Annotated in this window: 56 protein-coding genes and 4 tRNA genes (2 of these 60 only partly in view); 6 read left to right on the top strand and 54 right to left on the bottom strand. The window is 70.0% G+C overall.

The window, feature by feature from the left end:
- The 31 genes from secY to rplJ all read right to left on the bottom strand — a co-directional run.
- Positions 1 to 789 carry the 5' portion of a preprotein translocase subunit SecY gene (gene secY, locus HGB44_RS11665; protein ID WP_061079601.1) on the bottom strand. Its footprint begins 525 nt before the window's first position, so only the first 789 of its 1314 coding nucleotides appear in the window; it begins with the start codon at positions 787 to 789; the stop codon falls past the left edge of the window.
- A 278-nt stretch (positions 790 to 1067) separates the two neighbouring features.
- Complete coding sequence (rplO, locus tag HGB44_RS11660; RefSeq protein ID WP_047869966.1) at positions 1068 to 1532, bottom strand: 50S ribosomal protein L15; 465 nt, start codon at positions 1530 to 1532, stop codon at positions 1068 to 1070.
- Positions 1529 to 1714: a 50S ribosomal protein L30 gene (rpmD, locus tag HGB44_RS11655; RefSeq protein WP_013156129.1), complete on the bottom strand. Its 186-nt coding sequence runs from the start codon at positions 1712 to 1714 to the stop codon at positions 1529 to 1531. Before rpmD ends, rplO begins: the two co-directional genes overlap by 4 nt.
- 2 nt (positions 1715 to 1716) lie before the next feature.
- Positions 1717 to 2319 (bottom strand): 30S ribosomal protein S5, encoded by a 603-nt coding sequence (rpsE, locus tag HGB44_RS11650; RefSeq protein ID WP_013156128.1) that lies wholly within the window; start codon positions 2317 to 2319, stop codon positions 1717 to 1719.
- 49 nt (positions 2320 to 2368) lie between these two features.
- Positions 2369 to 2749 carry a 50S ribosomal protein L18 gene (gene rplR, locus HGB44_RS11645; protein ID WP_013156127.1) on the bottom strand — a complete coding sequence of 127 codons (381 nt, stop codon included), beginning with the start codon at positions 2747 to 2749 and terminating at the stop codon, positions 2369 to 2371.
- Positions 2750 to 2751: 2 nt separating this feature from the next.
- Positions 2752 to 3288, bottom strand: coding sequence for a 50S ribosomal protein L6 (gene rplF, locus HGB44_RS11640; RefSeq protein ID WP_061079600.1), 537 nt, complete (start codon positions 3286 to 3288; stop codon positions 2752 to 2754).
- 17 nt (positions 3289 to 3305) lie between these two features.
- Positions 3306 to 3704 (bottom strand): 30S ribosomal protein S8, encoded by a 399-nt coding sequence (gene rpsH / locus HGB44_RS11635; protein ID WP_026115214.1) that lies wholly within the window; start codon positions 3702 to 3704, stop codon positions 3306 to 3308.
- Positions 3705 to 3974: 270 nt separating this feature from the next.
- On the bottom strand, positions 3975 to 4160 hold the full coding sequence (locus HGB44_RS11630) for a type Z 30S ribosomal protein S14 (protein WP_017567307.1): 186 nt from the start codon (positions 4158 to 4160) through the stop codon (positions 3975 to 3977).
- 13 nt (positions 4161 to 4173) lie between these two features.
- A complete protein-coding gene (rplE, locus tag HGB44_RS11625; protein WP_017567306.1) occupies positions 4174 to 4749 on the bottom strand; it encodes a 50S ribosomal protein L5 in 576 nt (191 codons plus the stop codon).
- On the bottom strand, positions 4749 to 5054 hold the full coding sequence (rplX, locus tag HGB44_RS11620; protein ID WP_013156122.1) for a 50S ribosomal protein L24: 306 nt from the start codon (positions 5052 to 5054) through the stop codon (positions 4749 to 4751). The genes rplE and rplX overlap by 1 nt, the downstream gene beginning before the upstream one ends.
- A 3-nt stretch (positions 5055 to 5057) precedes the next feature.
- Positions 5058 to 5426, bottom strand: a complete 369-nt coding sequence (gene rplN, locus HGB44_RS11615; RefSeq protein WP_013156121.1) for a 50S ribosomal protein L14 — start codon at positions 5424 to 5426, stop codon at positions 5058 to 5060.
- Positions 5427 to 5529: 103 nt separating this feature from the next.
- Positions 5530 to 5802, bottom strand: coding sequence for a 30S ribosomal protein S17 (gene rpsQ, locus HGB44_RS11610; protein WP_013156120.1), 273 nt, complete (start codon positions 5800 to 5802; stop codon positions 5530 to 5532).
- A complete protein-coding gene (gene rpmC / locus HGB44_RS11605) occupies positions 5799 to 6050 on the bottom strand; it encodes a 50S ribosomal protein L29 (RefSeq protein ID WP_013156119.1) in 252 nt (83 codons plus the stop codon). Before rpmC ends, rpsQ begins: the two co-directional genes overlap by 4 nt.
- Complete coding sequence (gene rplP, locus HGB44_RS11600; protein WP_017567304.1) at positions 6050 to 6463, bottom strand: 50S ribosomal protein L16; 414 nt, start codon at positions 6461 to 6463, stop codon at positions 6050 to 6052. The genes rpmC and rplP overlap by 1 nt, the downstream gene beginning before the upstream one ends.
- Positions 6464 to 6466: 3 nt before the next feature.
- Positions 6467 to 7273 carry a 30S ribosomal protein S3 gene (rpsC, locus tag HGB44_RS11595; RefSeq protein WP_061079599.1) on the bottom strand — a complete coding sequence of 269 codons (807 nt, stop codon included), beginning with the start codon at positions 7271 to 7273 and terminating at the stop codon, positions 6467 to 6469.
- On the bottom strand, positions 7273 to 7641 hold the full coding sequence (gene rplV / locus HGB44_RS11590) for a 50S ribosomal protein L22 (protein WP_017567302.1): 369 nt from the start codon (positions 7639 to 7641) through the stop codon (positions 7273 to 7275). Before rplV ends, rpsC begins: the two co-directional genes overlap by 1 nt.
- Positions 7642 to 7713: 72 nt before the next feature.
- On the bottom strand, positions 7714 to 7992 hold the full coding sequence (gene rpsS, locus HGB44_RS11585) for a 30S ribosomal protein S19 (protein WP_013156115.1): 279 nt from the start codon (positions 7990 to 7992) through the stop codon (positions 7714 to 7716).
- A 12-nt stretch (positions 7993 to 8004) separates the two neighbouring features.
- Positions 8005 to 8844, bottom strand: a complete 840-nt coding sequence (gene rplB / locus HGB44_RS11580) for a 50S ribosomal protein L2 (protein ID WP_013156114.1) — start codon at positions 8842 to 8844, stop codon at positions 8005 to 8007.
- Between the two features lie 58 nt (positions 8845 to 8902).
- Positions 8903 to 9193 (bottom strand): 50S ribosomal protein L23, encoded by a 291-nt coding sequence (gene rplW, locus HGB44_RS11575; RefSeq protein WP_013156113.1) that lies wholly within the window; start codon positions 9191 to 9193, stop codon positions 8903 to 8905.
- Complete coding sequence (gene rplD, locus HGB44_RS11570) at positions 9190 to 9861, bottom strand: 50S ribosomal protein L4 (RefSeq protein WP_061079598.1); 672 nt, start codon at positions 9859 to 9861, stop codon at positions 9190 to 9192. Before rplD ends, rplW begins: the two co-directional genes overlap by 4 nt.
- Before the next feature lie 3 nt (positions 9862 to 9864).
- On the bottom strand, positions 9865 to 10515 hold the full coding sequence (gene rplC, locus HGB44_RS11565) for a 50S ribosomal protein L3 (protein WP_017567299.1): 651 nt from the start codon (positions 10513 to 10515) through the stop codon (positions 9865 to 9867).
- Positions 10516 to 10527: 12 nt separating this feature from the next.
- A complete protein-coding gene (gene rpsJ, locus HGB44_RS11560) occupies positions 10528 to 10836 on the bottom strand; it encodes a 30S ribosomal protein S10 (RefSeq protein WP_013156110.1) in 309 nt (102 codons plus the stop codon).
- A gap of 252 nt (positions 10837 to 11088) precedes the next feature.
- Positions 11089 to 12282, bottom strand: a complete 1194-nt coding sequence (gene tuf / locus HGB44_RS11555) for an elongation factor Tu (protein WP_047869958.1) — start codon at positions 12280 to 12282, stop codon at positions 11089 to 11091.
- An 80-nt stretch (positions 12283 to 12362) separates the two neighbouring features.
- A complete protein-coding gene (fusA, locus tag HGB44_RS11550) occupies positions 12363 to 14477 on the bottom strand; it encodes an elongation factor G (protein ID WP_061079597.1) in 2115 nt (704 codons plus the stop codon).
- A 40-nt stretch (positions 14478 to 14517) separates the two neighbouring features.
- Positions 14518 to 14988 carry a 30S ribosomal protein S7 gene (rpsG, locus tag HGB44_RS11545; protein ID WP_013156107.1) on the bottom strand — a complete coding sequence of 157 codons (471 nt, stop codon included), beginning with the start codon at positions 14986 to 14988 and terminating at the stop codon, positions 14518 to 14520.
- Positions 14989 to 14990: 2 nt separating this feature from the next.
- Complete coding sequence (rpsL, locus tag HGB44_RS11540) at positions 14991 to 15362, bottom strand: 30S ribosomal protein S12 (protein WP_013156106.1); 372 nt, start codon at positions 15360 to 15362, stop codon at positions 14991 to 14993.
- A gap of 458 nt (positions 15363 to 15820) precedes the next feature.
- Positions 15821 to 18928 (bottom strand): hypothetical protein, encoded by a 3108-nt coding sequence (locus HGB44_RS11535; RefSeq protein ID WP_061079596.1) that lies wholly within the window; start codon positions 18926 to 18928, stop codon positions 15821 to 15823.
- Between the two features lie 129 nt (positions 18929 to 19057).
- Positions 19058 to 22936 carry a DNA-directed RNA polymerase subunit beta' gene (locus HGB44_RS11530; protein WP_061079595.1) on the bottom strand — a complete coding sequence of 1293 codons (3879 nt, stop codon included), beginning with the start codon at positions 22934 to 22936 and terminating at the stop codon, positions 19058 to 19060.
- Positions 22937 to 22970: 34 nt separating this feature from the next.
- Positions 22971 to 26438, bottom strand: a complete 3468-nt coding sequence (rpoB, locus tag HGB44_RS11525) for a DNA-directed RNA polymerase subunit beta (RefSeq protein WP_061079594.1) — start codon at positions 26436 to 26438, stop codon at positions 22971 to 22973.
- 835 nt (positions 26439 to 27273) lie between these two features.
- Positions 27274 to 27660 carry a 50S ribosomal protein L7/L12 gene (gene rplL / locus HGB44_RS11520; protein WP_061079593.1) on the bottom strand — a complete coding sequence of 129 codons (387 nt, stop codon included), beginning with the start codon at positions 27658 to 27660 and terminating at the stop codon, positions 27274 to 27276.
- Between the two features lie 97 nt (positions 27661 to 27757).
- Positions 27758 to 28285 (bottom strand): 50S ribosomal protein L10, encoded by a 528-nt coding sequence (rplJ, locus tag HGB44_RS11515; RefSeq protein ID WP_061079592.1) that lies wholly within the window; start codon positions 28283 to 28285, stop codon positions 27758 to 27760.
- Positions 28286 to 28748: 463 nt separating this feature from the next.
- Between rplJ and HGB44_RS11510 the strand changes: the two genes are divergently transcribed.
- A complete protein-coding gene (locus HGB44_RS11510; protein WP_231972355.1) occupies positions 28749 to 29600 on the top strand; it encodes a LolA-like protein in 852 nt (283 codons plus the stop codon).
- Between the two features lie 139 nt (positions 29601 to 29739).
- On the opposite strand, the gene rplA is transcribed toward HGB44_RS11510, so the two are convergent.
- The 5 genes from rplA to HGB44_RS11485 all read right to left on the bottom strand — a co-directional run bounded on the left by rplA (position 29740) and on the right by HGB44_RS11485 (position 32766).
- Positions 29740 to 30417 (bottom strand): 50S ribosomal protein L1, encoded by a 678-nt coding sequence (gene rplA / locus HGB44_RS11505; protein ID WP_061079590.1) that lies wholly within the window; start codon positions 30415 to 30417, stop codon positions 29740 to 29742.
- Between the two features lie 121 nt (positions 30418 to 30538).
- Positions 30539 to 30967: a 50S ribosomal protein L11 gene (gene rplK, locus HGB44_RS11500; protein WP_061079589.1), complete on the bottom strand. Its 429-nt coding sequence runs from the start codon at positions 30965 to 30967 to the stop codon at positions 30539 to 30541.
- Between the two features lie 359 nt (positions 30968 to 31326).
- The gene (nusG, locus tag HGB44_RS11495) at positions 31327 to 32169 is read right to left on the bottom strand and encodes a transcription termination/antitermination protein NusG (RefSeq protein ID WP_061079588.1); all 843 of its coding nucleotides are present in this window, start codon (positions 32167 to 32169) and stop codon (positions 31327 to 31329) included.
- 170 nt (positions 32170 to 32339) lie between these two features.
- The gene (gene secE, locus HGB44_RS11490; protein WP_013156096.1) at positions 32340 to 32594 is read right to left on the bottom strand and encodes a preprotein translocase subunit SecE; all 255 of its coding nucleotides are present in this window, start codon (positions 32592 to 32594) and stop codon (positions 32340 to 32342) included.
- A gap of 99 nt (positions 32595 to 32693) precedes the next feature.
- Positions 32694 to 32766, bottom strand: a tRNA-Trp gene (locus HGB44_RS11485).
- A gap of 222 nt (positions 32767 to 32988) precedes the next feature.
- Here HGB44_RS11485 and HGB44_RS11480 point away from each other — a divergent pair.
- Positions 32989 to 34197 (top strand): pyridoxal phosphate-dependent aminotransferase, encoded by a 1209-nt coding sequence (locus tag HGB44_RS11480; protein ID WP_210751496.1) that lies wholly within the window; start codon positions 32989 to 32991, stop codon positions 34195 to 34197.
- Between the two features lie 226 nt (positions 34198 to 34423).
- Positions 34424 to 35473 carry an adenosine deaminase gene (locus tag HGB44_RS11475; RefSeq protein ID WP_061079586.1) on the top strand — a complete coding sequence of 350 codons (1050 nt, stop codon included), beginning with the start codon at positions 34424 to 34426 and terminating at the stop codon, positions 35471 to 35473.
- 116 nt (positions 35474 to 35589) lie between these two features.
- Here HGB44_RS11475 and HGB44_RS11470 read toward each other — a convergent pair whose 3' ends face one another.
- The 17 genes from HGB44_RS11470 to HGB44_RS11390 form a co-directional block, all read right to left on the bottom strand.
- Complete coding sequence (locus HGB44_RS11470) at positions 35590 to 36183, bottom strand: TMEM165/GDT1 family protein (RefSeq protein ID WP_061079585.1); 594 nt, start codon at positions 36181 to 36183, stop codon at positions 35590 to 35592.
- A gap of 328 nt (positions 36184 to 36511) precedes the next feature.
- Positions 36512 to 37576, bottom strand: a complete 1065-nt coding sequence (locus tag HGB44_RS11465; protein WP_061079584.1) for a UDP-N-acetylmuramate dehydrogenase — start codon at positions 37574 to 37576, stop codon at positions 36512 to 36514.
- A 2-nt stretch (positions 37577 to 37578) separates the two neighbouring features.
- Positions 37579 to 38007, bottom strand: coding sequence for a MaoC family dehydratase (locus HGB44_RS11460; RefSeq protein WP_061079583.1), 429 nt, complete (start codon positions 38005 to 38007; stop codon positions 37579 to 37581).
- On the bottom strand, positions 38004 to 38453 hold the full coding sequence (locus HGB44_RS11455) for a MaoC family dehydratase N-terminal domain-containing protein (RefSeq protein WP_061079582.1): 450 nt from the start codon (positions 38451 to 38453) through the stop codon (positions 38004 to 38006). Before HGB44_RS11455 ends, HGB44_RS11460 begins: the two co-directional genes overlap by 4 nt.
- 140 nt (positions 38454 to 38593) lie before the next feature.
- Positions 38594 to 38758, bottom strand: a complete 165-nt coding sequence (gene rpmG / locus HGB44_RS11450) for a 50S ribosomal protein L33 (RefSeq protein ID WP_013156089.1) — start codon at positions 38756 to 38758, stop codon at positions 38594 to 38596.
- Positions 38759 to 38837: 79 nt separating this feature from the next.
- Positions 38838 to 38913, bottom strand: a tRNA-Met gene (locus tag HGB44_RS11445).
- A gap of 100 nt (positions 38914 to 39013) precedes the next feature.
- Positions 39014 to 39089: transfer RNA gene (locus HGB44_RS11440), tRNA-Thr, on the bottom strand.
- A 162-nt stretch (positions 39090 to 39251) separates the two neighbouring features.
- Positions 39252 to 41282, bottom strand: coding sequence for an AAA family ATPase (locus HGB44_RS11435; protein WP_061079581.1), 2031 nt, complete (start codon positions 41280 to 41282; stop codon positions 39252 to 39254).
- A 127-nt stretch (positions 41283 to 41409) separates the two neighbouring features.
- Positions 41410 to 46167: a TIGR02680 family protein gene (locus tag HGB44_RS11430; RefSeq protein ID WP_061079580.1), complete on the bottom strand. Its 4758-nt coding sequence runs from the start codon at positions 46165 to 46167 to the stop codon at positions 41410 to 41412.
- A complete protein-coding gene (locus HGB44_RS11425) occupies positions 46109 to 47503 on the bottom strand; it encodes a TIGR02678 family protein (protein ID WP_061079579.1) in 1395 nt (464 codons plus the stop codon). Before HGB44_RS11425 ends, HGB44_RS11430 begins: the two co-directional genes overlap by 59 nt.
- Complete coding sequence (locus HGB44_RS11420) at positions 47503 to 49116, bottom strand: DUF2397 family protein (RefSeq protein ID WP_061079578.1); 1614 nt, start codon at positions 49114 to 49116, stop codon at positions 47503 to 47505. The genes HGB44_RS11425 and HGB44_RS11420 overlap by 1 nt, the downstream gene beginning before the upstream one ends.
- 191 nt (positions 49117 to 49307) lie before the next feature.
- Positions 49308 to 49862 carry a hypothetical protein gene (locus tag HGB44_RS11415; RefSeq protein WP_061079577.1) on the bottom strand — a complete coding sequence of 185 codons (555 nt, stop codon included), beginning with the start codon at positions 49860 to 49862 and terminating at the stop codon, positions 49308 to 49310.
- 135 nt (positions 49863 to 49997) lie between these two features.
- Complete coding sequence (locus HGB44_RS11410; RefSeq protein WP_061079576.1) at positions 49998 to 50324, bottom strand: hypothetical protein; 327 nt, start codon at positions 50322 to 50324, stop codon at positions 49998 to 50000.
- Positions 50325 to 50334: 10 nt separating this feature from the next.
- Entirely contained in the window at positions 50335 to 50589 is a 255-nt protein-coding gene (locus HGB44_RS11405; protein WP_061079575.1) for a hypothetical protein, read from the bottom strand.
- 12 nt (positions 50590 to 50601) lie between these two features.
- Entirely contained in the window at positions 50602 to 50853 is a 252-nt protein-coding gene (locus HGB44_RS11400; protein ID WP_061079574.1) for a hypothetical protein, read from the bottom strand.
- Between the two features lie 56 nt (positions 50854 to 50909).
- A complete protein-coding gene (locus tag HGB44_RS11395; RefSeq protein ID WP_061079573.1) occupies positions 50910 to 51161 on the bottom strand; it encodes a hypothetical protein in 252 nt (83 codons plus the stop codon).
- A 1208-nt stretch (positions 51162 to 52369) separates the two neighbouring features.
- Positions 52370 to 52451, bottom strand: a tRNA-Tyr gene (locus HGB44_RS11390).
- A gap of 232 nt (positions 52452 to 52683) precedes the next feature.
- Between HGB44_RS11390 and HGB44_RS11385 the strand changes: the two genes are divergently transcribed.
- The gene (locus tag HGB44_RS11385) at positions 52684 to 53181 is read left to right on the top strand and encodes a YajQ family cyclic di-GMP-binding protein (protein WP_061079572.1); all 498 of its coding nucleotides are present in this window, start codon (positions 52684 to 52686) and stop codon (positions 53179 to 53181) included.
- A gap of 184 nt (positions 53182 to 53365) precedes the next feature.
- On the opposite strand, the gene HGB44_RS11380 is transcribed toward HGB44_RS11385, so the two are convergent.
- The gene (locus HGB44_RS11380) at positions 53366 to 54229 is read right to left on the bottom strand and encodes a M48 family metalloprotease (protein WP_061083385.1); all 864 of its coding nucleotides are present in this window, start codon (positions 54227 to 54229) and stop codon (positions 53366 to 53368) included.
- Between the two features lie 525 nt (positions 54230 to 54754).
- Here HGB44_RS11380 and HGB44_RS11375 point away from each other — a divergent pair.
- A complete protein-coding gene (locus HGB44_RS11375) occupies positions 54755 to 56605 on the top strand; it encodes a 2-oxoacid:acceptor oxidoreductase subunit alpha (protein WP_061083386.1) in 1851 nt (616 codons plus the stop codon).
- A gap of 7 nt (positions 56606 to 56612) precedes the next feature.
- Positions 56613 to 56674, top strand: partial view of a 2-oxoacid:ferredoxin oxidoreductase subunit beta gene (locus HGB44_RS11370; RefSeq protein WP_082768634.1) — the 5' end (the start) only. It continues 1015 nt past the right edge of the window; only the first 62 of its 1077 coding nucleotides appear in the window; its start codon is at positions 56613 to 56615; the stop codon falls past the right edge of the window.

The raw sequence follows: 56674 nt of genomic DNA, 5'->3' as shown, positions 1-56674 counted from the left end.
GGTCGAGCTGCCGCCGTACATGCGGCGGCCGACCATGCGCTTGGCGTACTGCACCGGGATGCGGCGCTGGGCCTGCTCCATGAAGACCACCGCGGTGATGAGCACCAGGCCGGCGATGCAGATGAGGGCGAAGACCCAGATCGAGCGCTCCTGGAACAGCGCGATCATGGAGGAGGGGAACATCGCGATGACCTGGGTGAAGATCAGCAGCGACATGCCGTTGCCCACGCCGCGCTCGGTGATGAGCTCGCCGAACCACATGATGATGGCGGTACCGGCGGTCATCGTGAACACGATGGTCACCAGGGTCAGGATGTCCTGGTTGGGCATGTAGGAGCTGACCGGGATGGCCCCCTGGAACAGGGCGCCGGTCCGGGCCATGGCGACGATGCTGGTGGCCTGGAGGACACCGAGCATGAGCGTCAGGTAGCGGGTGTACTGGGTGATCTTGCTCTGCCCGGACTGGCCCTCCTTCTTGAGGGCCTCCAGACGGGGGATCACCACCGTGAGCAGGTTGATGATGATGCTCGCGGTGATGTACGGCATGACCCCGAGCGCGAACACCGCCAGTTGCAGCAGGGCACCGCCGCTGAACAGGTTGACGAGTGCGTACACACCGGACTGGTCCGAGGAGGTGATCGCCTCCATCTGGTCCCTGATCGCCGCGGAGTTGATACCCGGCGCCGGGATCACAGAGCCCAGACGGAAGATCGTCAGGATGAACAGTGTGAACAGCAGCTTGTTGCGCAGGTCGGGCGTGCGGAATGCACGAACGAACGCACCTAGCACGTCTCCTCCTGCGCAGCTTCGGCGGCGGAACGGGTTCCAGACATCGCGGCCGATCCTGAATCGTCGTAGAACGTCAGCTCCGGGCGGTCGCCCGTTGCTCGGAAGTATTCACAGTACGTCAAGCGGTGAACTCAAACAGATGGCACTGTAACAGTGATCACTCGGAAGTTGAGTTCGTGAGACATAACGATCACCGCTCACAACGCGTGGGGGCGTCCGCCAGCCGGTCCTTGACCTGCCGGGCGAACGCCCCCAGTCGCTCATCGCGGGGAAGCCCCCTACAGCTCGGTGGTCGAGCCACCGGCGGCGGAGATCTTCTCCTTCGCCGAGGAGGAGAACGCGTGCGCGCTCACCTGCACGGCGACGGAGATCTCACCCGTACCCAGCACCTTGACGAGCTGGTTCTTGCGAACCGCGCCCTTGGCGACCAGGCTCTCGACGGTGACCTCGCCACCCTCGGGGTAGAGCTCGCTCAGCCGGTCCAGGTTGACGACCTGGTAGGTCGTCTTGAACCGGGCGTTGCTGAAGCCCTTGAGCTTGGGCACCCGGCGGATGAGGGGCATCTGCCCGCCCTCGAAGCCGGGGCGGACGGTGTTACGAGCCTTCGTGCCCTTGGTGCCACGACCGGCGGTCTTGCCCTTGGACGCCTCGCCACGACCCTTGCGGATCTTGGCCTTGTTGGAGCCCGGGGCGGGACGCAGGTGGTGCAGCTTGAGCAGCTCGTCGGGGTTGTAGTCGCTCATTCGGCAACCTCCTCGACAGAGACGAGGTGCGCGACGATCGTGATCTGCCCGCGAACCTCAGGGCGGTCCTCACGGACGGTGGACTTGCCGATCCGGCCCAGACCCAGCGACTGGAGAGCAGCGTGCTGCTTCACCTTGCCGCCGATCTTGGAGCGGGTCTGCGTGATCTTGAGCTTGGCCATGGTCAGGCTCCTGCCTTCGCCTCAGCGCGAGCACGCAGCATGGCAGCCGGGGCGACGTCCTCGATCGGCAGGCCACGGCGGGCGGCGATCTCCTCGGGCTGGTTGATGCCCTTCAGAGCCGCCACGGTGGCGTGCACGATGTTCAGCGGGTTGGACGAGCCGAGCGACTTGCTCAGCACGTCGTGGATGCCGGCGCACTCCAGCACGGCGCGCACGGGGCCACCGGCGATGACGCCGGTACCCGGAGCGGCCGGACGGAGCAGGACGACGCCGGCCGCGTCCTCGCCCTGGACCCGGTGCACGATCGTGCCCTGGATGCGGGGAACGCGGAAGAAGTTCTTCTTCGCCTCCTCGACACCCTTGGCGATCGCGGCCGGGACCTCCTTGGCCTTGCCGTAACCGACACCGACCATGCCGTTGCCGTCGCCGACGACGACCAGGGCGGTGAAGGAGAAGCGACGGCCGCCCTTGACGACCTTCGCGACCCGGTTGATGGTCACGACCTTCTCGATGTAGGAGACACCCTTGTCTGCGGCGCCGCCGCGGCGATCGTCACGGCGATCACGCCGCTCGCCACCGGCGCCGCGCCGCGGTGCTGCAGCCATCAGTGGTTCCTCTTCTCGTGGTTGATCTTGGCCGTTGCAGAGGTCATCGCTAGAACTCCAGCCCGCCCTCGCGCGCCGCGTCGGCGAGCTTGGCGATACGACCGGCGTACTGGTTGCCGCCGCGGTCGAAGACGACCGCGGAGACACCGGCGGCCTTGGCGCGCTCGGCGATGAGCTGACCGACCTTGACGGACTTGTCGGACTTGGTGCCCTCGTCGGCGCGCAGATCGGCCTCGACACTGGAGGCGGCGGCCAGGGTGTGACCCCTGGTGTCGTCGATGACCTGCGCGACGATGTGCTTGGAGGAGCGGAACACGGCCAGGCGCGGACGCTCGGCGGTACCCACGACCTTCTTGCGGACGCGGAACTGGCGGCGCGCACGGGAGGTGGCGCGCTTGGTGGTCCGCTTGCGGCTCACGGTGCTACCCATGCCTACTTACCAGCCTTTCCGGCCTTGCGGCGGATGTGCTCACCCTGGTACCGCACGCCCTTGGCCTTGTACGGGTCAGGCTTGCGCAGACCGCGGATGTTCGCGGCGACCTGGCCCACCAACTGCTTGTCGATGCCCTCGACGTGGAGGATGGTCGGCTTCTCCACGCGGAAGGTGATGCCCGCGGGGGGCTCGACCACGACGGGGTGGCTGTAGCCCAGCGAGAACTCCAGGTTGGAGCCGCGGGCCTGGACGCGGTAACCCACACCGTGGATCTCCAGCGTCTTGGTGTAACCCTTGGCCACGCCCTCGACGAGGTTGGCGATGAGCGCACGGGTAAGACCGTGCAGCGAGCGGTTCTCCGGCTTGTCGTCCGGACGCGCCACCGTGATAACCCCGTCTTCGAGGGCCACGGTGATCGGCTCGGCGACGGTGTGCTTCAGCTCGCCCTTCGGACCCTTGACGGTGACGTCCTGCCCGTTAATCGTGACTTCGACGCCCTTGGGGACCGAGAGCGGCAGTCGACCGATTCGCGACATGCTTCAATCTCTCCCTGTTACCAGACGTAGGCGAGGACTTCGCCGCCCACGCCACGCTTCTTGGCCTGCTTTTCGGTCATCAGGCCACCGGACGTCGAAATGATCGCCACGCCGAGGCCACCCAGCACCCGCGGCAGGTTCTCCTTCTTGGCGTACACCCGCAGACCGGGCTTGGAGACCCGGCGGATGCCCGCGATGGAACGCTCCCGGGTGGGGCCGTACTTCAGGTCCAGGACGAGGTTCTGGCCCACGGGGGCCTCCTCGGTCCGCCAGCCCTGAATGAAGCCCTCCTGCTGGAGGATCTCGGCGATGTGCGCCTTGATCTTGGAATACGGCATTCCCACGGTGTCGTGGTAAGCCGAATTCGCGTTGCGCAGACGCGTGAGCATGTCTGCGATCGGGTCGGTCATCGTCATGGCCGACTGGCCCTTCCTCACCGCGGTTTCCGAGTGCGGGCTTTCCCAGAGCCTGCCCTTGCGCGGGTACTCCCGCGAAGATGCACAAACGGACCTACGGCGTGGTCGTGGGCACCGCGGTCCCCTTCGGGACTGCCGTGCCCTGGTGGTTGGATGTTGCCGGACCGTGCCGCATCGTGCGGTCACGGACGCTGTGCGCGCCGAGGATGGCGCTTCGGGGGGCCGACTCCGTGCGCTCAGGGGAGAGCGACCGGTCGGCCCCGCCGGAAACTACCAGCTCGACTTGGTGATACCGGGCAGCTCGCCCCGGTGGGCCATCTCACGGAAGCAGATACGGCACAGGCCGAACTTCCGGAAGACGGCGCGCGGGCGGCCGCACCGCGAGCATCGAGTATACGCGCGAACGGCGAACTTCGGCTTCCGCTGCGACTTCGCGATCAGCGACTTCTTGGCCATGTGTGCTTACCCCTCAGGCTTCCTTGAACGGGAAACCGAGCCGCTTGAGCAGGCTGCGGCCCTGTTCGTCGCTCGTGGCGGTGGTGACGACCGTGATGTCCATCCCACGCTGCCGGTCGACCTTGTCCGGGTCCACCTCGTGGAACATGACCTGCTCGGTCAGCCCGAAGGTGTAGTTGCCGTTCCCGTCGAACTGCTTCGGGGAAAGGCCACGGAAGTCCCGGATACGGGGCAGGGCCAGCGAGAGCAGCCGGTCGAGGAACTCCCACATCCGGTCGCCGCGCAGCGTGACGCTGGCGCCGATCGGCTGACCCTCGCGCAGCTTGAACTGCGCGATGGAGTTCTTGGCCCGGTTGATCCGCGGCTTCTGGCCGGTGATCGCCGACAGGTCGGCGACCGCGCCCTGGATCAGCTTCGCGTCACGAGCCGCCTCGCCCACACCCATGTTGACCACGATCTTCGTCAGACCGGGGACCTGCATGATGTTGGCGATGTCGTGCTCCTCCTTGAGGGCAGCGACGATCTCGTTCCGGTACTTCTCCTTGAGCCGCGGCATCGGAGGGGCGGTGATGTCGTTGGTAACCGTCATCAGATGTCCTTACCGGTGCGGCGGGAGACGCGAACCTTGGTTCCGTCTTCCTCGAAGCGGTAGCCGACCCGGGTGGCCTTGCCATCCTCCACGAGCGCGACGTTGCTCACGTGGATGGGGGCCTCCTTGGTGACGACCTCGCCCTGCTGGCCGCCCGCCGGGTTGGCCTTCCTGTGCTTCTTGACCAGGTTGACGCCCTCGACAACGACACGGTCTTCCTTCGGCAGGGCCTTGACGACCTTGCCGGTGGCACCCCGGTTCTTGCCGGCGAGAACGATGACCTCGTCGCCAGATTTGATCTTCATCGCTTAGAGCACCTCCGGCGCCAGCGAAATGATGCGCATGTACTTCTTGTCACGCAGCTCGCGGCCGACCGGGCCGAAGATGCGGGTGCCTCGCGGGTCCCCACCGTCCTTGATGAGCACGGCAGCGTTCTCATCGAAGCGGATGTAGGAGCCGTCGGGCCGGCGGCGCTCCTTGACGGTGCGCACGACAACGGCCTTGACGACGTCGCCCTTCTTGACTCCAGCGCCAGGCAGGGCGTCCTTCACCGTGGCGACGATGGTGTCGCCGATCCCGGCGTAGCGCCGACCCGAGCCACCGAGAACACGGATGGTGAGGATCTCCTTGGCACCCGTGTTGTCGGCGACCTTGAGTCGCGACTCCTGCTGAATCACGTCTGCTCCTGATGTGATGCGTGCGGTCCACTGCCGCACGGCTAGGTGGTCTCACCCCTGGGATCGGCGGCCGACACGGGTGTCGGCCGCCGACAGGCTGGGGTTACTTAGCCTTCTCCAGGATCTCCACGACGCGCCAACGCTTCGTCGCGGAGAGCGGCCTGGTCTCCATCAGTCGGACCAGGTCGCCCACACCACAGGAGTTCGCCTCGTCGTGCGCCTTGTACTTGGACGTGCGACGGATGACCTTGCCGTACCTGGCGTGCGTGATGCGGTCCTCGACCTCGACGACGACGGTCTTGTCCATCTTGTCGCTGACGACGTAGCCCTCGCGCACCTTGCGGTAGTTGCGGGTCGCGGTCTGGTTCTCACTCATTCGGCTGCTTCCTTCTCCTGCGCCGACTCACCAGACAGCGGGGCGATACCCAGCTCGTGCTCACGCAGGATCGTGTAGATCCGGGCGATCTCGCGCTTGACGGTACGCAGTCGGCTGTGGTTGTCGAGCTGGCCGGTGGCGGCCTGGAAGCGGAGGTTGAACAGCTCTTCCTTGGCTTCCTTGAGCTTGGCGACCAGGTCCTCGACGGACTGGTCACGGAGCTCATGGGCAGTCACGGACTTGGCCATCACTCCCCCTCCCGCGTAACGAACTTGCACTTCATCGGGAGCTTGTGCATCGCACGACGCATCGCCTCCTTGGCGATGGCCTCGGGCACGCCCGACAGCTCGAACATCACGCGACCGGGCTTGACCGGCGCGACCCACCACTCCGGGGAGCCCTTACCGGAACCCATGCGGACCTCGGCGGGCTTCTTGGTCAGCGGGCGGTCCGGGAAGATGTTGATCCACACCTTGCCGCCACGCTTGATGTGACGCGTCATGGCGATACGAGCGGACTCGATCTGACGGTTCGTCACGTAGGCCGACTCCAGGGCCTGGATGCCGAACTCGCCGAAACTGACCGTCGTGCCGCCCTTGGCCTTGCCGCGCAGATCCGGGTGGTGCTGCTTGCGGTACTTGACCTTACGAGGAATAAGCACTGGTCAGCTCCCCTCGGACTTCGCGGACTCGGCCGGGGCCTTGGCCTCGGCGTTCTGCGGCTGACCGCCACCGGCGCCACCGCGACGACGACGCTGGGGGCGCTCGCGGCGCTGACCGCCGCCACCGCCGCCACCGCCGCCGGCGGAGCGCTGCGCGGCCTGGGCCGCCTCGCGCTCGGCGCGGGTGGCGGGCGCGTCACCCTTGTAGATCCAGACCTTCACACCGATGCGGCCGAAGGTCGTACGGGCCTCGAAGAAGCCGTAGTCGATGTCGGCGCGCAGCGTGTGCAGCGGCACACGACCCTCGCGGTAGAACTCCGACCGCGACATCTCGGCCCCGCCCAGACGGCCACCGCACTGGATGCGGATGCCCTTGGCACCGCTCTTCATCGCGGTCTGCATGGCCTTGCGCATCGCGCGGCGGAAGGCCACGCGGCTGCTCAGCTGCTCGGCGACGCCCTGGGCGACGAGCTGCGCGTCGATCTCGGGGTTCTTGACCTCGAAGACGTTCAGCTGGACCTGCTTGCCGGTCAGCTTCTCCAGGTCCGTCCGGATGCGGTCGGCCTCGACGCCGCGGCGGCCGATGACGATGCCCGGCCGGGCGGTGTAGACGTCAACACGGACGCGGTCACGGGTGCGCTCGATCTCCACCTTGGAGATGCCCGCGCGCTCCATGCCACGGGTCAGCATCCGACGGATCGCGACGTCTTCCTTGACGTAGTCCTTGTAGGACTTGTCGGCGTACCAACGGCTCTTGAAGTCGGTGGTGATGCCGAGGCGGAACCCGTGCGGGTTTACCTTCTGCCCCACTATCGGGTCCTTTCCTTCGTCTTGGACGAGGCGCCCGAGCGCTCAGCGACGACCACGGTGATGTGGCTCGTGCGCTTGGTCACCCGGAAGGCGCGGCCGAAGCCTCGCGGGCGAATGCGCTTCAGGGTCGGACCCTCGTCCACCCACGCGCCTTCGACCACCAGCGTCCCGCGGTCCAGCTTGTCGTTGTGCTCGGCGTTGGCGATGGCACTAGCCAGCACCTTGCCAACGGGCTCGCTCGCCGACTGGGGCGCGAACCGGAGCACCGCCTGTGCCTCGTCAGCGGGCAACCCGCGAATAAGGTCCACCACCCGGCGGGCCTTTCGGGGCGTAACACGGACGAACCGTGCCTGTGCCCTCGTTCCCATCGCTTTTCCCTCGCTCACGGAAATTCATCTCCACTCACCGTGGAGAAATGGTTCTTTCTCCTGCTGCAACCGCTAACGGCGGCTACGGCGGTCTTCCTTGACGTGGCTGCGGAAAGTACGCGTGGGAGCGAACTCACCGAGCTTGTGGCCGACCATCGACTCGGACACGAACACGGGGACGTGCTTGCGGCCGTCGTGGACGGCGATCGTGTGACCGATCATCTCCGGAACGATCATGGACCGCCGGGACCACGTCTTGATGACGTTCTTGGTCCCCTTCTCGTTCTGCGACTCCACCTTCTTGATGAGGTGGTCGTCGACGAAGGGACCCTTCTTAAGGCTACGTGGCATCAGACGTGCTCCTTACCGCTTCTTCTTACCGCTACGCCGACGCCGCACGATGAGCTTGTCGCTGGCCTTGTTCTTGGCCCGGGTCCGGCCTTCCTTCTTACCCCAGGGGCTGACCGGGTGACGGCCGCCGGAGGTCTTGCCCTCGCCACCACCGTGGGGGTGGTCGACCGGGTTCATCACGACACCACGGACGGTCGGGCGCTTGCCCTTCCAGCGGGAGCGGCCGGCCTTGCCCCAGTTGATGTTGGACTGCTCGGCGTTGCCCACCTGGCCGACGGTCGCGCGGCAGGTGATCTCCACCATGCGCATCTCGCCGGAGGGCATACGCAGCGTGGCGTACTTGCCCTCCTTGGCCAGGAGCTGGATCTGCGAGCCCGCGGAGCGGCCCAGCTTGGCGCCGCCACCCGGCTTCAGCTCGACCGCGTGCACGAACGTACCCGTGGGGATGTTGCGCAGCGGGAGGCAGTTGCCGGGCTTGATGTCGGACTGCGGACCGTTCTCGACCCGGTCGCCCTGCTTGAGGCCGGCCGGAGCCAGGATGTAGCGCTTCTCGCCGTCCACGTAGTGGAGCAGCGCGATGCGCGCGGTGCGGTTCGGGTCGTACTCGATGTGCGCGACCTTGGCCGGCACGCCGTCCTTGTCGTGACGACGGAAGTCGATCACGCGGTAGGCGCGCTTGTGGCCACCACCCTGGTGACGGGCGGTGATCCGGCCGTGGCCGTTGCGGCCGCCCTTGGAGTGGAGCGGACGCACCAGGGACTTCTCGGGCTCCGAGCGCGTGATCTCGACGAAGTCGCTCACGCTGGAGCCGCGACGACCCGGCGTCGTCGGCTTGTACTTACGAATGCCCATCTTCTTCGCGCATTCCTTTACGTGTTGCTTGGTGTGTAGCGGTCAGACCCGGGAGAGGTCAGACACCGAAGATGTCGATCCGGTCGCCCTCGGCGACGCTGACGATCGCACGCTTGGTGTCGGGACGCTTCCCGTAACCGAAGCGGGTGCGCTTGCGCTTGCCCTTGCGGTTGATCGTGTTCACGCTCGTGACCTTCACCTCGAAGATCTTCTCGATCGCGATCTTGATCTGGGTCTTGTTGGCGTCCGGGCGGACGATGAACGTGTACTTGTTCTCGTCCATGAGCCCGTAGCTCTTCTCGGAGATCACCGGCTCGACGATGATGTCCCGGTGGTCGGCGATCCTCACTGGTCGTCCTCCTCGGACTGCGCGGCCTTCGAGGCACCGGCCGCGTGGGCCAGGAACTCGGCGTAGCCCGCCTCGGTGAAGACCACGTCGTCCGAGTAGAGGACGTCGTAGGTGTTCACCTGGTCCGCGTCGAGGATGTGCACCTCTTCGACGTTGCGCAGGGCGCGCCGGTTGTGCTCGTCCTCGCGGGCCAGCACCACCAGGACCTTGTCGGACTCGGTGACCTGGCGCAGCGTCTTCAGAGCGGTCTGCGTGAACTTGCTCTCCAGGTCCTCGGCCACGAACTGGCTGACGACGTGGATGCGGCCGTGGCGCGCCCGGTCGGAGAGGGCTGCGCGCAGGGCGGCGGCCTTCATCTTCTTGGGGGTGCGCTGGCTGTAGTCGCGAGGCTGGGGTCCGTGGACCGTGCCGCCGCCGGTGTACTGCGGGGCGCGGATGGAACCCTGGCGGGCCCGGCCGGTGCCCTTCTGGCGGTAGGGCTTCTTGCCACCGCCGCGGACCTCGCCGCGGGTCTTGGTGGCGTGGGTGCCCTGACGGCCAGCGGCGAGCTGGGCGTTCACGACCTGGTGGATCAGCGGGATGCTGACCTTCTGGGCGAAGACGCTGTCCGGCAGCTCGACGCTGCCCTTGGCGCCGCCCTCGGGGTTCTTGACCTCGATCTGGGCCATGGCTTACTTGTCCCCCTTCACAGCGGTGCGGACGAGCACCAGACCGCCGTTGGGACCGGGGACGGCACCCTTGACCAGGATGAGCCCCTTCTCCGCGTCCACGGAGTGGACGGTCAGGTTCTGGACGGTCTTGCGCACGTTGCCCATGCGACCGGCCATGCGCATGCCCTTGAACACGCGTCCGGGCGTGGCGCAGCCGCCGATGGAACCGGGCGAGCGGTGCTTGCGCTGGGTGCCGTGCGAGGCGGAGAGGCCGCGGAAACCGTGGCGCTTCATCACACCGGCGAAGCCCTTGCCCTTGCTCTTACCCGTGACGTCGACCTTCTGGCCGATCTCGAAGCTGTCCGCGGTGACCTCCTGGCCGAGCGTGTACTCGGTGGCGTCGACCGTGCGGACCTCGACGTAGTGGCGGCGCGGGGTCAGGTCGTGGCTGCGCAGGTAGTCGCCGAGGGGCTTGTTGACCTTGCGCGGGTTGATCTGCCCGTAGCCGAGCTGGATGGCGGAGTAGCCATCGGTGTCCGGAGTCCGGATGCGGCTCACGACGCACGGACCGGCCTTCAGAACCGTCACGGGCACCATCTTGCCCGTGTCGTCGAAGACCTGGGTCATGCCGAGCTTTTCGCCCAGAACTCCCTTGATCTGCTTGGTGGCCATGTCTGTGCGTCCTTAAAGCTTGATCTCGATGTCAACGCCCGCCGGGAGGTCGAGTCGCATGAGCGAGTCCACCGTCTTCGGCGTGGGGTCGATGATGTCGATCAGCCGCTTGTGCGTGCGCATCTCGAAGTGCTCGCGCGAGTCCTTGTACTTGTGCGGCGATCGGATGACGCAGTAAACGTTCTTCTCCGTCGGCAGCGGCACCGGGCCCGCGACCTGTGCGCCAGTTCGCGTCACGGTCTCGACGATCTTGCGAGCCGAGCTGTCGATGACCTCGTGGTCATAGGCCTTTAGCCGAATGCGGATCTTCTGTCCCGCCATGTGGCCTGTTCGTCCTTCGCTTCAGTGTCCGTAACGGTGAGCTGTCCCGGTCACAGACGCCCAGGCCCGGCGGATCCGCCGTTGCAGCCGTGAGCCCCTATTCCCTTGAGAAACCGCAACAGGGCTTGCCCCTGCGGTGCGTCACCGTCACAGAGCCCGATGACGTCTTGTGTGCTGGCGGGCGGGCCGTGGACCCACGGCCCACCCACCATGGCGGGGACGGCTCCGGAAGGGGCCGCCCCCGCACGGGTACTACTTGAGGATCTTCGTGACGCGACCCGCGCCCACGGTCCGGCCACCCTCGCGGATGGCGAACTTCAGACCGTCCTCCATGGCGACCGGCTGGATGAGCTGGACGGTCATCTCGGTGTTGTCACCGGGCATGACCATCTCGGTGCCCTCCGGCAGCGTCACGACGCCGGTGACGTCGGTCGTGCGGAAGTAGAACTGCGGGCGGTAGTTGTTGAAGAACGGCGTGTGGCGGCCACCCTCGTCCTTGGACAGGATGACGACCTGGGCCTCGAACTCGGTGTGCGGGGTGGTCGTACCGGGCTTGATGACGACCTGGCCGCGCTCGACGTCCTCGCGCTTGATGCCGCGCAGGAGCAGACCGACGTTGTCGCCGGCCTGGCCCTGGTCGAGCAGCTTGCGGAACATCTCGACACCGGTGACCGTGGTGGTCTGCTTCTCGTCCTTGATGCCGACGATGTCCACGGTCTCGTTGACGTTGACGATGCCGCGCTCGATGCGACCGGTGACGACGGTGCCGCGACCGGTGATCGAGAAGACGTCCTCGATCGGCATGAGGAAGGGCTTGTCGGTGTCACGCTCGGGCTCGGGGATGAACTGGTCCACGGTGCCCATGAGCTCCAGGACGGCCTTGCCCCACTCCTCGTCGCCCTCCAGCGCCTTGAGCGCGGAGACCTTGGTGACGGGAACGTCGTCGCCGGGGAACTCGTACTCGCTGAGGAGCTCACGGACCTCGAGCTCGACGAGCTCGAAGATCTCCTCGTCGTCCACCATGTCGGCCTTGTTCAGGGCCACCACGATGTAGGGCACGCCGACCTGGCGGGCCAGGAGCACGTGCTCCTTGGTCTGCGGCATCGGGCCGTCGGTGGCGGCCACGACCAGGATGGCGCCGTCCATCTGCGCCGCACCCGTGATCATGTTCTTCACGTAGTCGGCGTGACCGGGGCAGTCCACGTGGGCGTAGTGACGCGCCTCGGTCTGGTACTCGACGTGGGCGACGGAGATGGTGATACCGCGCTCGCGCTCCTCAGGAGCGTTGTCGATGTCCTCGAACGGCGTGAACGGGTTCAGCTCCGGGTACGCGTCGTGCAGCACCTTGGTGATGGCCGCGGTCAGCGTGGTCTTGCCGTGGTCGATGTGACCGATGGTGCCGATGTTGACGTGCGGCTTAGTCCGCTCGAACTTTGCTTTCGCCACTGGATGTCTCCTAGACGTACAGAGCTGTCTGGTGCTCGCTCCCCGCGTGGACGGGGAGCGGGCTGGTTACGTGTTCGCGACTATTCGCCGCGGACCTTCGCCACAATTTCTTGGGCGACAGCGGACGGAACCTCCGCGTAGGAGTCGAACACCATCGAGTAGTTGGCTCGACCCTGCGTGCGGCTGCGCAGGTCACCCACGTAGCCGAACATTTCGGAGAGGGGCACGAGGGCCTTGACGAGACGGACGCCGGAACGCTCGTCCATGGACTGGATCTGTCCACGACGGGAGTTCAGGTCGCCGATCACGTCACCCATGTACTCCTCGGGAGTGGTGACCTCGACAGCCATGACCGGCTCCAGGAGAGTCGGCTTGGCCAGCTTGACGATCTCCTTGAAGGCGATCGAACCGGCGGTCTTGAAGGCCATCTCGGAGGAGTCGACCTCGTGGTACTGACCGTCCTGGAGCGTCACCTTGACGCCGACGAGCGGGTAGTGCGCGAGCACGCCCAGCTCGGCGGCCTCCTGGCAGCCGGCGTCGACCGAGGGGATGTACTCCCTCGGGATACGGCCACCGGTGACGGCGTTGACGAACTCGTAGCCCGAGGCGTCGCCGCTCTCGGTCTCCAGGGGCTCGATGTCGATCTTGACCTTGGCGAACTGGCCCGACCCACCGGTCTGCTTCTTGTGGGTGTAGGTGTGCCCCTCGACCTTCTTGCGAATGGTCTCGCGGTAGGCCACCTGGGGCTTGCCGATGTTCGCCTCGACCTTGAACTCGTCGCGCATGCGGTTGACGAGCACCTCGAGGTGCAGCTCGCCCATGCCCGAGATCACGGTCTGACCGGTCTGGTCGTCCGTGGCGACCTGGAACGAGGGGTCCTCGTCCGCGAGGCGCTGGATCGCGATGCCCAGCTTCTCCTGGTCGCTCTTGGTCTTGGGCTCGATGGCCACCTCGATGACCGGAGCCGGGAAGGTCATGGACTCCAGGACGATCGGGTTCGCCTGGTCGCACAGGGTCTCACCGGTCGTGGTGTCCTTGAGGCCCATGACGGCGACGATGTCGCCGGCGCCGACCTCGGCGATCTCCTCGCGCTTGTTGGAGTGCATGCGGTAGATCTTGCCGATGCGCTCCTTGCGGCCCTTGAGGCTGTTGAGCACCTGGGTGCCCGTCTGGAGGACACCGGAGTAGATGCGCACGTAGGAGAGCTTGCCCAGGTGCGGGTCGCTCGCGATCTTGAAGACCAGGGCCGACAGCGGCTCGTCGTTGCTCGGCTTGCGGACGAGCTTGGTCTCCTCGGTCTCGTCCTTGGGGTCGTGGCCCTCGATGGCCTCGACGTCCAGGGGCGAGGGGAGGTAGGCGGTGACCGTGTCGAGCAGGGGCTGAACGCCCTTGTTCTTGAACGCGGTGCCGCACACGACCGGGACGGCCGTACCGGCGATGGTCGCACGACGGATCGCGGGGACGAGCTGCTCCACGGTGGGCTCCTGGCCCTCCAGGTACATCTCCATGATCTCGTCGTCGGCCTCGGCCAGCGTCTCGATGAACTGGTCGCGGGCCTCACGGGCGGCGTCGGCGTGGCTCTCGGGGATCTCGGTCGTGTCGTACATCTCGCCGAGGGCGGCCTCGTCGTTCCAGACGTAGGCCTTCATCAGCACGAGGTCGATGACACCCTTGAAGTCGCTCTCAGCGCCGATGGGCAGCTGGATCGGCATGGCGTTGGCACCCAGGCGCTCGCGGAACATGTCCACGCAGCGCTGGAACTCGGCGCCGATCTTGTCCATCTTGTTGACGAAGCAGATACGCGGGACGCCGTAGCGGTCGGCCTGACGCCAGACCTGCTCCGACTGGGGCTCGACGCCCTCCTTGGCGTCGAACACCGCGACCGCACCGTCGAGCACACGCAGCGACCGCTCGACCTCGACCGTGAAGTCGACGTGGCCGGGCGTGTCGATGATGTTGATCGTGTTGTCGTTCCAATGGGTGGTGATGGCAGCCGAGGTAATGGTGATACCCCGCTCCTGCTCTTCCTTCATCCAGTCCATTGTCGAGGCGCCATCGTGCGTCTCGCCGAGCTTGTGCTTGACACCCGTGTAGAACAGGATGCGCTCGGTGGTGGTGGTCTTACCAGCGTCGATGTGAGCCATGATCCCGATGTTGCGGACCTTGGCCAGGTCAAGAACAGTTTTGGCAGCCATGAGGCTCGTCGTCCCTCGGTCTGTTTCGAACCCGCCGGAATTACCAGCGGTAGTGCGCGAAGGCCTTGTTCGACTCGGCCATCTTGTGCGTGTCCTCACGCTTCTTGACGGCCGCGCCGAGACCGTTGCTGGCGTCGACCAGCTCGTTCATCAGGCGCTCGGTCATGGTCTTCTCACGACGCTGGCGCGCGTAGGAGACCAGCCAGCGCAGGGCCAGCGTGGTGGACCGGGAGGCACGAACCTCGACCGGCACCTGGTAGGTCGCACCGCCGACGCGACGGCTGCGGACCTCCAGCGCGGGCTTGACGTTGTCCAGACCCCGCTTCAGGACGACGAGCGGGTCCTGGCCGGTCTTCTCGCGAGCGCCCTCCAGGGCGTCGTACACGACGCTCTGGGCGATGGAGCGCTTGCCGTCGAGCAGCACCTTGTTGATCAGTGCGGTGACGAGCGGCGAGCCGTAGACCGGGTCGGTGATGAGCTGGCGCTTCGGCGCCGGGCCCTTGCGCGGCATGCTTACTTCTCCTTCTTGGCGCCGTAACGGCTACGCGCCTGCTTGCGGTTACGGACACCCTGCGTGTCGAGCGAGCCGCGCACGATGCGGTAACGGACACCCGGCAGGTCCTTCACACGGCCACCGCGCACGAGCACGATGCTGTGCTCCTGGAGGTTGTGGCCGATGCCGGGGATGTAGGCCGTGACCTCGATCTGGCTGCTCAGCTTGACTCGGGCGACCTTGCGCAGAGCGGAGTTCGGCTTCTTGGGCGTGGTGGTGTAGACACGAGTGCACACACCACGACGCTGCGGACTCCCCTTCAGCGCCGGGGTCTTGTTCTTTGCGACCTTGTCCTGTCGGCCCTTGCGGACCAGCTGCTGGATGGTGGGCACCGCGTCTCCGTCTTCCTCGTGACCTACGCCGGTTCTCGTAGCCGATATCGCTATTGACCTGCTGGATTTCCCGAACCTCGCCGACCCCCGATGTCGGGCGTGTCGCGTTGGTTCCCGCGCATGGCGAAACCGAGTTCACACCCGACCGAGAGGTCGAATCATGGGAGGGGGTTCACATGCGCCGCGCACCGTAGGTCCTCGTCTGCGGAACCGGGCGCCGCACACACATGTGCGACCCGTCGACTCACGGGCACAATCACACAGGCTACCGCTTGCCGTCAGGACGGTCAAAACGATGTGCGACATGGCGGGAACCGTGGGAACGGATCCTCGCGTAGCCGTGGGTCACCACCAGTCTACGCGGTCCCGCGGCTGCTTCGCCCCACTTCGCCGAGAGCGCGGCCGACGACTGACGGCCGCCTCCCCGGAACGATTGTCCCCGAGAGGCGGCCGTCGCGCTACAGAAGCAGCCAGAGGGCGACGGAGATCACCGTCACCAGGATGCCGATGACGGCGAAGACCGTTCCGGTCGTGATCAGACCGAGGCCGTCCAGCTGCCCGCGTGACTCCCGGATCGCCCTCTTCGCCCGAGGCCCGGTGACCAGCAGGGCCAGGACGGCCGTGACCAGTCCCACGCCGGGCAGCAGTGAGGCGACGCCCAGCCACAGGGTGAGCATCGCCCCCCGCTCGGTGTCGGCGAGGAAGTCGATGCTGTCGTAGCCCGGGTAGGCGTCACCGGCCTCACCGCCCAGGGGGCGGTCGCCGAAGCCGGGGAAGTCCTCGGCGATCGGGTCCTTGCGACGCCTGCTGCGTCCCGCCGGGGCCGCGGCGGGCATGCCGTAGTCGGCCGGGGTGAACCCGTCCTCGTACTCCGAGTCGTCGCGGTCGTCGCGGTCGTCGCGGTCGTCGCGGTGTCCGCGCTCGTCCCTGCGGAACTCGGGCTCGGGATCGTCGTCGTGGCCGTACTCCGGCTCCGGCCGCTCCGCCTCCCCGTCATAGCCGTACTCCGGCCCCTCGGGATCGTCGTCGTAGGGGCCGTAGTCCGCCCGGTCGTCCCCGCGGCGGTCGTCGCGCCGGTACCCGTCGTCGTCCTTCCAGGCCCCCTCTGCCAGGGCCCGGGCGTCGAACATCTGGGTGGCCCCGTCGGGGTCCTCCGGCAGGTCCTGGTCCCTGGAGCGGGCGCGCGACTGCATGTCGGCGATCGCGCCCAGGGGGTCGTCCGCGTCGGGGACCGCAGCGGAGAGCCCACCGGTGTCGGGCCCTCCCCAGTCGACGGTCTCCGGCCCTCCTGAGGACTCCCTGCGGCGCTGCTCCGCCTCCCGGACCACGTCCGGCAGCCGGGGGTCGTTGCGGTCGAACGCCCAGGTGTTGCCGGTGCCCGCGCCCAGCCCGGGGGACGAGAGCTCGTCGCCGTACCCGTCGCCCCACGAACCGCCGGAGTCCGCTCCGGGCCGGTCGTCGGCCCGGCCGGAGGGCGACCAGGCGTCCGGGGCGCCGGCTCCCGCCGCAGGGGCCCTGTCGGCGCTCCGGAGGTCGCCGCCGAGTTCGTCGTCGTCCCAGGACCTGCCGCGTGCGCCTTCTCCCCCGAGGGGATCGTCGTCGCCGTAGGGACGGTCGGCCCAGGCGTCGGCACCCCGCTCGCCGCCCCCGTGCCGCGGGGCGTGGTCGTCCCAGGGCCGGTCCACCGGGGCGTCGTCCTCCCAGGAACTGCCGTCGGGCCCGGGGACATCGGTCCAGGAGGCGGGGCCGCGCTCGCGGTCCCGGTCGCGGGCGGGAGCGTCGTCGTCCCAGCCGGAGGTGCCGCGTGCGTCGCCCTCCCAGGGCTGGTCGCCCCGGTCGGTGTTCCAGGCACCGCGGTCGCCGGCGGGGTCGGAACCCCACGGCTGGTCGGTCGCGGGGGACCGCGTCTCCCACGACGCGGGGCCCAGACCGTCGTCGAGCGGATCGCGCGTACCGCCCACGGGTGCGTCGTCCCACGGCTGACCGGTCGCGGAGGAGGACGGGGCCTCCCACGAGGCCGGTCCCAGACCGTCGTCGAGCGGATCGCGCCGGTCCGCGGCGGGAGCCTCGGCGCTCCAGGCCCCGAGGTCCCGCTGGCCGCTGTCCCCGAACCCGCCGTCGGCCGTAGCGCCGGATCCCGGAGTGCCGTCCCAGGGTTGTCCGGCCGCACCGGAGGACGGGGCCTCCCACGAGGCCGGCCCCAGACCGTCGTCGAGCGGATCGCGCGTACCGCCCGCGGGTGCGTCGTCCCAGGGCCGGGCGCCCTCCACCGGACCACCGCTCCCGGAGGCCTCCGGCCGGGGAGCCAGGCCCCGGTCACCGCCGCCGCGGGTGGGAGCGTCCGCGTCCCAGGCGGAGGAGGCGCGTGTGTCGTCCTCCCACGACCGGGCACCGGAGGCCGGGGCCTCCCACGAGGCCGGGCCCAGGCCGTCGTCGAGCGGATCGCGCCGGTCCGCGGCGGGAGCCTCGTCCCACGGCTGACCACCGGACGTACCGGAAGCGGGAGCGCCGTCCCACGGCTGGCCGGACGCGGAGGAGGACGGAGCCTCCCACGACGCGGGCCCCAGGCCGTCGTCGGCCGCGTCACGGCTGCGGCCCGGGGTGTCGTCCCACGGCTGACCGGACGCGCCGGAGGCCGGGGCCTCCCACGAGGCCGGGCCCAGGCCGTCGTCGAGCGGATCGCGCCGGTCCGCGGCGGGAGCCTCGTCCCACGGCTGACCACCGGACGAACCGGAGGCGGAGGTGTCGTCCCACGGCTGACCGGACCCAACGGAAGCGGGAGCGTCGTCCCATGACCGCCCTCCGGACGCACCGGAGGCGGAGGTGTCGTCCCACGGCTGACCGGACCCAACGGAGGCCGGGGCGTCCCAGGGCTGGGACCCACCCGCGGAACCGTCCTCCACGGAACCGGCGGCCCCGGAGGAGTCAGCCCACGGGGCGGCGTCGCGGTCGCCCCCGCCTCGGGCGGGGGCGTCGGCGTCCCAGGCCGAGGAGGCGCGCGCGCCGTCGACGGTGTCGGACGGCGCCTCCCAGGAGGGCCTGCCCCGGTCGTCGTTCACCTGGGTGCCGGAACCCCACGGCTGCTCAGCGGGTGCGGGGGAGGGCGCGTCCCAGGGCTGTCCGGCGTCCGGGGCGTCCCGGTCGCCCAGCACGGGGATCTCCTGGGTTCGGGGACCCTCGGACCAGGACTCGGGCCGGTCGGTCCCCTGCTCCGAGGGGAGCGGCACCTGGGCGCTGGCCGCGACGCTCGGCAGGGAGGACTCCTCGCTCTCCCCCGGGACCCTGGTCAGCGGCTGGTAGGCCGACGATCCGGCGCCCGGGTAGGAGATGCCGTGGGAGACGGGCGGCGGCGGTCCGCCCAGCGCCTCCGGATAGGGCTCGACCATGGCCGGACGGGACGAACTCAGCCCCGCGTACCCCCCGCTGTCCGGGAAGACCGTGTCACCGGTCCCCTCCGGTTCGAGCGGGTCCTGGTAGTCCGACTGTGTGCGATAGCGGTTCTCGCTCGGCTTGAACCACGAGTCCTCCGCGTCGGAGTCCCGCCGTTCGCCCCCGTTGTCAGTCACCTGTGCCTCTCCCGCCAGCGCAGTAGCGCCGTCTTCCGTCCGTGTCAGCGGACCCTGTGCGCGGAACGGCGGCGGTACCACCCCCCGCGAGGGGTGGCATACCGCCGCCGTCAGTCCAGCAAACCGCTTCTACCGGTTGTACGGCCCGAAGTCGTACTCCTCCAGCGGAACGGCCTCGCCCGAACCCTGTCCGAAGGTGTACTCGCTCGGCTCCTCGTACCCGGAGACCGAGTACATCGAGGCCTTGGCCTCCTCGGTCGGCTCCACCCGGATGTTGCGGTACTGCGGAATACCGGTACCGGCCGGGATGAGCTTACCGATGATGACGTTCTCCTTGAGGCCGAGGAGCGGGTCGCTCTTGCCGTGGATCGCGTTCTCGGTGAGCACCCGGGTGGTCTCCTGGAAGGAGGCCGCGGACAGCCAGGACTCCGTGGCCAGAGAGGCCTTGGTGATACCCAGCAGCACCGGGCGCCCGGCCGCGGGCTGGCCGCCCTCGGACACGACGCGGCGGTTGATCCGCTCGAACTTCGGACGCTCGACCATCTCACCGGGCAGCAGCTCGGTGTCGCCCGACTCCAGGATGTTCACCCGCTTGAGCATCTGGCGAACGATGATCTCGATGTGCTTGTCGTGGATGGACACACCCTGCGACTTGTACACCTCCTGGACCTCGGACACCAGGTGCTGCTGCACCGCGCGCGGTCCCTGGATGCGCAGGACCTCGTGCGGGTTGATCGCACCCTGGATCAGCTGCTGGCCGACCTTGACGTGGTCGCCGTCGGTGACGAGCAGCTGGGCGCGCATCGGCACCGGGTAGGCGATCTCGTCCGTGCCGTCGTCGGGGATGACGACGATCTTGCGGCTCTTCTCGGTGTCGTCGATCCGGATCCGGCCCTCCATCTCGGAGATCGGGGCCACACCCTTGGGGACGCGGGCCTCGAAGAGCTCCTGGACACGGGGCAGACCGTGGGTGATGTCCTGACCGGCCGAACCGCCCATGTGGAAGGTACGCATGGTCAGCTGGGTGCCGGGCTCACCGATGGACTGGGCCGCGATGATACCGATCGCCTCACCGACGTCCACCGGCTTGCCGGTCGCCATGGAGCGGCCGTAGCAGGTGGTGCAGACGCCGATCTTGGCCTCGCAGACCAGCGACGAGCGCACACGGACCCGGGTGATCCCGGCCGCGATCAGCTTGTCGATGTTCTGCTCGGAGGTGTCGCTCAGGGCGGGGAGGACGACCTTGCCCTCGGCGTCCAGCGTGTCCTCGGCGATGGTCCGGCCGAAACCGGTGTTCTCGACGTTGTGCTTGCGCACGACGACGCCGGCGGCGTTCTTCTCGCCGATCTCGTGCCAGAGCGAGCGCTCGGTGCCGCAGTCGATCTCGCGGACGATGACGTCCTGTGCCACGTCCACCAGACGACGGGTCAGGTAACCCGAGTCGGCGGTACGCAGGGCGGTGTCGGCCAGACCCTTGCGCTGGCCGTGCGTGGAGATGAAGTACTCCAGCACGGACAGGCCCTCGCGGTAGGAGGACTTGATCGGGCGCGGGATCGTCTCACCCTTGGTGTTGGAGACCAGGCCGCGGATACCCGCGATCTGGCGCACCTGCATCGGGTTGCCTCGGGCGCCGGACTGGACCATCATCCACACCGGGTTGTCGGCGGGGAAGTTGGCCTCCATGTCCTGGGCGACCTCGGTGGTGGCCTGGGTCCACACCTCGGTGAGCTCCTGACGGCGCTCGTCGTCGGTGATGAGACCGCGGTCGTACTCGCGCTGGATCTTGTCCGCCTTGCGCTCGTACCCCTCCAGGATCTCGGTCTTGCGCGGCGGCGCGACGACGTCCTCGATGCCGATGGTCAGACCGGACCGGGTGGCCCAGTGGTAACCGGCGTCCTTGAGGGCGTCCAGCGTCGTGGCGACCTGGACCTTGGGGTAGTTCTCGGCGAGGTCGTTGACCAGCGTCGAGACCTGCTTCTTGCCCACCTGGAAGTTGACGTACGGGTAGTCGACCGGGGTGGTCTCGTTGAAGAGGTACCGGCCCAGGGTGGTCTCCAGGGTGTACGGCTCCCCCGGCGTCCAGCCCTCCGGCGGCGTCCAGTCCTTGGGACCGGGAGCGCCGTCGGCGATCCGCAGCTTGATCCTCGCCTGGAGGTCGAGGTCCCCCAGGTCGTAGGCCATGATGCCCTCGGCCGGGGAGAGGAACGAGCGTCCCTCGCCCTTGGCTCCGGCCTTCTCCGTCGTCAGGTAGAACAGGCCGATGATCATGTCCTGGGTGGGCATGGTCACGGGCTTGCCGTCGGACGGCTTGAGGATGTTGTTGGTGGCCAGCATCAGCAGCCGCGCCTCGGCCTGGGCCTCGGCGGACAGCGGCAGGTGCACGGCCATCTGGTCGCCGTCGAAGTCGGCGTTGAACGCCGTGCACACGAGCGGGTGGATCTGGATGGCCTTGCCCTCGACCAGCTGCGGCTCGAAGGCCTGGATGCCCAGGCGGTGCAGCGTCGGGGCGCGGTTGAGCAGAACCGGGTGCTCGGTGATGACCTCTTCGAGGACGTCCCACACGACCGGGCGGGACCGCTCGACCATGCGCTTGGCGCTCTTGATGTTCTGCGCGTGGTTCAGGTCGACCAGGCGCTTCATCACGAACGGCTTGAACAGCTCCAGCGCCATCTGCTTGGGCAGGCCGCACTGGTGCAGCTTGAGCTGCGGACCGACGACGATGACCGAACGGCCGGAGTAGTCGACGCGCTTGCCCAGCAGGTTCTGGCGGAAGCGGCCCTGCTTGCCCTTGAGCATGTCGGACAGCGACTTGAGCGGACGGTTGCCCGGTCCGGTGACCGGGCGGCCCCGGCGGCCGTTGTCGAACAGCGCGTCGACGGCCTCCTGGAGCATCCGCTTCTCGTTGTTGACGATGATCTCGGGCGCGCCGAGGTCCAGCAGCCGCTTGAGGCGGTTGTTGCGGTTGATGACACGGCGGTACAGGTCGTTGAGGTCGGAGGTCGCGAAGCGGCCACCGTCCAGCTGCACCATCGGACGCAGGTCCGGCGGGATGACCGGGATGCAGTCCAGCACCATGCCCATGGGGCTGTTGGTGGTGTTGAGGAACGCCGAGACGACCTTGAGCCGCTTCAGGGCGCGGGCCTTCTTCTGGCCCTTGCCGGTGCGGATGATCTCGCGGAGCCTCTCGGCCTCCACGTCCAGCTCGAAGTTGGCCAGCCGGTCCTGGATGGCCTGAGCGCCCATGCCGCCGCGGAAGTACTTGCCGAAGCGGTCCCGCATCTCGCGGTAGAGCATCTCGTCGCCCTCGAGGTCCTGGACCTTGAGGTTCTTGAACCGGTTCCAGACCTCGTCGAGGCGGTCGATCTCGCGCTGGGCGCGGTCGCGCAGCTGGCGCATCTCGCGCTCGGCGCCCTCGCGCACCTTGCGGCGGGCGTCGCCCTTGGCGCCCTGCTCCTCCAGCTCGGCGAGGTCGGCCTCCAGCTTGCGGTGGCGGTCCTCGACGGTGGAGTCGCGGCGCTGCTCCAGGTGCTGCTTCTCGACCGAGATCCGCGCCTCCAGGGACTGGAGGTCGCGCTCACGGGCCTCGGTGTCCACCCACGTGACCATGTAGGCGGCGAAGTAGATGATCTTCTCTAGATCCTTCGGCGCCAGGTCCAGCAGGTAGCCCAGGCGGGAGGGCACGCCCTTGAAGTACCAGATGTGCGTGACGGGAGCGGCCAGCTCGATGTGGCCCATCCGCTCACGGCGCACCTTGGCACGGGTCACCTCGACGCCGCAGCGCTCACAGATGATGCCCTTGAAGCGGACGCGCTTGTACTTGCCGCAGTAGCACTCCCAGTCGCGGGTCGGACCGAAGATCTTCTCGCAGAAGAGTCCGTCCTTCTCGGGCTTGAGGGTGCGGTAGTTGATGGTCTCGGGCTTCTTGACCTCGCCGTGCGACCACTGGCGGATGTCGTCGGCCGTGGCCAGGCCGATGCGCAGCTCGTCGAAGAAGTTGACGTCGAGCACTTAATTCGTCCCCTGCTCTCGAAGAATGCGGAAGTTAGACCTCTTCGACACTGCTCGGCTCCCGCCGACCCAGGTCGATTCCCAGTTCTTCCGCCGCGCGGAAGACGTCCTCGTCGCTGTCCCGCATCTCGATGGACATACCGTCACTGGACAGCACCTCCACGTTCAGACAGAGCGACTGCATCTCCTTGATGAGCACCTTGAAGGACTCAGGGATGCCCGGTTCGGGGATGTTCTCGCCCTTGACGATGGCCTCGTAGACCTTGACCCGGCCCACCACGTCGTCGGACTTGATGGTGAGCAGCTCCTGGAGGGCGTAGGCGGCGCCGTAGGCCTCCAGCGCCCACACCTCCATCTCACCGAAGCGCTGGCCGCCGAACTGCGCCTTACCGCCCAGCGGCTGCTGGGTGATCATGGAGTACGGGCCGGTGGAGCGCGCGTGGATCTTGTCGTCCACGAGGTGGTGGAGCTTGAGGATGTACTTGTAGCCGACGGAGATCGGCTCGGCGAAGGGTTCGCCGGTGCGGCCGTCGAACAGACGGGCCTTGCCGTCCTCGTTGATCAGGCGGTTGCCGTCCGCGTTGGGGCGCACCGACCTGATCAGGCCGCTGAGCTCGTCACCGTGCAGGCCGTCGAAGACCGGCGTGGCCACGCGGGAGCCCGGCGGCACGTCGGTGGCGCCGATGGCCTCCAGCGACTTCTGCCACTCCTCCTCGACGCCCTCGACCAGCCAGCCGTTCTTGGCCAGCCAGCCCAGGTGGACCTCCAGGACCTGGCCGACGTTCATACGGCCGGGCACGCCCAGCGGGTTGAGGATGATGTCGACCGGCGTCCCGTCCTCCAGGAAGGGCATGTCCTCCTGGGGCAGGATCTTGGAGATGACGCCCTTGTTGCCGTGGCGGCCGGCGAGCTTGTCACCGTCGGTGATCTTGCGCTTCTGGGCCACGTAGACGCGGACCATCTCGTTGACGCCGGGGGCGAGCTCGTCGCCCTCCTCACGGCTGAACACGCGGACGCCGATGACCTTGCCGGTCTCGCCGTGCGGCACCTTGAGCGAGGTGTCGCGGACCTCGCGCGCCTTCTCACCGAAGATCGCGCGCAGCAGGCGCTCCTCCGGGGTCAGCTCGGTCTCGCCCTTGGGCGTGACCTTGCCGACGAGGATGTCGCCGTCCACGACCTCGGCGCCGATGCGGATGATGCCCCGGTCGTCGAGGTCGGCCAGGACCTCCTCGCTGACGTTGGGGATCTCGCGGGTGATCTCCTCCGGGCCCAGCTTGGTGTCGCGGGCGTCGACCTCGTGCTCCTCGATGTGGATCGAGGACAGGACGTCGTCCTGCACCAGGCGCTGGGAGAGGATGATCGCGTCCTCGTAGTTGTGGCCCTCCCAGGACATGTACGCCACGAGCAGGTTCTTGCCCAGCGACATCTCGCCCTGGTCGGTGGAGGGGCCGTCCGCGAGGACCTGGCGCTCCTCGACCCGCTGGCCCTCGGCCACGATCGGCCGCTGGTTGAAGCAGGTGCCCTGGTTGGAGCGCTGGAACTTGCCCATGCGGTACGTCTTGCGCGTGCCGTCGTCGGCCATGACGGTGACGTAGTCGGCGGTGACGTCCTCGACGACACCGGCCTTCTGCGCCAGGACGACCTCACCGGCGTCGGTGGCGGCGCGGTACTCCATGCCGGTGCCGACGAACGGCGACTCGGCCGTCAGCAGCGGCACGGCCTGGCGCTGCATGTTCGAGCCCATGAGGGCGCGGTTGGCGTCGTCGTGCTCCAGGAACGGGATCATGGCGGTGGCGACCGACACCATCTGGCGCGGCGACACGTCCATGTAGTCGACCTCGTCCGTGCTGACCTGCTCGAACTCACCGCCCTTGCGGCGGACGAGCACACCGGCCTCGGCGAAGGAGCCGTCGGGGTTCATCGGTGTGTTGGCCTGCGCGATGACGTAGAGGTCCTCCTCGTCCGCGGTCAGGTAGTCGACCTGGTCGGAGACCTTGCCGTCGATGATGCGGCGGTACGGGGTCTCCACGAAGCCGAAGGAGTTGACCCGGCCGTAGGCGGCGAGCGAGCCGATCAGACCGATGTTCGGTCCCTCGGGGGTCTCGATCGGGCACATGCGGCCGTAGTGCGAGGGGTGCACGTCTCGGACCTCGAAGCCCGCGCGCTCACGGGACAGACCGCCCGGGCCCAGGGCCGAGAGGCGGCGCTTGTGCGTCAGGCCCTCCAGCGGGTTGGTCTGGCCCATGAACTGCGACAGCTGCGAGGTGCCGAAGAACTCCTTGATGGAGGCCACGACGGGGCGGATGTTGATCAGGGTCTGCGGCGTGATCGCCTCGACGTCCTGGGTGGTCATCCGCTCGCGGACCACGCGCTCCATGCGGGCCAGGCCCAGGCGGACCTGGTTCTGGATGAGCTCGCCGACGGTGCGCAGGCGGCGGTTGCCGAAGTGGTCGATGTCGTCGGTCTCGATCCGGCGGAGACCGATGGCGGTCTCCTTCTCGATCTCACCCGCGTGCAGGCGGACGATGTAGTCGATCGTGGCGACGATGTCCTCTTCGGTCAGCGTGCCCTGCGTGTAGTCGGTGTCGAGACCGAGCTTCTTGTTGATCTTGTAGCGGCCGACCTTGGCCAGGTCGTAGCGCTTGGGGTTGAAGTACAGGTTCTCCAGCAGCGCCTGGGCCGACTCCTTCGTGGGCGGCTCTCCGGGGCGCAGCTTGCGGTAGATGTCCAGCAGCGCGTCGTCGGTACCCGCGGTGGGGTCCTTCTCAAGCGTGTTGCGGATGGACTCGTACTGGCCGAAGCGCTCCAGGATCTGGTCGGTGGTCCAGCCCAGGGCCTTGAGCAGGACGGTGACGCCCTGCTTGCGCTTGCGGTCGATGCGGACGCCGACGAAGTCGCGCTTGTCGACCTCGAACTCCAGCCAGGCGCCGCGGGACGGGATGACCTTGCAGCCGAAGAGGTCCTTGTCCGAGGTCTTGTCGACGGACTTGTCGAAGTACACGCCCGGAGAGCGCACCAGCTGGGACACGACGACGCGCTCGGTGCCGTTGATGATGAAGGTGCCCGTCTCGGTCATGAGCGGGAAGTCGCCCATGAACACCGTCTGGCTCTTGATCTCACCGGTGTCGTTGTTGATGAACTCCGCCGTGACGAACATCGGGGCGGAGTAGGTCATGTCCCTGTCTTTGCACTCATCCTCTGAGTACTTGGGCGGCTCGAACCGGTGATCGCGGAACGACAGGGACATCGTGCCCGAGAAGTCCTCGATCGGGCTGATCTCCTCGAAGATCTCTTCGAGACCGGACTGCTCCGGAACGTCCTTGCGGCCAGCGTTTCGGGCCGTCTCAACCCGGGTCTTCCACCTGTCGTTGCCCAGCAGCCAGTCGAACGACTCGGTCTGAAGGGCGAGGAGGTTCGGGACCTCCAGTGGTTCCTGGATACGGGCGAAGGAAACGCGGTGCGGACCAAGGGCGTTAGCGGAGGCGTTGCGCGAGGCTGCCAACAGGGGTCCTTCCGAAGGCTTGTGGCGGTTGAAGCGCGCACGCCAGACGATCCGTCACGAGAAGGACCGCCGCAACGCGGTTGAGACGGTCACATCGTGCGGGAGCGGGCCACCGTATGTCCGGAAAATGGAGTGGCGGTAGCCTTCACCGGCACAGGGATCACCAAAGGGCAGCGCAAAAGAGCAGTGTAGCCGAACACCACACCGCTGTCCACTCACGGTCCACAGCGCCACTCACGACACCGGCAGGATCACCCCTGGAGGGCGATCCGTCAAGCCCGCTCCTTGCGGAGGAGCCCGGATTCCGGCCGACCGGGATGGTCCGACGACCTCGTCGGTGGACTGGTGCGCCTGCCCTGGCCCGGGGGTCGGGAGCCAACGACATCCGAAGGATTCCCCCGCCTCAGGCGGGTAAACACGTCCTCCGGGCCTCAGCGGGTTTCCCGGGACGGGAGATTAGCGCGTCCGGGGGACAGTTCGCACACGCACCCCCGGTTCCGGGACCTCCCGGATCTCCCTCAGCTTCGCACAGGGGGCGGGAGGAGCGGTGACGGACACGGCGGGGCCCGGGGAAAGGACTCCGGACCCGCCGCAGGTCAGCGCACCGGCGGGGCGACCCGGCCACGGGCCGGAGCGGCGGGGCGGGAAGGCAGCGCGGGCGCGGTCCGGACCGGCCTGGCGGAGAACACGGCGGTACGGTCCGGATCGGCCGGGCTCGGGGAGGCCGCCCGGAGTCGGAGAGGGAGCCCAGGACACACGAAGGCGGCCGCCCCTCCCCGGAAGGAGGGACGGCCGCCGGAAGCAGGCCAGCGGGCGCTCAGCGGCCCGCGTGGGACTACTTGAGGGTGACGGAGGCGCCAGCGCCCTCGAGAGCGGCCTTGGCCTTCTCGGCCGTCTCCTTGTTGACGCCCTCCAGCAGCGGCTTGGGAGCGTTGTCGACCAGGTCCTTGGCCTCCTTGAGGCCCAGGCTCGTGAGGCCGCGGACCTCCTTGATGACCTGGATCTTCTTGTCGCCAGCGCCCTCGAGGATGACGTCGAACTCGCTCTGCTCCTCGGCCTCGGCGGCGCCGCCGCCCTGACCGGGGGCGGCGACGGCCACGGCGGCCGGAGCGGCGGCGGTGACGTCGAACTTGTCCTCGAAGAGCTTCACGAAGTCGGCCAGCTCGAGAAGGGTCATCTCCTCGAACGCGGCAAGCAGGTCCTCGTTGCTGAGCTTCGCCATGGTGCGATCTCTCTTTCTCTGCGGACACGCGGTCCTGTCGGGTCCGCGTGCGAGTCAGTGTCCGGGCGCCGTCGGCGCCCGGCGGGTTTCAGAACGGTCAGGCGGCTTCCTGGGAGCGCTTGTCCGCCAGAGCCTGCGCGAGACGCACAGTCTTGGAGGGAAGCGCCTGGAAGACGGCGGCGGCCTGGCCCTGCTTGGCCTTGAGCGCACCCGCCAGCTTCGCGAGAATGACCTCGCGGGACTCCAGATCGGCCAGCTTGGTGATGTCGTCGGCGCTCATCGACTTGCCGTCGATGACACCGCCCTTGATCACCAGGGGCGAGTTCGCCTTCGAGAAGTCACGCAGACCCTTGGCGGCCTCGACCACGTCACCGTGGACGAAGGCGATGGCGGACGGGCCTTCAAGCAGGTCCTTGACCTGCTCGTCGACACCGGCCTCCGTGACCGCGATCTTGGTCAGCGTGTTCTTGACGATGCGGAAACGCGCGTTCTGGCCGAGGCTGCGACGCAGTTCAGTGATCTGCGCGACAGTGAGCCCCCGGTATTCGGTCAGCACGGCGCCGTTCGACTCACGGAACTCGCCCGTGAGTTCGGCGACCGCGGCTGCCTTGTCCGGCCTCGCCATGGGACTCCTTCCAACATTGAACGCTGGTTGACTCCAAGGACCCGGGCGATCGGCGTCAGCACGAGAAAAAGCCCCGGGCGCGAGGCGCACGGGGCATGACCGCGTTCTGGCGGCGCGCGGAGCGCGATCCGGAACGGGAAGCTCTTGTGACACCTGCGCGGGCGCCCATCGCGGATGGGCCCTTAGGTCACCCGTTCGGGTGACGACCAGCGGTCTTCGGCAAGAACCCATCGTACCGCACACCTCGGTGCCCCCGCTCCGGACCGGGGGGCGGAAACCGTGATCGCGCTCACTCCCCCCCTGGGCACGGGACCGCCGCGACGTGGCGGAGGTCGAAGCGGTGGCCGTGCGGAGGAACCGGTGGGGGCCGGAACGTCCCTCCGCCGTGGCAGCATGACGTCACCGGGCACCCCCGCTCCCAGTCGTGCCCGTCCCCCGCACAAAAGAAGAAGGCGAACACCCCGTGAAGACCCGTATGCCGGTCCTGATCTCCGCCGGCACCCTCGCCCTGTCCCTCACCGCCTGCGGCGGAGGCGCCGCCGAGGAGGAGCCCACCGAGGCGGCGGCGGAAGCGCCCGAGGAGGGCGGCGGCAGCGTCCTGGACCTGGTCGCCGCGCTCGGCGAGAGCACCCAGAGCGTCGACAACTACACCCTCACGATGGACATCCTCACCACCGACTCGGCGCTGGGTGAGGGGGAGGTCGAGATGTCCGTCGTCTACGAGGTGAGCGACGACCCCTCGGCCCTCCAGGTCACCATGGTCATGCCGTCCCTCGGCGAGAACCTGCTGGAACTCATGGAGATGACCGGTGAGGACGTGTCCGACCTCACCCCCGAGGAGGCCGGCACCAGCGTCATCCTCTATCCGGAGGGCCAGGACGCCCTGCTTTCCAACAACCTGGGGCAGTACGGGGACACCCCCTGGGTGACCAGCGGCGGTGAGTCGCTCGGGGACGTTCCCGCGGACGTCTTCGACGTGGAGACCCTGCCCCAGGTCGCCAGCGCCATCGCCTCGTTGGAGAACGTCTCGGATGCGGGCACCGAGGAGGTCGGCGGCGTGGAGACGACGGTCATCGAGGGCACGATGACCAGCGAGGAGTACGAGGCGCTGTCCGAGGAGCAGTCGGCCGCGCTCCTCCAGGTGCTCGGCTCCGACTACAGCGGCACCCTCGACATCGGCGTCTGGGTCGACGACAACGGCTTCCCGCTGCGCATGGAGTTCGCGGACGAGGTGTCCGACGTGTCCATGGAGTTCTCCGCCCTCAACGAGACCACGGTCGAGATCCCCGCCGAGGACGAGATCGGCACCATGTAGGTCCACGGAGCACGGCTCTCCCGGGCCCCTCCGGCCGCCGCGCGGCGGCCGGAGGGGCCCTCGGGAAGCGGAGCGGCCCCCGCCGTCCTCTCGGACTGCGGGGGCCGCTCTCGTCTGCGCTGGGCAGCCGCGAAGGCTACTAGGCGTCGAGCGGGATGCTCGGGCCCATGGACGTGGAGACCACGGCCTTCTTGATGTAACGGCCCTTGGCGGCGGACGGCTTGAGGCGGTTCACCTCGTCGATCGCGGCCTGGTAGTTCTCCAGGAGCTTCTGGTCGTCGAAGGAGGCCTTGCCGATGATGAAGTGCAGGTTCCCGTGGCGGTCCACGCGGAACTCGATCTTGCCGCCCTTGATGTCGGTGACGGCCTTGGCGACGTCGGGGGTGACGGTGCCGGTCTTCGGGTTCGGCATCAGGCCGCGCGGACCGAGCACGCGGCCGAGGCGGCCGACCTTGCCCATGAGGTCCGGGGTGGCCACGACGGCGTCGAAGTCGGTGAAGCCCTTCGAGACCTTCTCGATCATCTCGTCGTCGCCGATGATGTCGGCGCCAGCCGCGAGAGCCTGCTCGGCACGCTCACCGGTCGCGAAGACCAGGACCCGAGCGGTCTTGCCGGTGCCGTTCGGCAGGTTCACGGTGCCGCGGACCATCTGGTCGGCCTTGCGCGGGTCGACGCCCAGGCGCAGGGCGACCTCGACGGTCGCGTCGAACTTGACGGTGGAGGTCTCCTTGGCGAGCTTCACGGCCTCGGCGGGGCCGTAGAGCTTGTCACGGTCCACCTGCTGGCTGGCTTTGCGGTGGTTCTTGCTGCGCTTCACTCTGTTCTCCTGAGGAACGTGTGGTCACCGGGCCAGCGCCTGGCCCTGCCACGGTGGTTCTTTAACGTCGAGCGTCCCCGGTCGCTCCGGTCTCCGCGGACCGGTGCCACCGTGCGGGGGACTACTTGACCTCGATGCCCATCGAGCGGGCGGTGCCGGCGACGATCTTGGCGGCGGCCTCGATGTCCCCGGTGTTGAGGTCGGGCAGCTTGGTCTGCGCGATCTCGCGGACCTGCTCGGCGGTGATGGAACCGGCGGTGCTGCGGCCCGGGTCGGTGGCGGCCTTGTCCAGACCGGCGGCCTTCAGGATCAGCTTCGGCGCCGGAGGCGTCTTGGTGACGAAGGTGAAGGAACGGTCCTCGTAGATGGAGATCTCTACGGGGATGACGTTGCCGCGCTGGGACTCCGTGGCAGCGTTGTACTGCTTGCAGAAGTCCATGATGTTGACGCCGTGCGGACCGAGCGCGGTACCGACGGGCGGCGCCGGGGTCGCCTGACCGGCGGGGAGCTGCACCTTGACGAGTGCGGCAAGTTTCTTCTTCGGAGGCATATCGGGTCCTTTGCCTGATCTGCGTTGTGTTCTGGTCCCGTTGCCTCCCTGACGGCACCGCGCGGCCGCTGAGGCCGGGGAACCGCTGCCGAAGGAGGCGGGGACCCCGCGCTCGACGGGCGCGGGGCGTCGGCCCGCCGGGACCGGGCGGACCGGGGGCGCGTCCCGCCGGGGCGGGGCGCGCGAGTGGGTCCGCCACGGGGCGGACCCACCAAGTCTATGCCGCTCGCGCGAGTGCCCTGACAGACGCTCCGCGACCGCAGGGCCCGAGCCCGAGCGGCGGGGACCGCGAGTGCCCTGACAGGAGCTCCGCGACCGCAGGGCCCGAGCCCGAGCGGCGGGGACCGGGTGTGGACGTGTTAGATCTTGGCGACCTGGTTGAACGACAGCTCGACCGGCGTCTCGCGGCCGAAGATCGACACCAGCACCTTGAGCTTCTGGGTGTCGGGGTTGATCTCGCTGACCGTCGCGGGCAGGGTCGCGAACGGACCCTCCATGACGGTCACGGACTCGCCGACCTCGTAGGCCACGTCCATACGGGCCTCCCCGACGCCGCCCGCGGCACGGGCCTGCTGCGCCTGCTCCGGCTCGACCTCCGGCTCGGGGGCGAGGAGCTTGGCCACCTCGGTCAGGCTCAGCGGCGCGGGCTTGTTGGACAGGCCCACGAAGCCGGTGACGCCCGGGGTGTTGCGGATGGCCGACCAGGACTCGTCGGTCAGGTCCATGCGGACGAGCACGTAGCCGGGCAGGACCTTCTCGGTGACCTGCTGGCGCTTGCCGCTCTTGACCTCGGTGACCTCGTGCTCGGGCACCTCGACCTGGAAGATGTACTCCTCCATGTTGAGGGACTGGGTGCGGCTCTCGACGTTGGCCTTGACCCGCTTCTCGTAACCGGCGTAGGTGTGCACGACGTACCAGTCGCCGGGCAGCAGGACGAGCTCGTTCTTGAACTCCTCGACGGGGTCCAGGCGGGGGGCCTCCTCCTCGGCGGCCTCGCCCTCCTTCTCGGACTCCTCCAGGGCGCCCTCGTGGTCGTCGGCGGCGTCGGACTCGTCGGCGTCACCGGTCAGCTCCGGGCTGTCGGTGTCGACCGCGTCGGTCGCGTCCTCCGGCACCTCGCCCGCCAGGCCGGTCTCTTCCGCCGACGACTGAACCGGCTCCTCTTCGGGGAAGTCGTCAGAGGTCAGTGGGGACTCGGACACGGCTGCTCTTTCTCTCGTCGGATTCGCTCTCGGGGCGACGCACACGAGGCAGCGCTGTACGTCGAACCCGGTTCTGCCAGCTTACGGTCTCTCCGGGCGAACCGGGACCAACGCGCGGACGAGGAGGCCGCGTCCCGACTCCTGCGGGAGGGGCGGCGCGGAAGGGGCGGTCAGACGCCCTGTGGGGTGCCGAACGTGCCGTACAGCCAGGTGACCGCCTCGCCGAAGCCCCAGTCCACGAGGGAGACGTATCCCAGGACGACCAGCACGAAGACGAGGACCACGATGGTGTAGGTCACCAGCTCGCGGCGCGTGGGCCAGCGGACCTTGCGCAGCTCTCCGGCGACCTGCTTGGTGAACGTCACCGGACCGGTACGACGCTTGGGCTCCTTGTCGGGCTTGGCGTCGGCGTCAGTCTGAGTCACCTGGGGTCCTTAGGGTCGCGGGCTGCTACTTGTCCCCGTAGTTCCGGTGCCCGTGCGGTGCGGCGCCCGCCGGGGCGCCGCACCGCACGCGCGAAGGTGCAGGGCAGGAGGGACTCGAACCCCCAACCGCCGGTTTTGGAGACCGGTGCTCTGCCAATTGAGCCACTGCCCTTAGCGGAAACTGCGATCCCACCATAGCCGGTCCCGGTGCGCTACGCACACCGTGCGCCAGGTAACACCTGGGCCACGACCGGCCGACCCGAGAGAGTGTATGCGCTCGGGGCGCCGTGGCCAAACCGTTCGTCCCGCCAGAGAGGGGAAACGACCTCTTCGTCCGGTTGCGCCCTCCTTCCCGCCCGCCCCCGGACCAGGGGCGCATGACAACATGGGACGCATGACTGATCGACCCCGTCTCTCTGCACGTATCAGCGCGATCTCCGAGTCCGCCACCCTGGCCGTGGACGCCAAGGCCAAGGCCATGAAGGCGGAGGGCCGTGCCGTCATCGGCTTCGGCGCGGGAGAGCCCGACTTCCCGACGCCCGACTACATCGTCGAGGCCGCCGTCGAGGCCGCCCGTGAGCCCCGGTTCCACCGCTACACGCCCGCCGGCGGCCTGCCCGAGCTCAAGAAGGCCATCGCCGAGAAGACCCTGCGCGACTCCGGCTACGAGGTCGACCCCGCCCAGGTCCTGGTGACCAACGGCGGCAAGCAGGCCATCTACGAGGCCTTCGCCGCCATGCTGGACCCGGGCGACGAGGTCATCGTCATCGCCCCGTACTGGACCACCTACCCCGAGTCCATCAAGCTCGCGGGCGGCGTCCCGGTCTTCGTCGTCACCGACGAGAGCACCGGCTACCTGGCCGGTGTGGAGCAGCTGGAGGCGGCGCGCAGCGAGCGCACCAAGGTCCTGGTGTTCGTCTCCCCGTCCAACCCGACCGGCGCCGTTTACCCGCGCGAGCAGGTCCGCGAGATCGGCCGCTGGGCGAACGAGCACGGCCTGTGGGTGCTGACCGACGAGATCTACGAGCACCTGGTCTACGGGGACGCCGAGTTCTCCTCGCTGCCCGTCGAGGTGCCCGAGATCGCCGACCGCACCGTCATCGTCAACGGCGTGGCCAAGACCTACGCGATGACCGGCTGGCGCGTGGGGTGGATCATCGGCCCCAAGGACGTGGTCAAGGCCGCGGGCAACCTCCAGTCGCACGCCACCTCCAACGTCGCCAACGTCTCGCAGGCCGCCGCCCTGGCGGCGGTCTCCGGCGACCTGGACGCCGTGGCGACGATGCGCGAGGCCTTCGACCGCCGCCGCAAGACCATCGTGCGCATGCTCAACGAGATCGACGGCGTGGTCTGCCCCGAGCCGCAGGGCGCCTTCTACGCCTACCCCTCGGTCAAGGGCGTGCTGGGCAAGGAGATCCGCGGCCGGACGCCGCGGACCTCCACCGAGCTGGCCGAGCTCATCCTGGAGCAGGCCGAGGTCGCCGTGGTGCCCGGTGAGGCCTTCGGCACCCCCGGCTACCTGCGCCTGTCCTACGCGCTCAGCGACGAAGACCTCGCCGAGGGCGTGAGCCGCATCCAGAAGCTGCTGGCCGAGGCCAGGTAGCAGCACTGCTTCGGTGCTCCGCCGCGCTTCGCCCCGTGTCCGGGCACCCGGAGAGCGGGGACCGGGCCGCGGCAGGCACGGAGGCGGACACGCGGTCACCGACTCCGTTCACGCGCCCCGGGGGACCGGTCCCCCGGGGCGCGTCCGCGTGTACGGGGCCGGTACCCGCGCACCGAAGTGGGGAGTCCTGGCACCGGAGGCGCGCCGTATACGGCAGGCTTACGTCATGGAGACACCGACCAGCGCCCGCCGGTTGGACCGGCTGCCCAAAGCACACCTGCACCTGCACTTCACCGGGTCGATGCGCCATCCCACCCTGGTGGAGCTGGCCGCCGAGCACGGCATCCACCTCCCCCAGGCCCTGGTCGAGGAGTGGCCGCCCAAGCTCCGCGCCACGGACGAGCGCGGCTGGTTCCGGTTCCAGCGCCTGTACGACATCGCCCGGTCGGTCCTGCGCAGCCCCGAGGACGTGTACCGGCTGCTGCGCGAGGCGGCCGAGGACGAGCGCGCGGCCGGGTCCGGCTGGCTGGAGATCCAGGTGGACCCGAGCGGTTACGCGTCGCTCTTCGACGGGCTCACCGCCACCCTGGAGCTGTTCCTGGACGCGGCCCGCGCCGCCGAGCACGCGACCGGCGTGCACGTCGGCCTGATGGTGGCGGCCAACCGCACCAGGCACCCGCTGGACGCCAAGGTGCTGGCCCGCCTGGCCCGCCAGTACGCGGGCAGGGGCGTGGTGTCGTTCGGCCTGAACAACGACGAGCGGCGGGGCCGCGCCCTGGAGTTCGAGGGGGCGTTCCGGATCGCGCGCCGGGCCGGGCTGCTCTCCGCGCCGCACGGCGGCGAGCTCCAGGGGCCCCGCAGCGTGCGCGAGTGCCTGGACGTGCTGGACGCCGACCGGATCGGACACGGGGTGCGGGCCGTGGAGGATCCGCGGCTGGTGGAGCGCATCGCCGAACGCGGGGTGACGCTGGAGGTCTGCCCGACCTCCAACGTGGGCCTGGGGGTGTACGACGACCTGGGGCAGCTGCCGCTGCGCACGCTCTTCGACGCCGGGGTGCCGGTCGCGCTGGGCACCGACGACCCGCTGCTGTTCGGGCCGCGCCTGGTGGAGCAGTACCGGATCGCCCGCGAGGTGCTCGGGTTCTCCGACCCGGAGCTGGCCGAGCTGGCACGGATGTCGGTCCGCGGCTCGGGCGCGCCGGAGTCGCTGCGCAAGGAGCTGCTGGCCGGGGTGGACGCGTGGCTGGCCGCCGAACCGGAGCCCGTCGGGGACTGAGCCGCTCCCGGCGGCCGAGGCCGTCCGGAGCACGGACCCTGCCCTCCGGAGCGACCCACCGCCCGGCTCAGGGCTCAGGGCTCAGGGCTCAGGGCTCAGGGCTCAGGGCTCAGGGCTCAGGCGAGGAGCATCCAGGCGCCCTGGCCCAGCATGGCCGCGCCCGCGACGAAGAACAGGACGGCCGCGCCGATCTGGATGGCGCGCTCGGGCAGCTTCTTGCCGAGCACGGCGCCCAGCGCGATGGCGATGGCGTCGGCCGCGACCATGCCCACGGTGGAGCCGATCCACACGGGCAGCCAGTGGTACTGGGTGCCGACGGTGATCGTGGCGAGCATGGTCTTGTCACCGAGTTCGGCGACGAGGAAGACGACGAAGACGGTCGCGAACGCGGAGCGGATCCGCCGGGAGGCCGCGCGGGCCTCGTCCTTGTCGCTCATCTCGTCGCCGCGCAGGGTCCACGCGCCGAAGAACAGGAACGCGACACCGGCGGCGAGGGTGAGCCAGTCGGTGGGCAGCGCGGCGCCCAGGACCTCGGACAGCAGGACGCTGCCCGCGTGCACGACGGCGGTGGCGGCGGTGATGCCGAGGATGACGGTGAGGGCCCGGTAGCGGGTGGCCAGGGACATCGCCACGAGTTGGGTCTTGTCACCCATTTCTGCGATGAAGATGGCGAAGGCACTGAATGCCAGCCCGGCGGCGAACCCCGTCATGATTTCCCCTTCCGTCCGACGGCGTCTGGGCAGAAGGCGGCGGACGCCACTTCAACCCGGTCTTTTCCGGGTCAAAGGTCTCGTCCGCTCCTGGCTGGGCGTGTCTGGCCCGGCCGGGCTCGTACGACCGGGCCGCGGGGCGGCCAGTGTGTCGATCGCACGCATTGGGGACTACTCCCCTTCGACGTCTCCGACTTTATGGCAGAACGGAAGCGGAATGCAATTCATGGCTTTACTGAATTGTTTTATCAGTCAGCCCTGAAAAACAAGTTCGCCGCGCCCAACTCAGAGATTGGGCGCGGCTGGGGCCGGGGCGGAGCGCCCCGGGTCAGAGCGAGACGCCGACCATCACCGGCTCGTTGACCAGGCGGACCCCGAAGGCCTCCTCCACGCCCGCCCGCACCTCGCGGGCCAGCTCCAGCAGGTCCTCCGTGGTGGCGCCGCCGGGGTTGGTCAGGGCGAGGCTGTGCTTGCCGGAGATGCGCGCGGGGCCGTCGCCGTACCCCTTGGTGAACCCGGCGCGGTCGATCAGCCAGGCCGCGGAGAGCTTGACGTCCCCCCGCGCGTCGGGGTGGCCGGGCACCTGCACGTCGGCGCCCAGACGGGCTGCGGCCCGCTCGCGCACGGCCGCGAACTCCTCGGCGGTGACGACGGGGTTGGTGAAGAACGACCCGGCGCTGCGGGTGTCGGGGTCGGCGGGGTCCAGGACCATGCCCTTGCCCCTGCGCAGCCCCAGGACGGTCTCGCGCGCCTGTTCCAGCGGCACCCGGGCACCCGCCTCGGCCCCCAGGGTGCGGGCGACCTCGGCGTAGGCGACGGGACGGCTGAGCTTGGACCGGCGCAGCGCGAAGACCACCTCGCACACCACGTGGCGGTCGTCGCCCTTGAAGACGCTGTCGCGGTAGCTGAAGCCGCACTCGGCGTTGGTCATCCGGCGCCGCTCGCCGGTGCGCCGGTCGTGGACGAGCACCTCGCGGATGGTCTGGCTGACGTCCTGGCCGTAGGCGCCCACGTTCTGGATGGGGGTGGAGCCGACCCGGCCGGGGATGCCCGACAGGAACTCCAGTCCGCTGAGACCCTCGGCGACGACGCGCTCCACCAGCGGGTCCCACTCCACGCCCGCCTCGGCGCGCAGCAGCACGACCGGTTCGCCCGCGTCGTCGGTGCCCGCCTCCTCGAAGGAGACCCCCTTGGAGTCCACGAGGACCACGGTTCCGGGGAACCCGGCGTCGGAGACCACGAGGTTGCTGCCGCCGCCCAGGACGAGGACGGGCTCGCCGGCGGCGTCGGCCCCGGCGACGGCGGCGACCAGCTCGTCGGTGGTGCCCGCGACCCGGAAGGTCCGCGCCGGGCCGCCCAGGCGCAGGGTGGTGTACTCGGAGAGTGCGGTCACGTCTACCTCGCCAGGCGCACGGTGGCCTTGGACTGCACCAGAACCTTGGCGCCGCCCGACCGCGCGGTCAGCAGCACCGTGACGGTGCCGTCGTCGTTCTTGCTCTTGACCTTGCCGCCGACGGAGATCTCGGCTCCCTCGTCGTCGTCGGGGACCACCACGGGCGCGGAGAAGCGCACCGAGTAGTCGACGACGCAGCCGGGGTCGCCCGCCCAGTCGGTGAGCACCCGCGCGGCCTCGGCCATGGTGAACATGCCGTGCGCGATGACGTCGGGCAGCCCGACCGACTTGGCGAAGCGCTCGTTCCAGTGGATCGGGTTGAAGTCGCCCGAGGCCCCCGCGTAGCGGACCAGGTCCAGGCGGCGGACCGGGAAGGTGCGCTCGGGCAGCTCGGTGCCGACCTCGACGTCGGCGTGGCGCAGCCTGCTCATTCCTCTCCTCCTCGCGCGACCAGCATCATCGTGGCGGTGACCACGTGCTCGCCGTCGGCGTCGTGGGCCACGGTCTCCAGGGTGATCAGCTCGTTGCCGCCCAGGGCCCGGATGGCCGTGATACGGGTGACACTGCTGAGGACGTCCCCGGCGTACAGCGGACGGCTGTAGCGGAAGCTCTGGTCGCCGTGCACGACCCGGGAGAAGTCCAGTCCGAGGTCGGGGTCGGCGATGGCCTGGCCCGAGCCCGCCATCCCCAGGATGACCGGGAAGGTGGGCGGGGCGACCACGTCGGGGTGTCCGGCCGCCCGGGCCGAGGCCTGGTCGGTGTAGACCGGGTTGGGGTCGTTGACCGCCTCGGCGAACTCCCGGATCTTGCCCCGGGTGACCTCGTAGGCCTCCGGCGCGGGGTACTCCCGGCCGAGGTAGTCAGGGTTGATCGCCACGCTCTCTCCTGTCGTGAAGGGGCCCGGACACGCGAACAGCCCGGTGAGCGGATCGCTCACCGGGCTGGAAGCCTTCGAGAACTGCCTCTGCGACGTCGCGGCGGAGACGATCGCGCTCGACAGGGGCGCTCGCGCGGGACCTAACGGGTCTCGCGGTGCTCGTTGTGCTTGCGGCAGTTCGGGCAGAACTTCTTGATCGCGAGACGGTCGGGGGTGTTCCGACGGTTCTTGCGGGTGATGTAGTTCCGGTGATTGCACTCCTGGCAGGCCAGGGTGATCTTCGGCCTCACGTCGGTGGCAGCCACTTCGGAGTGCCTTTCTCGCTGGAAACAGTGGTAAACGCCCGCGACGACCCCTGAGATGTGGGCTCAGGGGTCAGCGGGTTGGTAGCGGGGGCCGGACTTGAACCGACGACACAGCGATTATGAGCCGCTTGCTCTACCGACTGAGCTACCCCGCCCCGATCAACGGGCACAACCCTAGCAGGGCTGTGACCCGGTGCAGGCCGGCGGATGCTCCCTCCGGCCACCCACCTGAGTGGACCGTACCCCGTCAAGTGGTGGAGCCCCTTTACGGAATCGAACCGTAGACCTTCTCCTTACCATGGAGACGCTCTGCCGACTGAGCTAAAGGGGCGCGCTGGTGGGGCTTTCTCTCGTCCGCCCCGGGGGCGTTGCCCCCTTGCGCTGGTCATGACTATACAGGGATCCGGGGGTGGTCTGCCAAATCGAATGCCCCCGGCCCGAGCCCGGACACCGAAACCCCTGTTCACAGGGGGTCCGGCACCACGGCTGTGACTCAGACCGCCTCGACCCACACGTTGGACATGGCGTCCCGGTTGATCGTGCGGATGTTCGCGGGCAGGCCCAGCCTGCGCAGGGCGTCGGACAGGCGGGTGTCGTGGGTGAACACGATCAACTGCCGGTGCCTGCCCACCTCCGCCAGTACCGCGGACAGCCCCTCCACGGTCTCGGTGTCCATCGCCTGGACCGGGTCGTCCAGGACCAGGAAGCCGAAGGGGTTGCCCTCCACCAGGGTGCGCGGCAGGCAGATGGACAGCGCCAGCGCCTGGAACTCGCCCTGGCTCAGGAGCCCGGGCGCGCTGGTCTGGTCCCCGACTCCGTCGACCGACACGTCCACCTCGACCCGGCGCCTGGCGCCCCGGCCGATCAGCCGCATGCCCTGGAGGTCGATGTGGCGCTCCTGGCGCAGCCGGTACCAGACCTGCTCGGCCTGTGCGGCGACCGGGCCCAGCCGCTCCTCCCGCAGGATCCTCGCCTGCTCCGTCAGCCAGGTCAGCGCGGCCTCGGCCCCGTTGAGGGCGTCGCGCGCCGTGAGGGCGTCCTGGGCGTCGTCCAGCCACCCCGAGAGCTGCTCGGCCAGCTCCGACCAGCCGCCGGTCGGGTCCTCCAGCCGCTCGCTCGCGTCCCGGCGGGCGCTCACCGCGGCCGCGCGCAGCCTGCGGCCGACCGCCTCGACGTGCTCGGCCAGCTCGGCCAGGTCGTCGATGTCCGCGCCGGACTCCCACAGCGACCACACCTGGCCCAGCTCGCTCTCAGGCGGCAGCCAGCCCGGTGCCGGCGACATCAGGAAGCGGGCCTGGTCCCTGGCCGCGTCGGCGCGCTCGTAGGCGGCCGAGACGACGGCCGCCTGCGGTTTGAGGGCGCGCAGCTGGGCGTTGGCCCGGCGCACCCAGTCGGCGCCCAGCGGCGCGGTGCACGTGGGGCACTCGGTCTCCGAGGGGTGGCGCTGGTGGTGTTCGAGGGCCTGTTCCAGGAGCCTGACCACCCCGTGCGCGCGGTCGCCCTTGCTGCCCGCCGCCATGGCCAGCTCCATGGACGCGCCCCGGAGCTCGTTGACCACGTCGGACATCAGCGCCCGCTCGGGCACGGCCAGCCGCCGCAGGCGGCGCAGGACCGTGTGCAGCTCGGGATCGCTGGGCCCGGTGTCGGACGCGAGCCTGCGCAGGGCGTCCATGTCGAAGTAGGAGGCGGTGAGGAGCTGGACGGCCTGGACGGCCCTGGGGTCGTCGGAGGCCCGGAGCGCGTCGAGCAGGTACCGCAGCTCCCGCGAGGGCCGGTCGCGGCGCTTGGCGAGCCCGTCGCACACCTTGGCCAGGCGGCGCTCGGCCTCCGCCAGGCCGCTGAGCCCGAGCAGGCCCGTGAGCGTGTCGTACAGCTCGGCCGAGCGCCCGGTGACCGTGCGGCCGAGCTCGTCGTAGGACAGGAACGGGCGGTAGCGCACGAGGTTGTCGCCCCAGTCCATGGTCCTCAGGGGGGAGACCTCGCCGTCCGGGTGGACGACCTCGCCGCGTGCGGAGCGGACGCTCTCGCCCGTCCACCTGCGGCTGATGCGGGTGGAGCCCTCGTCCCCGGCGACGCGGACGTCCACGGTCGCCTCGGTGCGCTCGTCGTAGTGGAGGTTGCGCCAGCCGTCGCGCCAGCCCGTGGGCATGGCGTCCCACCGGGGGTTGCGGCCGGTGAGGGCGGCCTCGGCCGCCTCGGCGAAGCTGGACTTGCCCGAACCGTTGCGCCCGACGATCACGGTGAGCCCGGGACCGGCGTCGAAGGTGAGCTCGGCGGGGCGTCCGATGCCCCGGAAGCCCTGGACCCTGATCCCCGTGAGGTAGGTCCGCCGGACCCTTCCCGCGGGCGGCTCGGCCGCGGGTTCCGGCTCGGGGACGCGCTCACCCCTCAGGCGGGCCTCCAGGGCGTCCTCGCCCCACAGGGCCGCGCTGACCCAGGAGCTGACCTCCCGGGGCAGCCCGGAGCGCGCCAGAGCGTCCAGGAGCGCCGTCCCACCCTCGAACGTCTCGGGTACCCGAGTCACTTCGTCACCCCGCTCACGTGTCGTCTCCGCACAAGCAGACTAGGACAGGACGGGAGGAAGCACTCGCCGAACGCCGGTCTCCGTCGCGGGAGGAGCCGACTGGCCTCCTCCCCCGACGCGGCCCCCCTCACACCCCCACCAGGCGTCTCCTGCTCCCGTCCCACGTGAAGTGCAGGGTGGCGATCCCGGGCACGTTCGGGTCCCGCAGGCACTCGTAGATGTTCAGGCTGGGGACGCTGGCGAAGCAGCCCCACACCCGCTCCGAGGTCAGGACGAAGTCCAGGTCCAGTTCGACCAGCAGGCCCAGCAGGCGCCCGTGCGTGGGCTCGTCGACCTTGGCGAAGGCGTCGTCGAGCAGGATCAGCCTCGGCGCCCACGGCGCCCTGGCCGCCAGGGCGTCGAAGTGCGCGGCGGCGGCCGCGAACAGCACCAGGTAGGCCACCACGCGCTGCTCTCCCTGGCTGAGCGCCGTGCGGTGCCCCAGGCGCCGCTCGTCGCCCGCGCCGTCGGTGACGTACACGGTGAAGGTGAACCAGGACCGGTAGTCCAGGGCCGCACGCAGCTGCGCGCCCCCCGTGGCGGTGGGGTCCAGGCGGCGGATGGCCTCGATGCAGCGCCGGAGCGCGTCGCGCAGCCGGGTCGTCTGCACGCGGGTCCGCTCCCGGGCCGGGGTGGCCAGGAGCGGCACGACCGCCTCGATGTCCGCGCCCGCGTCGGGTGCCAACCGCCAGTCCAGGCGCACGCCCAGCCCGGCCGAGGTGGTGACGTCCTTGAGGACGTCGTTCATGGTCGCGATGAGGGCCCTGGCCTCCTCGACCTGGCGCGCCAGGTGGCCGGCCAGCTCTCCGAGCAGGTGCCGCTCGAAGGCCTCCTCCTCCGCGACCGCGACGCTCTCCTCGGCACCGGCGACCGCGGCGGCGATCCGCTCCGCGTAGGCGGTGACGTCGTGCGCGCCGTCCTCGTCGTGGATCGTGAGGCGCTTGACGCCCCGCGGTTCGCTCATCTCGGTGCGTACCTGCGTCCAGCCCGCCGAGGCGAGCACCCGGTCCAGGTCCTCGCGACTGGCCAGGACCGTGCTGTCGTCGACCCGCGGCACGTCCGTCGCGCCGTCGCCCTCCGGGGCGGCCAGGCCCTCCTCCATCCGGACGACGAAGGCCTCCAGCAGGGCGAGGCGGGCGTCGGGCCCGGGGGGCGCGGTCTCGGCGCGGGCGGCCAGGTAGGCGGCCAGGGGCGCGCCGTCCTCGGCACACGCGCCCAGTCCGGCGGCACGCAGCAGCACGGCGTCGGGGACCTCTGCCCCGGACCCGTCGGTTCCGGTGACCGCGGAGACCAGCCCGTCCCCGGCCGCGAGCGCGCGGCTGACCAGTTCGGCGCGCTCGCGCGTGGCCGCGGCCAGGCGCGCCTCGGCGCTGACCCGCTCGTCCCGGGCGCGCTGGGCGTCGCGTTCGAGTTCGGGCAGCCGTTGGGCGGCCTCCTCGGCCCTGGCCCCGACCTGTTCGCGGGCGGCGTCGAGCTGTTCGTCGGCCACCCCCCGCGCCCGGTCGCCGAGCTCGATCTGGCGGCGGACGGTGATCATGTCGTCGATCGCCGCGGCGCGGGCGTCCTCGGCCAGCGCCCGGTCGGCCCGGACGGCCCGCCAGGCGGCGACGTGGTGCTCGTGGTCGGCGAGCTCCCAGGCCAGGACGTCCAGGTCGCGCAGCGCGGAGGCGATGAGGACCCGCAGGTGGTCCAGGGCCCGCAGGGCGCTGTCCAGGTCGGCGCGCGCGGTGGGCAGGTCCTGCTCCCCCGCGGCGGGTCCGCCCTCCTCGGTGCCCTCCACCACGGAGGAGCGGCGCAGCCTCTCACGGACGTCGAGCAGCTCGGCCCGGCAGTCCTCGGCCGTGTCGCGGGCCACGTCGTGGGCGCGGCGCGCGGCGGCCACGTCGTCCCGGGCGGCCTCCAGAGCGGCCCAGGCGCGGACCAGGGGGGCGGGGTCGGGCAGGGTGCGGGAGACCTCCAGGAGTTCGGCGTAGGAGTGCTCGACGGCCCAGCGGCGCTCGCCCGCCTCGGCGAGCAGGGCCTCGGCGATCGCCATGCGCCTGTCGGTGTTGGCGGTGGTGCGGTCGCGGGCCCGTTTGCGCGCGGCCTCGCCGATGTACTCGGGTTCGCTCTTGTAGTGGGCGCCGGAGGCCACGCCCAGGCGCCAGCCGCCGGAGAGGGACATGGCGCTGGAGAGGGCGACGGAGCCGGGGCTGTCCTTGCGGTGCCGGGGTTCGGCCTCGGAGTCCTCGGGGTCGCGGGCCCGTTCCGCCTCGGAGTCCAGGGCGATGGAGGAGAGCAGGGCGCGCAGGGTCTCGGGGGCGACGCCGCGGCCGGTGATGGGTCCGGCGGCCGGGACGAGCACGTCGAGCAGCGTCCGGCCCCGGACGGGGCGCGACAGCGCGGGGACCGGTACCGGGGAGACCATGAGGTCGCGCGTGGTCGGGTCGTGCAGGGCGCCGTCGGCGCGGACCCAGCCGGCCAGCAGTCCGCTGGCCTCCAGGGCGGCCTCCAGTCCCGCCTGCTCGCGCGTGCTGAGCCCGTCCGCGAAGTCGACGGCCAGGTAGAGCGGGACGCCGTCCCCGTCGGGGCGCGGGTAGGTGGCCCATCCGGGGCGTTCGGGCGCGTGCTCGGCGTTCTTGGTGCGCCGGTCCGCCAGTTCCGCGAGTTCGCCGGAGAGCTGGCCCTCCTCCCCGACGGCCACGTCGCGGCGGGCGCGCAGCTCCTCCAGGAGGGGGTCCACGGCGGCGTGCGCCAGGCGGGCCACCCTGCCGGGGACCGCGGGGTCCAGGACGCGCAGCGCGTCGTCGATGGGCAGTTCGACGCTGCCCTCCAGCTCGTGGATGGCCCCGCCCAGGGCGTGCGCGTGGCTGGAGTCGCGCAGCCGGGCGGACCACTCCCGGACGCCCTCGGCGTAGGCGGCGCTCTCGCGCCGTACGAGTCCGATGGCGTCCTGCTCGCGCTGGTGTGCGCGTTCGAGTACGGCGTCGGCGGACTCGGCCTCGCTGGTCAGCGCGACGAGGCGGCGGTCGGCGGCGGCCTCGACGGCGGTGAGCCCGGTCAGGCGGGCGGCCAGGTCGGCGCGGTCGGCGGCGCGGTCGGCGGCTCCGGTGAGGCGGTCGTGGAGGCGGCCCAGGCGCTCGCGCAGGCCGTCCAGGTCCACGCCCTCGACGGGTTCGCGTTCGACGGCCTGTTCCAGCCCCCGCAGGTCGACCCGGGTGGTGCTCTCGCGGGGCGCGTGGACGGTGGCGACCGGGTCGGGGACGGTACCGAGGACGCCGGGGTCGATCCCCGCGGCGGAGGCGGCGCGCGCGGCCTCGGCGTGGGTCTGGCGCAGGACGTCGAGCGCGCGCTCGATCGTGGCGGTGTCCTCGCCGATCCGCTCGACGGTGTGGCGTTCGACCCGTTCGGCGTGTTCGGCGGCGACCCAGGCGGCCTCGGCCGCGCGGATGTAGGCGCCCACGGCGGCGTCGTAGGCGCGGCGTTCGCCGTCCGTGGCCGTGTCGGCGCCGCCCTGGGCCGCGGCGAGGGTCGCGTCGTCGGACCGGGCGGTGTCGCGGGTGCGGCGGGCCTGGTCGCGTTCCTCGGAGATCTGGCTCTCCGCCGTGATGAGGCTGTCGAGCTCGTCGCGCAGCCGCGCGGTCTCCTCAGTCCGGTCCGCGGCGGCGTCGATCTGCTCGCGCACCTCGGCGGCCCGGGCGCGCAGGGTGTGGACAAGGTAGCCCCGGTAGTCCTCCAGGAACGCGGTGACCCCCGCCCCGGCCTCGGTGAGGGCGTCCTTGTCGGAGCGGGCCCGCTCCAGGTCGGCGATGTTGCGGGCGACCTCGTCCAGGATGGTCTCGTCCATGGGCGGCAGCGCCTCGGACAGGACGCCGACGAGTTCCCCGGCCTCCAGGCGGTCGCCGATGGTGGGGCGGCGCAGCCGGTAGAGCAGGTGGACGAGGTTGCGGTAGCGGACGGAGTCGTCGATGCCGAACAGGTCGTGCATCACCCGGGCCCGGTAGGGGACGGGGCTGGTGAAGCAGTTGTCGGCGCCGATCTCCGAGCGGAGGCGGTCGACGGGCTTGGGACGGCCGTCGGTGACGAGTTCGAGGTCGTGGCCGACCCTGCGGTCGGTGACGAAGAACACGCAGCGCGGGTCGGAGTCGCCGACCGCCATGACGGCCGCGCCCAGGGTCAGGTGGCTGGGCGGGGCGTCGGGGTCGCGGGGCTCCGGCTCCGGCTCCGCCGCGTCGGACCCGGCGGCTGCGCTGGCCGCCGCGCTGGCGGCGAGGAGGGCCGAGGCGCTGTTGGCGCCGGTCCCGGCGAGCAGCGCTGAGGCCCCCCGGCCGGCTCCGGGGCGGGCCGCGGCGTCGAGTCCGCGGTCGCCGCGCTCGGTGGTGAACTCCACCCACAGGTAGCCGAGCCGGGTGGCGGGACCTGAGTCCTCCTCCCCCTCGGGGTCGCCGGACGCGTCGGCGCCGTGCTGGCCGTCCGCGGGTTCGTCCTCCGCGTCGGGGCCGCCGAGCAGGTCGGGGCCGCCCTCCTCGGCCCCGTGGACGCGGCCCGGCCGCGTGTCCTCGGCCATGAGCCAGCGCAGGCTGGTGCGGTTGGTGCCCGTGGTGTCCAGGCGGCGCACATCGCCGTCGAGCAGGAACGGGAGCAGCATCTCCAGCGCCTTGGACTTGCCCGCGCCGTTGCGGCCGCGCAGCAGCAGCCGCCCCTCGGCGAAGTCCAGGACGTGGTCGTCGTACTGCCAGACGTTGCGGATGCCCGCGCGTTCGAGCCGGTAGCGGGGGACGCCGTCGGAGGCGCCGGTACCGGCGGAATCAGCCGGACCCGTCGCCGCCGCCGCTTCCGGGGCCTGGCTGGTCTCCTGAGTCACCACTGGTCGCGCTCACCTTCTCGTTCGCCACCGCTTGCAGCACGGACGCCACCCGGCTCAGGTCGCCGCGGGGGTCGGCGGGAGCGTCGGGTTCACCCTCGTCGTCGCCGGGGGCACGCACCGGGTCGGGGTGTGTCCGGCTGTCTTCGTCATTGTCCTGGATCGGGGGGACGCGGACGTCCGTTTCGGCTCCGTAGCGGGCGGCCGCGGCGGTGAGCCGCCACCGCCCGGGGGCGCCCCGCAGCAGTCCGAGGTCGGCCAGCAGGACCAGGACCCGCTCGCGGAGCCGGACGGGGTCGGGGACCTCGGGTCCCGCGGTGCGGGCCCACTCGGCCCGCGCGGGTGCGTCGGCGCCGCAGAGGACCTCCAGCGCGGCCTCCAGCTCCTCCTCCGGAACGGGCGAGGAGGTGGCGGGGCGACCGGGGTGCAGGCGGCCGGAGAGGTGGCGGACCAGGGCCAGGGCGACCTGTCCGACGGGGTCGTCGGAGGGGAAGGCGTGGCGGGTCCCCGCCTCGTCGGGCATCACGAGGGCGACGCCCTCGGCGCGGACCTCGGTGTCGCAGCCCAGGAGGTTGCCGAGGGCCGCGGCGGCCCGCCACTGGTGCGCGGCGAGGCGGTCGCGCTGGCGGTCGGGGAGCTCCTCGCGGTAGACGACCGCGGTCTCGGCGAGGAGCCTGCGCAGGGCGGTCTCGCCCTGGTGGTCGCCGTCGGGGTCGGTGTCGCTGGCGGCGGCGAGGAAGGAGTCGGGGTCGTCGGAGGCGCGGGGCAGGTGGGCGGCGACCGAGCGCAGGACCTGCGTGTGCGGGATCAGCTCCGCGTCGGCGGAGGGGTCCTCCCGGTGGTCGGCGATGGTGCCGAAGTCCTCGGTGAGGGCGCCGAGCGCGACCAGGTGGAGCAGGGCGGCGCAGAAGGCGCGGCGCTCGGCCAGGCCTCGTGCGGGATCGGCGTCGACCCCGGCCTCGTGCGCGGCGGAGCGAACCCGTCCGGCCAGGCCGCGGACGGTGGTGGGGCCGTGCTCCTCGACCAGGACGGCCAGGGACAGCGCCAGGTAGGTGTGCGTGCGCGGGGTGAAGGGGGCGCCGGTCCCGCGCGTGAGGGGGCGCGCGACCTCGGTGACGAGGCCGCGTTTGACCAGGCGGGCGTGGTCCTCGGCGACGGTCAGGCGGTAGTCGAGCACGCGCTGGAACCGCTGCACGAGCCACTCGGTGTGGGAGCGCACGAGGGCGAACTCGGCGGGGTGGGTGCGCTCGGTGAGCAGGGGGTGCGCCAGGAGTGCGCGGGCCGCGGCCTGGCGTTCGCCGATGAGCGCGGCGTCCTCGCTGTAGGTGTCCGTCTCCATCACTCCCACGATCGCGTCTCGGGCGGGTTCGCGGACAGGCCGTCCGGACCGGGGGTTTCCGGGTCCGGTCCAGGGAGGTTACCGGTGGGTTCGGTGTCCTCGGGGCGGGGCGTGGGAGCGGCGGGGGCCGCGATCCCCAGGATGTCCGCGTAGGAAGGGGCGGCGGGAGTCCCGAGGATCTCCGGGACGGATGGGACACCGGGGTCCACGGGGCGCCGTGAGGCTGCCGGGGACTGGGGGAAGGAGGGTTCTGCCGAAGCCGCCGGGGTCTCGGCGGTGCCGGATGCGGCCGGGGACATTGGGCTCTCCGGATTCTCCGATGCGGCCGGGGTGAACGGGGCCCGTGGGTCGAACGGCGCGGACGGGGCTGTTGGGGTACCCGTGTTCGCGGAGCGGTCCGAGGCAGTCGAGAGCCGAGGGTCGAAAAGGGGTGCCGGGGCCTCGGGTTTCTTTGGGTCTGTCGGGACGGAGGGAGCCGTCGAGGCCTCGGCGTCAGCGGAGCCAGCAGCAGAGGCGTCTGTGTTCACGGAGCGATCCGAGGCGGCAGAGTACCGGGAGACGGTGGGGCCCAGCGGGTCGTCCGAGGTCTCAATGCTCTCGGGTGCGGACGGGACATCGGAGTTCACGGGGTGCTGCGGGACTGCCAAGGAGGATGGGGCCTCCAGGACCTCGGAGGCGGCCGGGGTGAACGGAGTCCGGGGATCGAACGGCGTGGACGAGGCTGCCGGGACGTCCGTGCTCGCGGGGGTGGTGGAGTCGATGGGGGCCGGTGGGTCCTCGGACGGCTTGTCCGGCATCTCGGTGAGGTCCTCGTCGTCCCCCGCGGCGAGCGGGTCCGCGTCGGCACCGGCGGCGGGGACGTCCTCCGCCGGAGAACCGTCGGCGGGGCGGCCCGGGTCGACCGGCTCCGGTTCCTCGGGGAGCTCCGCGTCGCCCTCCTCCGGCTCCTCGGGGAGCGGGGCGAGGTCACCGGCGCTGTGCTGCTCGTAGGGGGTCACCAGCAGGCGCAGCCCCTCCAGGGTCAGCTCTCCGCCCTCCCCCTGGATGGTGACGTCGGCGCCCGGCGCGGCGACGACGTGCAGGCGCAGCGCGAACTCCAGGTCCCCGGCGGAGGTGGGGCGTCTGCTGGCGTCGCCGGACCCCAGGGCCGCGGTGAGGAGCTCCATCAGGACCTCCATACCGGCACCGGACAGGTCCAGACGGGTGCGGCGGCCCGTGGGCTCGGCGAGCAGGGAGCGGATCTGCGCGGCACCGGCGCGGCGCCAGTGGGCGGAGGACTCGGCGGCGTCGCGCAGGCGCGCCTGCTGGGCGCGGTGGTCGCTCACCGGCTCGGGCGGGCGGGCGCCCGGGTGCTCGGTGACGGTGCTGCGGTCGGCCTCGGCCTGCCACCAGCTGGTGGTGGCGGCGACGCCCTCGTCCACCCTCCCCTCCAGGTGGAGCGCCGGGTGGAGGGCGTACGCGGCCGCGGCGAGGGCGTCGGCCCGGTCCGGGTCGGCCTCCTCGAACCAGGCGGCCAGGCGCAGCAGAGAGGCGCGGCCGTGCCGTGGCGTCGGCCGCCCGTCGGCGCCCCGTCCGTCGTCCGCGTGGTTGTCCGTCCACTGGTTGAGTCCCACAACTCAGCAGACTAGAGACCTCGCGGGCGCGCCACGCCCGTTTCGGCGCCGTCCGGTCCCGGGAAGAGGGCCGCGTCACCCGTTTTGATCAGGCGTTATGTTCTTTTGAGGAACTTTGGCATGATTCTGCCGAGGGAGGCGAAGCTCACCTCCGCCGGGTGCTGCGACGTGCCCTCGGCGCCCGGTCCGGATCACCCGGTGCTCGGCAGCGCCAGGGTCCCGCCGTCGACCTCCTCCAGCGTCCCGATCATCTCCTCGGACATCTCCTCGCCGTAGTCGGTGATCGTGTACGTGGAGAAGTACGTGGTGCCGTCGACGTCCACCGGATCGCCCAGCTCGACCTCGACCTCGTAGGGGTCGTCCTGGCAGCCCTCCTGCATGCACCAGGTCCCCTTGACCCCTCCCTCGCCGCGCGCGACCTCGTCCGCCCACGTGCCCCACTCCATGTCGGTGAAGGTGGTGAACTCCGTGGCGACGTACTCGGTGGGGGTCTGGTCGTCGAACCCGTTCTCGTTCCCGTACCGGTTGAGGACGAAGGTCCCGCTGCTCTGGTCGGTGTCCTCCTCCGGAGCGGGCTGCGTCCCCTGCGGACTGGCCTGCTCCTGCGGGTCCGCGGTCTCCCCCTGCGGGCTCTGCTCCGCCTCCGGCGCGCTGGTGCCCTCGGGCAGGTCGGGTGTGCTCACCTGCTCGCCGCAGCCGGTGGCCGCCAACAGCAGTACCGCTCCCGTCAGGATCGTGCGCCTCATCTGGCATCTCCCCCCACGTCGGTTCCCTCAGTCGTCCTACCTGCGACAAGGCCCTCCGGCAGGCTGCCGGAGGGCCTCGACGAACCACTCGCGTTCCGTCACTGCGGGATCGGGGATCCCGCCACTCGAAGGTGGCTAGTACCCGTTGTCCCCGTCCTCGCCCTCGCCCGTGTGACCCTCCGGGGCACCACTGTCGTGGTCCTCGGAGCCGTCGTGCTGGACGTTGGTGGTGGCGGGGCCGTTGATGCAGTCACCCGTCGTCTGTGGCGACAGGATGGGCACGTTGACCCCGGCCACCCCCACGGCCAGTTCGGCGTTGCAGATCTGGACCGGAACCAGCTGGAGGTTCTGGTTGAACTGCTGACCGCCGCCGTGCGAGCCGGCGAACACGGGCGAGGAGGCGAGCAGCGCGCCCAGGGCGACACCGGCGATGGCGGTGGCGGCCGTGAACTTGCGCAGCATGGGCCGTCCCCTAATCGATGTTGGTGCTGATCGGGCCGTTGACGCAGTCGCCCGTGGTCTGCGGCGACAGGACCGGCACGTTGACGCCGGCCAGGAGGCCGACCACCAGCTCGGTGTTGCAGAGCTGGACCGGAACCAGCTGGAGGTTCTGGTTGTACTGCTGGTCGCCGCCGTGCGAACCGCTGGCGGAGGCGGGCGTGGCGGCCAGGATGGCGCCCAGGGCGATCCCGGCGACGGCGGTGGCGGTGGTGAGCTTGCGCAGCATGTCAGGGATCTCCTAGTCGATGTTGGTGCTGATGGGGCCGTTGACGCAGTCGCCGGTGGTCTGCGGCGACAGGATCGGGATGTTGACCGCGATCAGGCCGATGGCGGCCTCCGTGTTGCACAGCTGGACCGGGATGGCCTGCAGGTTCTGGTTGTACTGCTGGTCGCCGCCGTGCGAACCGCTGGCGGAGGCCGGGGAACCGGCGAGGACGACACCGAAAGCAGCACCAGCGACGAGGCCGGCAACTCCGAGCTTACGCAGCATTGGATTACCCTTCGAGAAAGTTTGAGATAGCGTTTCTTGCGGACGGATTGCCGGAACTAGCTGATGTTGGTGCCGACGGGGCCGTTCACGCAGTCGCCGGTGGTCTGCGGCGACAGGATCGGGATGTTGACCGCAACGAGGCCGATGCTGGCCTCCAGGTTGCAGGACTGGATCGGAACCAGCTGCAGGTTCTGGTTGAACTGCTGGTCACCACCGTGCGAACCGCTGGCGTGAGCCGGGGCTCCCATGAGGAGCGCGCCCATCGCGGCACCGGCGACCAGGCCAGCAGCGGCCATCTTCTTGATCATGACTTCCCCCGAGAATCGGTTACGAGGTATTGACAGAAAAAGACTCAGGCGCTTGTTGCACCTGTGTCGCGGTGGACTGGGGCAATCATCATCCGGCCCTCAGTTTTTGTCAACGCCGAAACTCGGAAAGCAATTTGTCCAGATTGTCGCGACCATTCTTTTCGCGCCGCACACGAATGGACGCATTGGTTTCTTTTTCGCTCGACACACCCAAAGGGCCGACGCCGGGCCAAGACGGAGCCGGACCGGCGAAGCGGACATACCACCCGCTATCCGCACAGCAGGGATGGGTTCCGCGCACCAGCCTTCGGAGGGTGGCAGCGAAACCGCAGGTCAGCGACTACATGGGCAGACAGCACGCCCTCAGTGCCCCCGCTGGGAGAGCGGGAATCCGCGTTATCCGCCCGTGTCCAGAACGCGATGGATCCGCGATCGGCCGAATCCGGAAAACAGCGCCGCCCGGGGTCCGGAACGCCTTCCCGCCCCCTGGAGGCGCGGGTATGTGACCCGCGTCTCCCCCGCTGTGGGGCGACACGCCCGCCCCCTACCGGATGCGGCACCTGCCCCTCCCGCGCCTGCCCGGACGAACAGGCGCTGGCCGCCGTCCTGCGCGGCTACGTCACCGCCCACCTGGGCGGTGATCTTGTACTTATGGCGGGGCTCGACGGTCGAAACGCGCTATAAGTACAAGATCACCGCAGGTCAGGCCCCTTCCGTCACACCAGTAGCGTTTCCGGCCAGTTCTTGTCCGGCACCTACTGGCGGACGCTCCCAGGGACTCGGAACTAACGCACCTACGGCCGCGTCTGGCAGCAGGCCCGCAAGCGGGTGCTCACGGCCAGGCAGATGAAGACCGCACCGGCGGGCAGGGTCCACGGCCTCCGGGGGGCCGGGATCTCGCTGGGCCCCAACTCCGGGGTGCCCGTGCCGGTCCTCGCGGACAGGGCGGGGCACGGTCCCGCCGTCCTGGTGAACGTCTACCGCCGGGTGCCTCGAAGGGCGGGACGAACCCTGGAACGCGCGCCTGGAGACCGCGTTCGACGGACGCGCCCCGGACACCCGGGTGAGCGGCGACACACCCGGAACCGCGGCCTGAGAGCGTCCCGTGGCCGTTCCGCGAGCGGCCGTGGACCGCCGTGGACCGCCAGGAACGCGAGAAGGCCCCGGTGTCCAGCGTCTCCGCTGGTCACCGGGGCCTTCTCCCCGTGTGGCAGGTCAAGGATTCGAACCTTGGAAGGCAAAGCCGACGGATTTACAGTCCGCTCCCATTGGCCGCTCGGGCAACCTGCCTGGGCTGCGGCGACGTGTTCGTCGCGGCGCATCACCGAGAATAGCGGATGATCCGCCCGAACCTGAAATCGGTTGTTCGGGCACGCCCCGGACGGGCACGTCGGACGCCCGATCAGCGCGCGGCTAAGCTCTGAGGACCGTCCGCGCAGGATCCGGCGCGGACCGACGAGAACCCACGCGGGCGTCCACGGACGCCCGCGACCCATGAAGACCTAGCGGGGTGTGAGCGAACGTGGCCGCCGAATCCAGTTTCGACGTCGTGTCCAAACTCGACCGTCAGGAGGTCGACAACGCGCTGAACCAGACCGCCAAGGAGCTGGCCCAGCGGTTCGACTTCAAGGGCACCGGAACCACCATCGCCTGGCAGGGCGAGGACGGGATCGAGGTCAGGGGCAACTCCGAGGAGCGGGTCAACGCCGCCCTGGACGTCTTCAAGGAGAAGCTGGTCAAGCGCAAGCTCTCCCTGAAGATCCTGGACCCCGCCGACGAGCCCAGGCTCTCGGGCAAGGAGTACCGCCTTCCCGTCGGCCTCAAGGAGGGCATCACCTCCGAGGACGCCAAGAAGATCTCCAAGCTGATCCGCGACGAGGGCCCCAAGGGCGTCAAGGCCCAGATCCAGGGCGACGAGCTGCGCGTCAGCTCCAAGAAGAAGGACGACCTCCAGAACGTCCAGAACCTCATCAAGGAGAAGGACTTCGACCTGGCGATCCAGTTCGTCAACTACCGCTAGCTGTGGCGGTGGCGGACCGGCAGGCGTAGCCGACGGCGGGAACACGGCGGCCGCCCTCCCCCTCGGGGACGGGCGGCCGCCGCCGTCCCACCGCGCTGTCCTGCCTGCCGGGTTGTCCCGCCGGTGCTGACTCACCGCACCGGCTCAGCACGTCGTCCCGCCCCGCCGTCCCACCGGAACCGCCTCAGTGGCCCAGGTCCCAGCCGCGGCGCAGCTCCCGCAGGCGCCGGACGCGCTCCGCCGTCGGCGGGTGCGCGGCGAACAGGCGGCCCACACCGCTCGGGAACGGGTTGGTGGTCATCAGGTGCGCCGAGGCCAGCAGGCTGCGTTCCCGGGGCAGCGGGTACCGGAACGCGCCCACCTCCAGCTTGCGCAGGGCGTCGGCCAGCGCCAGCGGGTCGCCGGTCAGCCGCGCGGCCTGCTCGTCGGCCCGGAACTCGCGCCGGCGCCCCACCCCGCAGTAGACGACCATGGCCGCCAGCGGCGCCAGCAGCACCGTCATCAGACCGCCCAGCAGGGTGGGCATGTCGCTCTCCTCGGAGTCCCCCAGCGGGACGAGGAGGGCGATGGCGGTCGTCGCGGTGATCACCGCGGTCAGGGTGGTCGCCACCGAGCTGATCAGCGTGTCGTTGGCCCGGATGTGCGCCAGCTCATGGGCGATCACGCCGCGCAGCTCGCGCTCGTTCAGCGTGCGCAGCAGCCCCGTGGTGCAGCACAGGGAGGCGCGGCGCGGGCTGCTGCCGGCGGCGAAGGCGTTGGGCGAGCGCACGGGCGACAGGTAGAGCCGGGGCATCGGCTGCCGGGCGGCCGTGGCCAGCTCGCGGACGATCCGGTACAGCTCGGGGCGCTCGATCTCGCTCACCGGCCGCGCGCGCATCGCGCGCAGTGCCAGGGACTCCCCGAAGAGGTAGACCAGGACCCCGGCGCACAGCACCAGGGCCACGGAGAACTGGGCGCCCTTCTCGGCTCCGCACAGCCAGCCGACCAGGACGACGAGCACCGCGGCGCCGACGAACAGACCGGCCGCGCGGGCCACGCTGACGTGCACGCCACCACCTCCTCGTTCAGCCGACGATGAATGCGTACATGGTGGCAAACGTGCGGGTCGCCGCTCCGCGTTCCCGTTACGGGTCCAACGTCCGAGGCATCACCGACCTCCTTCTCACCTGCTGTCTCTCCTGCACCACCCGTACCTCCGTCCACAGCCACACCCCTCCTAACCCCCTCCGTGTGAGAATGGCCACCCGCGCGCGGCCTCGGCACCCCGACGACTTATAGTGCGAACGTGGCCCTCATCACTCCGCATGCCAGGCCGTCGGGACTCCAGCCCCTCGGTTCGGTGTGCGGGCGGCCGTGTCGTTGAAGGCTGGCCCCTTCACGACCCGGCCGTCGCGGCGCGGCCGCACCGCGCGAGACCGGGTTGGCGCATCCGGCGATCGCGAGGGCCGCGAACGCTGTCCCCACGTCCCCGAGCCAGACACCCGGCCCGCGACGGCGCGGTCCGGTCGGGGGCGACACCCGAGCGCCGCCGCCCGTCACGACCGGCGGCTCACCAAGGAGGTCGTCGATCTCAGTGGCCAAACAGATCGAACAGCTCGACCGCGTCATCATCCGCTTCGCCGGGGACTCCGGCGACGGCATGCAGCTGACCGGTGACCGCTTCACCCAGGAGACCGCGTCGTTCGGCAACGACCTGTCGACCCTGCCGAACTTCCCCGCGGAGATCCGCGCCCCCGCCGGAACCCTGCCCGGGGTGTCCAGCTTCCAACTGCACTTCGCCGACCACGACATCATGACGCCGGGGGACGCCCCGGACGTGCTGGTGGCGATGAACCCCGCGGCCCTCAAGGCCAACCTGGGCGACCTGCCCCGGGGCGCCACCGTGATCGTCAACACCGACGAGTTCACCAAGCGCAGCCTGGCCAAGGTCGGGTACACGGTCGACCCGCTGACGGACGGGACGCTGGACGCGTTCAAGGTGAGCGCGGTGCCGCTGACGTCCATGACGGTGGAGGCGCTGTCCGGCGCCGACATCTCCAAGAAGGACGCGCAGCGGGCCAAGAACATGTTCGCCCTGGGCCTGCTGTCGTGGATGTACAACCGGCCGACGGAGGGGACGACCTCGTTCCTGAAGTCGAAGTTCGCCGCCAAGCCCGACATCCTGGCCGCGAACCTGACCGCGTTCCAGGCGGGGTGGAACTTCGGCGAGACCACCGAGGACTTCGCGGTCTCCTACGAGATCAAGCCCGCGCGGCTCCCGGCGGGCACCTACCGCAACATCACCGGCAACCTGGCCACCGCCTACGGGCTGATCGCCGGGTCCGAGCGGTCGGGGCTGCCCCTGTTCCTGGGCTCGTACCCGATCACTCCGGCGTCGGACATCCTGCACGAGCTGTCCCGGCACAAGCGGTTCGGGGTGCGCACGTTCCAGGCCGAGGACGAGATCTCCGGTGTGGGCGCCGCCCTGGGCGCGGCCTTCGGCGGCTCCCTGGGCGTGACCACCACCTCGGGTCCGGGCATGGTGCTCAAGCAGGAGACGGTGGGGCTGGCGGTGATGACCGAGCTGCCGCTGGTCATCGTGGACGTGCAGCGGGCCGGTCCGAGCACCGGCATGCCCACCAAGACCGAGCAGACCGACCTGCTCATGGCCCTGTACGGGCGCAACGGCGAGTCGCCGGTGCCCGTGGTGGCGCCCGCCTCCCCCGCGGACTGCTTCGACGCCGCGCTGGAGGCCGTGCGGATCGCGGTGCGTTACCGCACGCCGGTGGTCGTGCTCTCCGACGGGTACCTGGCCAACGGCTCGGAGCCGTGGCGGCTGCCGGAGGTGTCCGAGCTGCCCCGGATCGACCCGGCGTTCGCGACCGGGCCCAACGGGCCGGGCGGGACCTTCCTGCCCTACCTCCGCGACGAGGAGACGCTGGCCCGTCCGTGGGCGGTGCCGGGCACGGCGGGTCTGGAGCACCGGATCGGCGGTATCGAGAAGCACGCGCAGAGCGGCGACATCTCGTACACGCCCGCCAACCACGACCTGATGGTCCGCACGCGCCAGGCCAAGATCGACGCGATCGCCCGCGACATCCCCGAGCTGGAGGTGGACGACCCCGGCGGGGAGGCGGACGTGCTGGTCCTCGGCTGGGGCGGCACGTACGGGTCGATCACCGCGGCGGTGCGCCGCGTGCGCCGCGCGGGCGGCCGGGTGGCGCAGGCGCACCTGCGCCACCTCAACCCGTTCCCGGCCAACCTCGGCACGGTGCTCAACCGGTACGAGCGGGTGGTGGTCCCCGAGATCAACCTGGGCCAGCTGTCCCTGCTGCTGCGCGGCAGGTACCTGGTCGACGTCATCGGCTACAACAAGGTCCGCGGCCTGCCCTTCAAGGCCGAGGAGCTCGCGGGCGTGCTTCAGGAGGTCATCGACCGTGACTGAGAACGTGATGGGCCCCGGCGGGGACGGCCACGTCCACGGGGCGCCGGAGGTTCCGGGCGGACTGCGCCT

It is taken from the genome of Nocardiopsis alborubida (genome assembly GCF_012396365.1).
Lineage (GTDB): Bacteria > Actinomycetota > Actinomycetes > Streptosporangiales > Streptosporangiaceae > Nocardiopsis > Nocardiopsis alborubida.
The sequence above is the reverse complement of the archived record's forward strand: the minus strand, read 5'-3'. Positions and strand labels throughout refer to the sequence as shown.

Excerpts from the sequence above, each read along its gene's own strand:
- rpmD (WP_013156129.1), bottom strand. The coding sequence starts at position 1,714 with ATGGCCAAGCTCAAGATCACGCAGACCCGCTCCAAGATCGGCGGCAAG.
- fusA (WP_061079597.1), bottom strand. The coding sequence starts at position 14,477 with ATGGCTGCCAAAACTGTTCTTGACCTGGCCAAGGTCCGCAACATCGGG.
- HGB44_RS11405 (WP_061079575.1), bottom strand. The coding sequence starts at position 50,589 with ATGCTGCGCAAGCTCACCACCGCCACCGCCGTCGCCGGGATCGCCCTG.
- rpsG (WP_013156107.1), bottom strand. The coding sequence starts at position 14,988 with ATGCCGCGCAAGGGCCCGGCGCCGAAGCGCCAGCTCATCACCGACCCG.
- rplD (WP_061079598.1), bottom strand. The coding sequence starts at position 9,861 with ATGGCCCAGATCGAGGTCAAGAACCCCGAGGGCGGCGCCAAGGGCAGC.
- HGB44_RS11475 (WP_061079586.1), top strand. The coding sequence starts at position 34,424 with ATGGAGACACCGACCAGCGCCCGCCGGTTGGACCGGCTGCCCAAAGCA.
- HGB44_RS11630 (WP_017567307.1), bottom strand. The coding sequence starts at position 4,160 with ATGGCCAAGAAGTCGCTGATCGCGAAGTCGCAGCGGAAGCCGAAGTTC.
- HGB44_RS11410 (WP_061079576.1), bottom strand. The coding sequence starts at position 50,324 with ATGCTGCGCAAGTTCACGGCCGCCACCGCCATCGCCGGTGTCGCCCTG.
- rplL (WP_061079593.1), bottom strand. The coding sequence starts at position 27,660 with ATGGCGAAGCTCAGCAACGAGGACCTGCTTGCCGCGTTCGAGGAGATG.
- rplO (WP_047869966.1), bottom strand. The coding sequence starts at position 1,532 with ATGAGCGACTACAACCCCGACGAGCTGCTCAAGCTGCACCACCTGCGT.
- HGB44_RS11400 (WP_061079574.1), bottom strand. The coding sequence starts at position 50,853 with ATGCTGCGTAAGCTCGGAGTTGCCGGCCTCGTCGCTGGTGCTGCTTTC.
- rpmC (WP_013156119.1), bottom strand. The coding sequence starts at position 6,050 with ATGGCCAAGTCCGTGACTGCCCATGAGCTCCGTGACCAGTCCGTCGAG.
- rplX (WP_013156122.1), bottom strand. The coding sequence starts at position 5,054 with ATGAAGATCAAATCTGGCGACGAGGTCATCGTTCTCGCCGGCAAGAAC.
- HGB44_RS11470 (WP_061079585.1), bottom strand. The coding sequence starts at position 36,183 with ATGACGGGGTTCGCCGCCGGGCTGGCATTCAGTGCCTTCGCCATCTTC.
- rplK (WP_061079589.1), bottom strand. The coding sequence starts at position 30,967 with ATGCCTCCGAAGAAGAAACTTGCCGCACTCGTCAAGGTGCAGCTCCCC.
- rplB (WP_013156114.1), bottom strand. The coding sequence starts at position 8,844 with ATGGGCATTCGTAAGTACAAGCCGACGACGCCGGGTCGTCGCGGCTCC.
- rplF (WP_061079600.1), bottom strand. The coding sequence starts at position 3,288 with ATGTCGCGAATCGGTCGACTGCCGCTCTCGGTCCCCAAGGGCGTCGAA.
- rpsH (WP_026115214.1), bottom strand. The coding sequence starts at position 3,704 with ATGACGATGACCGACCCGATCGCAGACATGCTCACGCGTCTGCGCAAC.
- HGB44_RS11480 (WP_210751496.1), top strand. The coding sequence starts at position 32,989 with ATGACTGATCGACCCCGTCTCTCTGCACGTATCAGCGCGATCTCCGAG.
- rplE (WP_017567306.1), bottom strand. The coding sequence starts at position 4,749 with ATGACGGTTACCAACGACATCACCGCCCCTCCGATGCCGCGGCTCAAG.
- HGB44_RS11425 (WP_061079579.1), bottom strand. The coding sequence starts at position 47,503 with ATGGAGACGGACACCTACAGCGAGGACGCCGCGCTCATCGGCGAACGC.
- rplR (WP_013156127.1), bottom strand. The coding sequence starts at position 2,749 with ATGGGTAGCACCGTGAGCCGCAAGCGGACCACCAAGCGCGCCACCTCC.
- rplJ (WP_061079592.1), bottom strand. The coding sequence starts at position 28,285 with ATGGCGAGGCCGGACAAGGCAGCCGCGGTCGCCGAACTCACGGGCGAG.
- rplC (WP_017567299.1), bottom strand. The coding sequence starts at position 10,515 with ATGGCCACCAAGCAGATCAAGGGAGTTCTGGGCGAAAAGCTCGGCATG.
- HGB44_RS11415 (WP_061079577.1), bottom strand. The coding sequence starts at position 49,862 with ATGAGGCGCACGATCCTGACGGGAGCGGTACTGCTGTTGGCGGCCACC.
- rplV (WP_017567302.1), bottom strand. The coding sequence starts at position 7,641 with ATGGGAACGAGGGCACAGGCACGGTTCGTCCGTGTTACGCCCCGAAAG.
- rpsJ (WP_013156110.1), bottom strand. The coding sequence starts at position 10,836 with ATGGCGGGACAGAAGATCCGCATTCGGCTAAAGGCCTATGACCACGAG.
- HGB44_RS11460 (WP_061079583.1), bottom strand. The coding sequence starts at position 38,007 with ATGAGCAGGCTGCGCCACGCCGACGTCGAGGTCGGCACCGAGCTGCCC.
- rpsQ (WP_013156120.1), bottom strand. The coding sequence starts at position 5,802 with ATGAGTGAGAACCAGACCGCGACCCGCAACTACCGCAAGGTGCGCGAG.
- rpsE (WP_013156128.1), bottom strand. The coding sequence starts at position 2,319 with ATGGCTGCAGCACCGCGGCGCGGCGCCGGTGGCGAGCGGCGTGATCGC.
- HGB44_RS11395 (WP_061079573.1), bottom strand. The coding sequence starts at position 51,161 with ATGATCAAGAAGATGGCCGCTGCTGGCCTGGTCGCCGGTGCCGCGATG.
- rpsS (WP_013156115.1), bottom strand. The coding sequence starts at position 7,992 with ATGCCACGTAGCCTTAAGAAGGGTCCCTTCGTCGACGACCACCTCATC.